Genomic DNA, 42,421 nt, shown 5'->3' with positions numbered 1-42,421 from the left:
GGTAAGTGAAGCCATCGGTGCCGTTCCAGTCAGGGTCAGGGGTGTAGGTGAAGCGGCCATCGGCATTCATCACCAACTGACCATGCTGCGGGCCGGCCACGATCTCGACGATGAGGGCATCGCCTTCGATATCGCTGGCAAGGGCCAGCAGGTCGATGGCGAGGGTGCTGTCTTCCTCCAGGGTAAAGCGGGCGTCAGCCACTAGCGGTGCGTCGTTCACCGGGGAGACGCTGATCGTCACGCTGGCCAGGTTGGATTCCAGTTGGCCATCGCTGAGCCGGTAGGTGAAGCTGTCCTCACCCGACCAGTCGGCGGCCGGCACGTAGCGCAGGCGGCCCTCGGCCGTCAGCGCCAGGGTGCCATGGGCCGGGCCGGTGACGACCACCGGTCGCATGCCCGCCTGATCGGCGCCGAGGTCGTTGGCGACCACATCGATATCCACCGGCGTATCTTCGGCGGTGGCCGCCACGTCGTCACGCGCCTCCTGCGGCATGCCCAGGCGCAGGTCGCGCACCGTGACCTGGCTGCTGGTAGCGGCCGCGCCGCGACCGAAACCGATCAGGTCGTAGGAAAGATTCACCACGGTGCCCGCGGCGATGCCAGACAGGTCCACCAGCACCGTGCGGCTGCCGTCTGCGTTGCGGATCGTGGTGACGCCCGAGGCCTTATACTCACTGCCGTCGGCCTGGAGGTTGAGGAAGGCGTCGTTACGGCTCAAGCCAGTAGCGCCCAGCAACGACAGGCCGGTACTGGCGTCGATCAGTGCGACTTCAAAGGCGTCCTGCGGCCCATCGTCCCGCACCAGCGTAGGAGCGACCGTAAAGGAGAGGAAGCGGTCGTTGGCACCGACGACAAAACGCTGCCGTGCGCTCGATTGCGCCTGCACGGCTTCGTGCAGGTGGATGACATTCCCCACCGTGCTGGCGGCACCGGCCACGGCCCATGCCGTGGGATCGAACGCCGACAGAGCATCCAGGTCGGTCTGCTGCGCCGCCTCGTTATAGGCAAGCGCTGGCACGCCAGCCGCCTCGTCGGCGGTGCCGATAGTCACGTAGCTCATGCCGCGCTGTACGAAGGACTGCTTGTCCTGCAGGGCGGCAATGTCGGCGGCGCTGGGCAGCCTGCGCATGCCCGGCGAGAGGTATTGCCCCATCACGCCAGCCTCGCTCACCACGGATGGCAAACCGACAACGTGGCCCAACTCGTGGATCAGCACAGTGAGCAGATCAATCTTGCCAGCCGCAGGGCTGCCTTCGGACGCCCTGAATACCTGATCCTGGGCAGTGGCCACGTACTCGCTGTTGTCGCCGGCGCTGGTGTCCACGAACCAGCCCCAGCCAGCACCCGTGACGTCCAGCGCGATCTTCTTGCCCTGGGTAAAGCCGGCCAAGCCATCGGCCAGATCGGTAATGGCGATCTCCACGCCATCCAGAAGCGTTGGCGATGCGCCCGCATCGAGCCAATATTGCCGGGCCTGCGCAAATACCCGCTCGATATCCGCCAGTTGAAGTGGAGTGACGCCGATACCGCTGCCTTCGTAGTTGACGTTCTGGTTTTGTGGCCTAAGTTGCTCGACGGCGCGCAATTCAATGCGAGGGGCCTCTACAGTGAGCATGGCCCTGATCCGCTCCATCCGATAGGCCAGCGCTTCGTCGGGCACCGCCTTATCAACGAAATCCCCGATCTCTTCGTCAAAGACATTCGCTTTCCACTCGGAGAAGGTAATTTTGCCTTGACGAATCCCCTCGAATAGCGCCTCGAGCTGCTTGCCGGGAGCACGTAGTAAGGGATCCACCCCCTCCCCCAGACTGGATTTGAGTGCCGGCATCTCGAAGCGCCAGTTAAAACTAGGGTTTTGCTCCAATGTCAAGGTCACACGCCAGAGCAACTCCAACGCATCTTGTACATCAGTATGTGCTCGCTCACCCAGGTATTTTCCAATATCTTCGGCTTTGACGGCCCCATTCTCCGATGGGAAGAACCGTCCCGCCGTCAGCTTACGGTCTACGAAGATGGTTATATCACCCGTTTCCTCCCGTCCCTCGACTCGAATGTATGGTTTTTGCTTATCCGTCATATCTGCCGACTTCTTGAATAGAACGGAATACTCCTGGCGGAAACCCTCGGCATCGACGATTCGTCCTACCACCCCATCTTCGTACTGGAGCCAGGGCTGCAAATAACGATCCGGCACATCAATATCGAACTTGTCGATCATCTCCTTATATTGGCTCCGAAGACCGCTGCTGTCAGCGCGAATGACGACATAGCCCTCCAGCTCCTGAACCCCTTCGGCGATCGCCTTATCCAAATGGGCATCACCGTCATAACGTGGGGTTTCAAATTTCGGCAGTACGCCTTCGCCGTTAGCCAGCCGAACCCCCTCGCAGTTCGTGTTATGAACCCAGAAGCCATGCTTTCCGCCTACGTAATAGGTATGGAAGTCCTCAACCTCGAGATTGAAAACTGGCACGCGCAGATAAGGGTCATCGCTCGCCAGTACCTCACTGGGAAGATAGCGAAGTTTCTCTGCCAGAGAATCATCGACAGCAGCGTAATTAACATAGTCGAAGACTGTACCCCTCTCCTCCAAACTATTCGTACCTTTGATCCAGCCAATACCATCTTGACTCGTTCGATATATACGACTTACGCCACCTACATAGGCCCTACCGCCATCACCTTGACGTAGCCATTGATAGAGTTTGAGCTCATCGGCACGCGTCCAGCCGACGCCTTCTACCCAGAAGGGATGGTTTCCTGTCGCCACCACGAAATAAGTAGGGGCAGGGAAAACCCAGCCTTCCGGACAAATACTGATCTTGAAAATAGGTTGGGGATCATGCGCAAAGGTTCTGACCACACGCTTGTATTCCGGCTCGCCAGAACCGTCTTCGGGGCTGGAAAGTACCCAATCCCCTACCTGAATTTCCTCAATCGGCTTCTTACCTTCCCTCGTATAAACACGCGTGCCTTTGATAAAGCACCCACCCGCCTGCGCCGGGTAGCGAATATCCTCATCGACCTTGGACAACTTGGCGGCAATGGCCTCGAACAAGGCCTTGCCCGATAGTTTCAGCTCGTTGATCGCGTCCTGAACCATTTTCTGCAGCGGTTCGAGCCGGAACCGGCTGGCGAACTCCGCGGCGATACCCGGTTCGATCAAGGCGTTCATGGCGCCTTGCTGCTGTGCCTCACGCAACTTGTAGGCTTGCAGCATCTTCAGATCCGCCGGCAAATCGGAGCGTGCAAGAACCTTGGCGATGCTCGCCGCCTGCTCGCGGTACCACTGGGCAGCCTGTGCCAAACCCATGGATTTCTCGGCGGGGGTGGTGAAGACCAACTCATCGCCAATGCGCACTTCCGTCTTGCTACCGATGCGAATGACGCCAGGGTCGGTGATAGCCGCCGAGGTGGCTTTGCCCTGCGGCGTCAGCAGTTGGATCGACAAAGCATTATCGAAGGTTGCAGCGCCTTCGATCACCTTGTTCTTCTTCAGACCCAGCCCGACGAATTCGCCGAGCTTGTTGAAGAAGCTGGAGGCAATTTCGGGTGCCACGGACAGCGTGCCGCCGATGCCACCAGCGACAACGCCGGTCAACAGCACTTTTTCCATATCAATATCCTTCTGCCCATCCTTGCCATTGGTAAGCGCATAGATGTTGTTCAGCCCTGCCTGGATCAAGGTTTCCGCCGCCATGCCGGAGGCAGCGGCACCAACGGCCCCGCCCAGGAGCTTGGTCAACCACCCCTTGGCCGCGCTGGAAACCTGCACCGCCGTGCCGCCTGAGCTGAACTGAATCTTGCTCGCATAGCCGGTCGCCATTACATCCGTGAAATTGCTGCGGCTAAAGGCGTTATAGCTGATCTCGCCGCTGTTGTACTTCTGCACGCGCTCCTCGTAGCGCTCGAAGTAGCCGCCGGTGACCAACGCATCGAAGCCCTTCTTGAGCAGCGTGACCACCAGGCCATCTTCGGGATTGCTCCAGGTGCTTTCGAGTTGGATCAGTGGCGGTTCGGCCACGACCATTTCTAGCTGCGGTACCGGTACCGAGGTGTCGCTGAGTTCGATCGACGCTCCACGCGGCACGAACGACGACAGGCCCCATAACCAGTTGAAGTTCTGGCCTGCAACGACCTGGTCGTAACGCGAAGCCGTAACCTCGGGTATCTGCGAGCCGAAACCGTTGCTGCCGTCTCCCCCCACGGGAACGTTGCGGTCGATGGGCAAGCTGCCGACCAGGCGCCCGGCTGCTTCCACCCGCGCTTTGTGCTCCGGGGTATTGGCCTGGATGGCTGCCTGCACCAGGGCTGCGGCGTTCCAGGTGAACAGCGAGTGGCTGGTCGGCGCAAAGAAGTCGTAGTTCGGTGTGTGGTTCCACACCGATGCGTACAACGTCCCGTCCGCGGCCAGGCCAATGCGCTGGATGGCGCTGCCTGGAATGGGCGAGGTCGCCCCCAGGTATTCCGCAGGCTTGCCGCCCTCGGCGAAGGGGTTCCTGACCACGCCGATCTTGCCGCCGATCTGATAGGGCGGCAGCTCGCCCGGCTCGGTCAGCACCGGGTCGGTGAAATACCAGTTGTCGTCCGCCACCAGGGCGTACTCCTCCCCTTGGTAATTGACCACCACGATGTCGGAGCTGGTCAGAACGTTCTGGCGGAACTTCTTGTAGGCAGAGGTGAACTCGGTCGCGCCACTCATCGAAATCACTTCGACGTTGTCCGCCGTGCCGCCAAGATTGCCAAAACCGTCGGTCTTGACAAGGATTCTCACCAACCCCTTGGAATAGGAACGCGGGTCAGAGGCCAGGAACTCGCCTGGGGAGTCTCCAGCCGCGATGAAGGTTGCCGTGCCCCCTCTGCGCGAGTTGTTGGCGGTGGTACGGACGTCGTTCAGGTCGACATCGACCACAGCACCGTAATCGACCCTGGCGAACGAAGTGTCGCTCGTGGGAATCCGGTTGAGGTCGAAGATACGAACCCTACCGGACTCGTTGATAGCCCCCAGATAGGACGAGGCGTTTATCGCGATGCCACGATAGCCCTCGGTCGGCAGGCCTGGCTGGTAGATGCTCTGTTGCTGTTTGAGGAAGCTGGCACTGGTCGGGTCGATATTGATCCGAACCAGACCGCCCGTACCGTAGCGATTCGAAGCCAGGGAAACGTAGAGCCAGCCATTGTTGCTGACCATCTGGCTGATCCGCCCACGGGCATTACTGTTCAATTCAAGGGTGAAGGCGACCTCGCGGGTAAAGGTATCGACCACGTAGATTTTCACGGTGCTGCCGTTGGCGATGTCTCCTCCGGCGACGAACGCCAGCGCGCCATCCGTGCTGAAGGCGACGTTGTCCGACGCCGAGCGGGCAATATCCAGCGGCTGACCGCGTTCATCCTCGGTGATCTGATACTGCAACGCGATCGGCGCGCTGTTGGTCTGGGAGGCACTCCCGGTACCGCGGAACACCTGGATGCTGTTGGCATCGGTGATGAAGGTATCGCGGCTAGGGTCACTCCAGACACGAATCGGCAGGCTCTCGACCCTAGATCCAGCGCCCTCGACGCCCTGTGCATTGGGCTGGCGCGTCGTGCGTTCGATATGGATCAGATGCTGTGACAGCGCGATGTGCTCCGGAACCGTGAAGCGGATCTGATTGCCAGACGGGGTGACGTGGAACGACTGCCAGGTCAGGCCGCGCTCCACCGACAGTGAAGGCTGGGTAAGCTGGTTGCCTATGGGTTGTAGCCAGAGGCGGAAGTCGAAACCACCGCCACCTTGTGCCGGATACAGATTGGCGCCACTGAGGACGAGTTCACGCGTCTGCGAATCGTAGGTGGCCGAACTGATGCGCGGAGTCACGTCGTTCGCGCTGAAACTCGGAGGCGTGGGGAATTCCACAGTCTGCTGTGGATCGTTCAGGGCATCCGTCGGGATGTTCGCCTGATAGGTTCCGGCCAGGCTGTAGGTGATGGCCGTAAGGTACTGCGGCGCCGACGCCAGAATGCCCAAGGCAGCGAGAGGAGCTCCCAACGGAATGGTCATCATGGCGACGTGACCGATCTCGGAGAAGAAGGCGTTGAAGTCCACGCCCGTTCCCTGCAGGCGCAAGGCACCGGTCTTCTCTTCAAAGTAATGACCTTTGGGCCCAACGGTCACGATCATCCTGCCGCCCACGGTCATACCTTCATAAGGCGGGCTGGCGGTGTAAGCCTTGCCGTCGCTGCCGATAACACCGTTGTCCACGATCCACCAGGTCGGTTTGATGGAACCATCGGCCAGTGTGATGGTGCCCTCGCGCATGAAATAAACCTCGGTGCCCACCTCATAGCGAGTGGGCAGGCCCGTGGCCGCATCGAGTGGATTGTCGACGTCGAGCGCCAGTTGCATTGGCATGCTGACCGTCGCACCGCGCAGATCGATGTCGACTGCGGCGAGTGTCTGCAATAGTTCAGGCATCGGTAGCGGTGTGGCCAGGCTGTCCAATGCAACACTCTGGATCGACGCGGTAGTGTCTGCCGAAAGACTGCCAGGGGCGATGCTGAGAATGTTGCCCATCTGATCCGCCAGTGAAATACCTCCACTGGCAAGAACCTCCACTGCCCCGGTGCGTAACGGCGTCACATTGACCCGGATGAGCCCCTGCTTGCCTTCGTGGATGACCGTGATGACGGCCTGCCCCGGCGATCTGGCGATGACCAGGCCATCGGCGGTCACCTCAACAACAGCCGGGTCGCTGACGTAGTACTGCGTATCGACTGCTGTATGGAGATCCGCCCCCAGCCCATTGCGGGCGAATGCATGCACGTCGATCTGGCGCCGACCTACCTCGGCAGCGAGGTTGAAGAACGGCGGAAAGAGGTCAAGTTCGTTGTCATAGGCGTCGATCATATGATTCACACCGTCCCTGTTGACGGTGATGGCGTTCACGGCTTCCAGGCCTCGTGCGCTGACCTTGACGGTTGCCGTGCCATCGGCTTTGCCGCGCAGGCTGCCGTCTGCGAGCACCTCGACCACGTTGCCATCCGTGGACAGATAATCGAGATAACCCGCCATGAGCGTAACGCCCTGTTCATCCTCGAAGTCTCCGGTGACCTCCAACTGCCGCGCGGTGCCTTGGTGCAGAGACGCCAATCGCTCGATGTTGATCTGCAACAGCTTCGCGCCACTGACGTTCACCTTGAGTTCGATCGGCGCGCCCGCTGCGAAGCCATCGTCGGCTTGCAGGCGGATGCTGGCTTCGCCGCTATAGCCCGCCTCGGGGGTGAAGCGCAGTGTCACGCCGTCCGCATCGAGGGTGGCGGTGCCGTGGGTACTGCCCAATACGCGCCAGAAGACGACGTCGCCTTCCAGATCCTCGGCGATGCTGGCAAGGACCGCTCGCAAATCGAGGTCGGTGTGGGTCTTGAGCGCTGCCGGCTGCACTTGCGCGACCGGCGCCTGGTTGGCGGCGAAGCCGCTGTTGGCGTAGAGCACCTGGCGGTCGGCGGTGTTGACGAGGCCGTCGCCGGTCAAGTCACCCGCGGCATTGCCGGCCTGGCGCAGTTGATCCCACAACGTGCTGTCGGCGCCATCGACCTGGCCGTCGCGGTTGAGGTCGCCGGCCAGACTCAGGCGCAGTTGGGCCTCGCCCGCGCCGCTGACGCGGATGAGCTTGACGCCGGCTTCGGTAACGCGCAGCAAGCGGGTGACCTTGCCATCCACGGTGGCGGTCCCGATGACCTGGGCACCGCTGACTTCGATCACCGCGTCGCCGGGGAGCGCGGTTTCCAGCGCCAGGATGACCGCACCCTGCCCGCCCGGTGTGTGGACGGTGGAGGCGATTTCGCTTTCGCGCACGGTGAAGGCCAGGGTAGCCCCCGACCCTTCGGCCAGCGTGCCACTCCACTGGTTGGTGTTGGCCGTGCCCCAGTTCACTATGGCACCCAGGTTGGCGGTCAACGGCCCGCCCACGGGTTCGCCCGTGCTGTCGTAGGCGATGGGTGTGCCCAGCCCGGTGTCGTTCAGGTGACGAACCAAGTTGAGCCGGCCCTCCCCATCGTAACGGTAGGCGATAGCGGTACGGCCATCACCGCCATCCGGCAGGAGGATGCGGGCAATGCGCCCAGCCGAGTCGCGATGGATGTCGATGCGCTGGTTCGGATCGCCACCTTCGGCAACGATGCCGGCATCCGATACGAGCCACGCCTGGCCATCGGTGAATGCCACGCGCTCCACGCGGCCCTGAGCATCAAGGGTATAGCGGGTGCCGTCCGGTGCGGTCAGGGTATAGGCAGCAGGTACCCACGGCAGGCTGGTGGCCTGGTCGTAGAGGTTGTCGCCCAGGCGAACCAGGCTGTCGGGGCGCACCGCCCCTGCCTGACCATGGGCCTGCAGTTGCCAGCCCTGGTCGTTGCTGAACAGCGGATGCCAGACCTGCGGTGCGTCCGGTTCCGTACCCAGGCGCTCAAGGGTGGTGCCCAGCGTAAAGGCCAGGTGCGCCATGCCGGCATGCGCGTCGGCCAGGCTGGCCGGCACGCTGAGCCAGAGACGGGCACCCTCGCGCCACGGCGCGGTGGCACCGGATGGCAGCGTGGCCGGCTGGTCGCTGGTGAGGCGGGTATCCAGCAGTGGCAAGCGCCAGTTGCCGAAGTCGCCACCTCGGGTGTCGGTTTGCACTGCCCCGCTCCACTCGCGTGCGAGTGCCAGGGTGTGCCCGCCCAGCGTCACGGTCGCGTCGGCGACCTTCTGGCTGGCGAAGGTCTTGTCGGCGCTGTCCACGACGATGCCGGCGCCGATTTCGCTAGTCCGGCCGGCCAGGTCCCAGGCGCTGAGGCGTAGCTGGTAGACGCCGTTCTGCAACAGGCGCGGGTCCAGCGAGGCCAAGGACAGGGCCTGGTTCACCGAGGTGGCGGGGCTGGTTGCCTCGGCCAGGGTTTGCCAGGCATCGCCGCCTGCCTGTGCGAGCTGCAGGCGCCAGCCCATGAGCTGGGTCTCGGCGATGTTGGCGGTGAGTGCCGTCAGGTCGGTGAGTACGCGCGGCTGGCCGTTCGCACTGGCGCCCGCGAGCGCTCCACCCCAGCCCAGTTGCGGCGCTGCGGTGTCGGCCGGATCCTTGACGCGAATGCTGTGCGTCTGGGTGCTGGCAAAGCCGTCCCGGTCGGTAGCGGTGACACGCAGCTCGATGAGACCGGGCTGTGTGGCCGTCAGCCGCAGGCGGCCCGCGGCGTCCAGTGCCAGCGGCTCCCAAGTGCCACTCTCGCCATTTCGCCGCTCGGCGACGAGGCTGGCGATGCCACCCCAGGCCTCGGCGCGCACGGTGGCGACAATGCTCTGGCCCGGCACGGAGGGCGTAGCAGGCGTGGTGCTGACGGTGATGCTTGGCGCGTTGGCGGATGCATCGGCCACCACGCGCAGAACGAAGGTTTCACTACGCTGGTCACGGCCATCGGACACCGTGGCGGTAACTGTGTGATCGCCGATCTGGCCAGGGCCTGGCATCCAGGTCAGGCGCCGGCTCTGGGCATCGTAGACCGCCCCTTCGGGCAACCCAGAGAAGCTGACAACGAGAGCCTGCGTCTGCGCCGCCCCATCGGGGTCGGCGATGACGATGCCGTTGTCGATCCTACCGGAGGTCAGCGGGATGCTTAGGGTATCGCCGATCGCCACGGCGTGGTTGGTCGCCATGATGGTCGGCGCACGGTTCAGGTCGAAAACCCTCAGTTGCACCTTTTGCTCATGGCTGGCGCTGCCGTCGGTGACGCGGAAAGTGAAGGTATACGCCTTGTCGCTGGCCGTTACGTTGTCGACGGTATCCTGGCCCGGCATCCACTCGAAGTAGCCAGTGGCCGCGTCGAAGGAGATGCCGGCCGGCGTGTCTTCGTCATGGAGCAGTGAGAGCTGCAGGGCATCAAGGTCGGCGTCAGCCGCGCGCACGGTGAAGCCGATGGTCTCGCCTTCACGGACGAGTTGCAGCGGCAACGGCAGAATGCGCGGGGCCTGGTTGACGTTGGCAACCTGGATTTCCAGCGTGCGGGTGAAATGCGCCGCACCGTCGCTGGCCCCGATGGTGAAGCGCCACAGTCCCGGAGTACCAGTGTTGCCGTCCTGCGCGGCGAAGAAGTCCGGTGTCCAGGCGAGCGTGGCCCTGCTGCCGTCGGCCGCGGGCGCAAAGACCAAGCCGCGCGGAAGGTCGAGGGCGCGCCAGTCAAGGTGGTCTCCATCGGCATCGTGACCGTAGAGCGTGACGCTCAGGGGAACGCCTTCGGCGGCCTCGATGCGTACCGGCGTGGAGGCATCGGCGGCGCCGCTGTCGGCCCTTTGCTGACCATTGATTTCCAGGCCCAGCAACGCTGGCGCCTGGTTGGCTTCGCGCACGACGATACGCAACGTATGGCGGGTGACGTTGGGCAGCGGATTGGCCGGATTGGTGTAGCCCGCATCCTGGGGCGGCAGGCCTTGGTCGGTCACGCTAAGAACGATGTCACGGCTACCGATGTCATCTGCGGTCGGAGTCCAACTCAGTGTGGCATGGCCGTACTGCTCGGACGGGGTGAACGCGGCCCCGATAGGCAAGCCTTCGGCTGCCCAGGTCAAGGCATCCTGGTCGAGGTCGGCAGCCAACAACGCCACCGACAGCGGCTGGCCAACGATAGCGACGACCTGCTTCGGCGCGACGACGACCGGCGCTTCGCTGACACTGCGAACCGTAAGGACGAAGCCCTTGGCCTGGGTCAGAACCTGATTCGCGTTGCCATCGCCGTTGTCGCTGGCAGACACCATGATGGCGTAGTCGCCGCGATCCCCTTCGCCCGGCGTGAAGCGCAGCACGCCGGTGATCCTGCCGAAGCTGTCGGACGGGTTGCGGATGAAGCTGGCGAAGCGTGGCAAGCCGGTGAAGCTGAGTTCGACCGGATTGCCGTCGACGTCGTCGACGCTGATCGGAATCTCGATGACGCTGCCCTTGTCCACGAAGGCATGGGCGATGTCGCCAATCTGCGGCGCGCGGTTGGCATTGCTGACCTCGATGGGCAGCACCCACTGGCTGACCGCGGGCACGCCTGTGCCATCGCCATCATCGGTGGCGGTCACGGTGATGCTGTAGCTGCCCGCCTGCAGATAGCCGGGCGTCCAGACGATTTCCAGCGTTTCGGGATCGAAGCTCGCGCCTTGCGGCAAGCCGTCGACCTGGTAGCTGACGGTCGGGGCGCTGGTGTCCGGGCCGATTGCCGGAGCGCCTTCGCGCAAACGGACCTTGGGCTCGAAGTCTGGGTTGTCCGGATCGAAAGCGAAGGCGCTAATACGCAGCGGCTGGCCTTCGAGCACATGCCAGGTCTCGGCCGGCGCGAACACTGGTGCGCCGTTGGCGTTGGCGACATTGAAGACGATCTCGCGGGTGACCGAGGTGGTGGATACCTCGCCATCCGGCGCAGTCCAGCTGGCGATGAGATGGACGGGCACGGTGAAGCTGCCGTGCTGGGCATAGCCCGGCGTCCACTCGAGCCAGCCGGTCTCGGGATTGAGGGACGCACCACCGGGCAGCCAGGGCGCAATGTACTTCAGTACCACGGTGGTGCCATCAGCCTGGGTGAGACCACCCGGCACGCTGCCGGCCAGTTGCAGGCTGTAACGCTCGCCCTCGCGCAGGGTCTGCGGGGCAACGGCTAGCAGCACGGGCCGTGGATGCCCCTGCTCCACCGTGACGGTGAGACGGCGGCTGATCTGCACCTTGCCGTCGCTGGCGACGACGGTGATGCCCTCGTAGGTGCCGGCCTGGTCATAGCCTGGCGTCCAGGTGAGCATACCGCTGCCAGCGTCGAAGACGGCGCCGGCCGGAAGGTTGCGGACGGTCAGGGTGAGTGCGTCACCATCGGCGTCGGCTGCCGTGACAGGCAGGCGCAGGGTTTCGCCTTCACGCAGGATCATTTCGCCCAGGTTGGCAATGATAGGCAGGTGATTGCCCCCCGCCACCGCGAGCTGGAAGCGCTTGAAGGCGATGCCACCCCGGCTGTCCTGCACGCGCACGACGATCTCCGTATCGGCGGCGGCATGGGCGGTGGGTGTCCAGGTCAGCGTGGCACGCTGGCGGTAGCCTTGCTCCGCGGCGACCACCTCGGTCTCCGGTGTCAGGGTGACGCCGGCCGGCGCCTGGACCAGTTGCCAGTGGAAGCGCGTGCCGTCCGCATCGAAGGCTTCGATTTCGGCCGTCCAGGGCGTGCCGAGCATGGCGCCCGGCAGCACGGTGGCCGCGTCGGTGTCCGGATCGTCGATGCCAGCCACGGTGAGTTGCGGCGGCAGGTTGCCCTGCGGGACGGCGTAGACGCCGTGGCCGAGGTTGGCCTTGACGAGGTCGGCAAGGCCGGCGCGCGGCGCGAACACACTAGCCGGCACGATGCTGACGGTCTGGTCGGCCAGGGTCGCGCCGACCGCGAGCTTGCCACCCAACCCTTGCAGGGCGGCGCTGAGGTCGAGCAGCCACAGCCCGGACTGATCCGCGCTGGCGACGGCCCCTTCGCCGATGACGCCCTCGAAGTACCGGCCCGGATCGAGCAACAGCATCAGCGGCCCGCGGAGGTCGTCACTGCCGATGTTGGTTATGGAAATGTTGTAACTCACCTCCCCTGTGCCACGATCAGCACGGGTGCGACTGAACTCCAGCCGCAACTGGCTGCTCATGTCGTTGAGCGCAGTGAAGTGGCTGACATAGACCTGTTCGAGCGGCACTTCGCTGTCGCTGGCGAGGTTCCGGCCGATCTCGAGCTGGTAGGCACCCGCCTCGGGCCCTGCCACGTCGAGCCAGGCCGTCCGGGTGGCGGCATCCCAGGTTATGGATTGCGGGCGCAAAACGGCTCCGCCGTTGGCGCCGAGCACGGTCAGGTTGTAGTTGGCCGGGTTGAGTACGCTGCCGGCGTCGCCGTCCGTCCCTGTCCACATCGCCTGGTCGAAGACCACGCCGATGCGGTTCAGGGGCAGTGCCACCAGGGCGCCATCAGGTACGGTCACCGCTTGCACCATCGGTGCGCGACGCGGCGCGATTTCGTCGATATGGCCGGTCTGGGCCACCAGGATGCGACCGTCCGCGGTTGCGACCACGGCCTCACCGCGAGTACCTCCCGTGGCCAGTTGCAGCATGCGCCGGCTGTCGAGTTCGATCATCCAGACGACGGATTGGTGCGGTACTTGCGCATCTCCAGCCGTTACCGGTCGTTGCCGGCCATTGCTAGAGGCAATGAGCAAACCCTCCAGCTCGGTGCCGACCGCACCGAAGGCAAGGCTGTCGATCAGGCCGGCCAGTCGGTACTCCAGCTCCGCACGGCCCGCAGTGCGACCGCTCATCGGGAAGCTGACGATGTCAGTGGACGCGACCAACGCCGTACCCGCCAGCTCGCCACCGCTCCAGGTCACTCCCCACAAGCGGCCATCCGGCGCGAAGGCCAGATCGCCGACACGCTGGTTGCTGAAGTGCTTCCAGGCCTTGGCGGGATCGGTCTCGGCAGGGTTGAAGATCTCGATGCCATTACCCGACGAAACGTAGATTTCGCCCGTTTGCGCATGGATAGCCAGGGCGTGGGTCAGCGGGTCGCCACCTGGCCCCTTGAGGCGCTGGAGAATGGCGCCGCTGCCGGCATCCACTTGCAGGAGTTCGGCGCCGGTCATGATCCAGAGCTGGCCTTGGACATCCACTGCCATGTCGAGGATAGGGGTGTCGAGCGTAAATAACGGCGAGGTGCTACGCCCGCCTTTGGCCTCGTAGTGGTAAACCTCGTTGCGTAGCACGCCGGCGCTGGCCAGGAAGGAATGATCCGGCAGCTCGACCAGCGCCTGGGCGCCGATATCGGCGTCGCTGGCGGCATAGCCGTCGGCGAAACCGCGTAGGCTGAACGGCGCCAGAACGGTGCGCAGTTCACTGGTCTTTTGCGTTGCGACCTGCCCCGGCAATTGCCCGCTGGCCAGTGCAAACAGCGCGTTGCGCGGATAGTCGCGATCCTGCGGGGCCAGAGGCGTTTCACGGGTCTGGTCGAGGGTTTCGAGCACGCCGAGATTGTCGAGCACCGCCTGGCGGGCACCGTCGTCCGGCAATACCGCATTGGTCACTGAAGCGGCCTCGCGGTTGCCCGCCTTGTCGGTGGCCACGGCGAGGAACTCATAATGCCTGCCGGCCACGCCGGTGAACACAGCCTGGGTGGTATCCGGGCCGACCTGGCGCAGCCAGATCTTGAAGTCGCCACCGTCCTCCGCGACGTAGACGGTCACGGACTGGATGCCGCTGGCAGTGTCGATCGCCGTCCAGCGCACGTCGAACGTCGGTGCGCCCTGGGTATCGTTACCCAGAGCGGTGACCGCGAGCGCTGTCTGCGGCGCATGGACGTCGAGCCGCGCCGATACCACCTCACTGTCGATCGGTGGGGCGGCGTCGATCAGGATACGCGCCGACGCGGTGATCTCCACACCGGAAGCGGCCGAATCAGCCGAACGGATGGTGTAGCTGATGAAGCCGCGGGTTTGCTGCTCGGTCTGGGTCTGGCTGGCCCCTGCGCTGGCGACGAGCAGGCCACGGGTGGCGTTCTGCATGACTTCGCCCGTGTCCGGGTCGATGGCTTGCAACAGCCAAGTGGCAATGCCGGTGGAGGCATCCACGCCCGCGCTGACGCGCAGGATGAAGCCCTTGGTGGCCGTGAAGTCGAAGTCGCCCTGGAAGTTGGCCCGATCGCTCGGTAGATGAACATTGATGTCGCCGATCTTGAGATCGCCCAAGCGCAAGGAGCGCGGGTCGAGGTTGGGGTCGAGCTGACTAACGATCCGTAATTGTCCAGCCGGGGTTTCGCTCGGGTTGTTGAAGGACACAGTGTAAGGCAAGGCCGTATCGCCCGGCAGGTAGCGGTTGCCGTCATCACCGAGTACAGGCTGCGGCCCACGTACGCTTACGGCAGCCGCCGTGGCACTGCTCTGCCCTGCTGCCTGTTGCAGGTATTGTGAAAGGTTCAGCGCCTGCCCGGCCACCGGGTTGAAGTTCTCATCGAGCACACCGATGTGGCGCAGATACTCCAGTTCACTGCGATTGCCCGCGAAGACGTTGAAGTTGATGAAGTGGGTGTCATGGCTGGAGCCCAGATCGAACGCGGAGGCATCGGCCATTCCAGGCACGGGAACCTCGACCATGTTGCCTTGTTGGTCCTCACGCACCTCCACATATTCGACCGGCGCCTTGGCCGCTGCCTTATCGCCCGCGTGGGCGGCAGTGTCGCCATACCACTGTTGAACCTTGGCGAAGAAGCCGAGGATATCCGCCTGGGTGTGGTAACTGTCGCCGCCTCGGCTGAGCAGGATGCCGGTAGCCAGGGTGGCATTGAGACTGAGCACCTGGGGGTTGTCACGGATCGGCGGTGCTTCGTTCAGAGGGCGCAGTAACCCTGCGGCCTCCAACGCCCCGAGCCAGCCGTCGATCCATTGCGCCTCGTCGGCGGCCAGCGCGGCGAGCGCCGACGGCGCCGTGTCGTCGGCCAGGATGGCGGCGCGCAGCTTGCGAGCGTGCGCGCTCTGGTCGGCGATGAATTCGTCACGGGTAATCGGTGTGGCGGCACCGACCACGTTGAAGCGGAACGGCATGGCCAGGGCCTCGAGCTTGGTGATGTGCTCTTCCGGCTCTCTGGAGATGAACTTGGCGGCCAGACCCTCGGTGATCCTGTCCAGGTCCTGCACGCCGCCGTCGAGCAGTCCCTGCGCTTTCCAGTCGGGCCGTACGGCGTAAAGCTTGTCGCGCAGCCCTTCGAAGTCGTAGGAGAGCCATTCGGCCAGCCCCGGATAGGTCTGGACGTTGAAACTCATGCCGACGAAGCCGCCAGCCGGGACGTCGAACGCGTAGCCAGGAGCCAGGTTGAAGCCGGCGGTGTTCTGCACGCCGTCCAGCTGCGCCCAGGCGATGTCCGAGCGGGAGGTCCCATCGGTGGGCGTGGCGCCGTACTGTTGGGTGTTGCCAGCGGCATCGAGCGTCCGTCCTGCCGGCTGCCCGGCCATATTGGTGCCGAACACCACGTAGGGCAAGTCGAGACCGCCCAGAACGTCGGCGCTGTAGCCCATCTCCGGTACGCCGACATCGAAGCGCACGTAGGGCGTGTCGACGTTGGTGAGGCTCTGCAGCGAAACGCTGTAGGTGCCGCCCTCCCCCGGTTCCAGGCTGCGGGCGCCACCGATGCCGAGGGTGACGTCGGCCTCGATGCCGCGCTCGACGAGGTAGCGCTGTGCTTCGGTGACACGCTGGCCGTCCGGGTTGATGACGCTCACGTCGTACAGCCCATGCGGGGCGTCGCGCAGGTCGAAAATGGCCCGGATATGGGTCGCATCGATCACCTGCCAACGCTGCGGCTCGACCTCATGGATACCGGGCCGGGCCAGCTTGACCAATGCTCCCGACTTGAAGTGAGCACCATAGATATCCAGTGTGACCCAGCGGTGATTCTCGTCTCCGGTTCCGCCCTGGTCGGGCGTGATCCGGCTGATCGACAGTGGCAGCACGTCCGCGCGGAGCGTGACCGGCGAATTCGCCACACCCTCGCGGGCGCGCACGAGAATGTAGTAGTCGCCGGCTCGGGTGCTGCCGATGATCGCCTGCTGATCGGCGGCGACGGGGTTGCCATAGGCGGCATCGAAGAGCGAGCCCGTCGGAACGTCGCCATAGCGGATATACAGTTCGTTGCTACCCTCGAGGGCGGCGGCATCAAGGCTCACCTGCAAGGTTTCGCCGGCAGCGACGCTAACTTTGTAGAGACGGGCTTCGCCCGGGCTCAGGGTGGTTTCCAGCGGGCTGGCCAGTGCCAACTCCGGTACCGCCACTTGCAATGTGGCGCCGGAAGCCATTCGATTGTTGGCCTCTCCGGGGGAAAGGTTCAGACCACTCGCTGTGTAGTCGATCTTGCCTTCAAAAACCTCGTTATAGAGATCCGGGCGAACGATGATGCGCCAATGGCCGTCCTTGAGCGGCGGCAGTTTGGCCGACAGCGAGCCGGTGTAACTGGTTCCGCCCGCCAGATCACCGACATGGTCGATCTTGCCGATCAGGATGTCGCCCACGTCCCATTCATTGTCGGCGGACAGATAGAGCGCATCGGTCCAACGGCCGTAGGCGGTATTGATCGAATCGTTGCTGATGACATAGTCGATGTGGATCTCGTCACCGACCTTGGCGCTGGTGGGCAGCGTCACGTTGCTGACCTTCAGATCCGCAGGTGGCGGAGTTTCGATCAGGATGGGCTGCTCGGCGGCGGAGGCGTTATTCTGATCCAGTCCGAACTCGCGCACGCGGCCGAACTCGCCCGCGCCCCAGGCGCGGGCCGGGTCGGTCACGACAAAGACGTAATACGGCCCCTCCAGGCTGGTCGGCGCCGTGACGGTCAGGCTGCCGTCGTACCCCGCACCGGCGGCCAGGCCGCCGTTGTGCTGGACGTAGCCCAGGTAACGATCCTGGTTGACGTCGAGGAAACGATCTTTGGACAGGTAAATAAGGTCATACCAGCCCGTCTGATCGCTCGGCGTATCGCCGCCCTGGTTGAGCACCTGGTAGCCGACCGTGAAGCTCTGGCCAGCCAGCGCGCTGTTCGGAGCCGCAACCAAGGCCACCTGCAGGTCGGGAGGCGTCGCCAATGTGATGGGCAGGTCGATGACCGCCGTGTTGTTACCCTCGTCGCGGAACTCTGGAACGCTGCCGGAAGGTTCGCCAAGACGGGCGAGCACGGGCAGCCCGTCACGGATGGTGCTGGGCTCGTTGCTCCACAGATCCTTGAATACCGGAGTATCGGTGCGCACGATCAGCTTGAAGTCACCACTGATGGATTCTGGCAGCCGGAAAGTGGTCGATGCCGTATATGACTCGCCAGGCTTGAGGGTTCTCTCGCTCACGCCGATCGCCTTGGCCTTGAGCAATACCTCGGTTCGGGTGCCGCGATCCACCAACGGGTAGTCGCTGAAATCCAGCGAACCATCGCGCGACAGGTAGACACCATCGTACCAGTTGCCCGTGCGTGTTTCCCGCGTGCCGCGGTTGGTGACCGTCCAGGTGACGGTCACCGTCTGGCCCGAACGCGGGGCCGGATCGGACACGACGATGCTGTCGACCTGGAGGTCGGGCTCACGGTAGGCGATGTCGATCCCGCCGCGGGAGATGTTGTTGTCGTTGCGCAGGCCTTCGTACACCGAGCCAGGCCGCTCCTGCGTCCCGGCATAATGCTGCGTCGCCGAATCGTTGCGTCCGCCGCCCAGCAATTCGCCCTTCGGGCGCCCCTTGCGGTTGAGGCTGTCGTTGGCGTCGTCGGTGATGACGTAGAGGTAGTAGTTCCCGTCCGTGCCCGCCGGCAGGCGCACCTTGGCAGAGGTGGTATAGCTGCCGCCCGCGGCCAAGCCCTCCACATTGGCATGAACGAACGAGCCCAGGAAGGTGGCTCGCGCGGGAATGAACTCGGGATCACTGCTCAGGTAGACCGCATCCACCCAGCTCCGCGTGCCGGCCCAGACCGCGCCCCCCGCGTTGGTGACCGTCCAGGTGACGGTCGTTTCCTCGCCGGAGAAGGCATTCGGTTCGGTGACGACGTCGGTGACCCGCAGGTCCGCCGGGTTCACCCCGACGAGGGACGCGGCGGCACCGGCGTTGTTGTTCTCATCGGTCTCGGCGACCGTCTTCGCCGCATCGGTGCGAACGACGAGATAACGGCCCTGGAGCGAGGGGGCGAGCTGGACGGTCTGGGTGACGCTGTAGCGCTCACCGTTGCCGAGGCGGCGGTTCTGCACATAGTCGCCCAGGTGCCAGATCTCCCGGGCGGCGCTCCAGTCCGGGTTGTCGGTGAGATAGAGGGCGTCGGTCCAGGTGCCGTCGAACACGTCGCCCCGGTTCTGCACCGTGTAGCTGAAGGTGTAGCTGCCTCCGGCATCGGCCGCTTCGGGCGCGACGACCTCGGTGACGGCCAGATCCGGTGGCGTAATGCCCAGAATGCTGATCGACCGGGCCTTGTAGTTGTTGTTGTCGATCTGGGTGGCATCATCCGGGTTGATGTTCGAGGCTAGGGTGTCCTCGAGAATGACGTCGTAGGTATCGCTCCATACGGTGATGAAGTACTCGCCTGAACGAACGTTCTCCGGAATCTTGACCTGCGCCGCGCCCAGATAGTCCTCCCCTATCGCCAGGTTGCCTACGTGGGTAAAGGAGCCTAGCAGGATGTCGCCCTTGTTGGCGCCCGGACGACGTGCATCGCGGGCGAGCCAGACAGTGTCGGTCCAGGTGTTGAGGCTGGCTGCTTCGCCGCGGGTAACGGCGCTGCCGCGGTTGGTGACCGTGTAGCGGACTTCGATGTTGGCACCGTGCACAGCCTGATCGGGCGCCACGACGTTGCTGGCCACGAGGTCGCCGAACGGCACCGAATCGACGTAGAACCGCGCCGCCCTGATGTTGTTGGCCTCGTTGGGGTACTCATCGATGGCATTGTTACCATCTGCCATAACGATCAGGTAAACGTCGCCACGGTAGCGAATGGGGATGTCCACCATGGCCGTTTCGTTGCCATAGGACTCCGACGGTGCCAGCGCGGCGCCATTCTGGTACTGACCGACCAACAGGTCGTCGGCGCTCAGCGTGGCGTCCAGAGACAGGTAGACCTTGTCCGTCCAGCGCCCGCTGGTAGCCACAGCTCCCATGTTGCTGATGGTGTAGCGGATACCGGCGGCGGTGCCAGCTGTCACGTGCTCAGGCACGCTAACGCTACCGACACGTAGATCCGGCCTGGCCAGCATGTTGACGGCGGTGGTTTCGGCGGACAGCAAGGCATTGTTGTCGCGCGCAGTGCCATGCTCGTAGGTCTGGCTGCCACTGCCGCCCAGGTTGGCATTGGTAACAACCTTGATCCGATACAACCCCTCTATCTTGGCGGGCAGGCGCACCTGTTCGCTACGGGTATAGCGAAGGCCCGACGCCAGTCCACGGTCGTAGGTGAAATTCCCCAGCGAAACGGCGTTGCCACCGTTGGCCGGTACCAACCAGACGGTGTCAACCCACAGGCCGGTGGCTCCGGCCTCGCCTCGGTTCTGCACCGTCCAGGTGACATCGACCAGCGCCCCTTCCTGAGAGGAGGCAGGCAAGCCAATGCTCTCCACCACCAGATCGGGCGACTGGGAGAGAGTGACGGGCACCGCGGCCGAACTGCCGGTGTTGTTGGCGCTATAAATGAACTCGAACGGGCCGCCCGTGCGTACATTCAGGTAATAGTCACCTTCGATGCCTTGCGGCAAGGTGACGTCGATACTGCGGCTGTAACGGTCGCCGACCGCCAGTTGACCGGTATGGCGCGCCGAACCGAAGGCGGAGACCACACCGCTGCCATCAGGATTGCGACTGAGCCAGACATTGTCTGACCAATCGGCGTTATCGGTGATGCCGATGCCGTTGTTCACCACCTCCCAGCTCACGCGCAAAGAGCGTCCACTGGCGGCGTCACCATCGACCGTAACCGAGGCGACCCGCAGATCAGCATAGGGGATGGGCATGACGTCGATATCGTGACCGAGCCGCGCCACGTTATTGGCTTCGGAATGGTTTTCAAAGACCTCTGCCCTGGCATCGGAGACGACGAAAAGCTTGTAACGGGCCGAAGTGCCCGGCGCCAGCAAGATACTTTCACGGCGGCTGTACGACTCGCCAACGGCCAGTGCCCCCTCATGCAGGAACTCGCCGAGCACCTTGTCGTCGGCGTTGCCCAGGATTTCATCCTGAGAAATGACAATCCGATCCACCCAATGATTGGCCCGTCCCGCTCCAATCCCCTGATTGGTCACCGTCCAGTCCACCGTGAGCGTTGCCGGATCGTCGATGACCCGCTCCGGCGCATTCACGGCCGTAACGGTGAGGTCGGCGTAAGGCGCCAGTTCCGCGGTGAGCTGTATCGATCTTCGGTTATCTGCGCGATCGGCATCGTCAAGCACCCGGTTGGCGTCATTGATCACCAGAAGTTCGTATTCACCGTGGAAGTCCAGCGGGATATCGAAGTCGACAGCGGCCCGGTAGTTTCCACCACCGGCCAGGCCATCACGGTGCGCCAACTCGGCCACCTTGCGCTGAACGCCTCCCTGAACCAGATAGACGCTATCCGTCCAGGTTCCGGTTGCGCTGTTGCCGTGGTTCTCCACAGTCCATTGCAAATGAACCGTGCTGCCGGATACGACCAGGCTCGGTCCTTGTAGCTCAGTGACCGCAAGGTCGAGTCGAGCGACCTGTACAGGCGTTTGTGCAACAGCCTGGTTATTGCTTTCACCATCCCGCTCGTAGAGCGTGTTGTCCGCATCGGTGCGCACCACCCAGCGGAACTCGCCTACCGGGAAGCCGGAGGGCAGTGTGAAGGTGACGCTGCACTCACGACTCTCGCCAGCCCTCAGAGAGTCCCCCTGGAGCACGCTGGCAACCTCGTACAATCCCTGGTCGCCACGGTCGATGTAGAGGCGATCGCGCCAAGCACGGCTGGCTGTCTGACCACCCTGATTGGTCACGGTGTAGTTGACGGTGGCCTGATCCCCCGGACGCAGGCTGCCAGGCCCAGTGATCGCCGATACGCTCAAGTCAGGTACGGGAGCCAACCCCACCTGGAGCCTGGTCGCGCTCGCCAGGGTATTGTTTGCCGTTCGACCGAGTTCGGTCACCGTGCGGCTGGTGTTGGTATCGACCAACACGTAATAGGTACCGCTCAAGTCGCGCGGCAATGTCAGGGTGGCGCGGCCCACGTAGGATTGCCCAACGGCCAGCAGGCCTGCATGGGTAATGGAACCGGCGAGAACGATATCGTCCTCGCCGCCGAGCTGCTGGTCGGCCGACAAGACAATGCGGTCGTTCCACAACGACAGGTCGGTGGCTGCATTGCCCTCGTTCTTGACCTCCCAGGTCACCAGGATACTTTCGCCGCTCTGGGCGAACTCAGGCGCACTCAGCGTCACGACGCGCAGATCCGCGTACGCGGCGGCCAGTGCGATGGCCTTGGCCTGGCTGACGTTATCCGACAGGGTATCGGGTTCGAGCACTTCGCTGGCGGTGTCGGTGCGCACGCCCAGGTAATAGCGGCCCTCCGGGCGCATGGGGACGCGGATGGTCGCAGTCTGGGAATAGCTTGCGCCCTGGGCGAGTCCTCCGCAGTGACGAACGGTGCCGATCACCACATCGTCGGCGTTGCCGATGATCGCGTCGGTACTCAGGATGACCTGGTCGTTCCAGTTCTCTGTGGTGGCCGCCTGACCACGGTTGGAGACGATCCAGTTGACCGTCACCGACTCGCCGCCGACCCCTGTCGCGGGCACGCCGACTTGATCGACTCGCAGGTCGGCATAGGGCGTGGCAGCCGAGACTATGTTGGTCTTGGTGCTGTTGTTGATTTCGGCGTCATTTTCGATGTTGGTTTCAAACAGCACGCCAAAGCCGGCTGAGTTCTGGTCAGCCGTCACAGTGATACTGATATCCCCTGCCCCCTTCAGGCCATCGGGTAAACGGAAAGTGAAGCTCCGCTCCCGCGAATGCCCAGGCTGGATCGCGCCGAGCATTTGTCCATCGTTGATCTGCAGTGGATCGTAGTTCAGGCTGGTATCGAGCAAGGTGATATTGCCAGCCGTGTTGCGCACGACGATGCGGTCATCGAAGGCAGTGCCGGTGGCACTGCTGCCGAGGTTCCAGTCCTCCCAGCGCACGGTCACCAAACCACCGGCCTGAATGGTTCCTTCATCGATCCGCAGGTTACGTACTTGCAGGTCAGGCCCCACGCTACGGCGCAGCTCGGTGAGATTATTGCCTTCCCCGGTGCCCAACGCATTGGCCTCGACTACCTCGGAGGCGCTGTCCGCCAGCACACGAATGGCGAACTGGCCAGAAGACGAGAGCCCTGTTGGCCAAGTGAACTGGGCATGGCGCTCACGCTGGGCATCGACGGCCAGAGGGCCGGCAGAGGTCTCGTCGCGAAGGCTGATCGTGGCCACGAGTTCATTGGTGGACAGGTTGCGCACCTCGAGACGCTCACTCCACAGTTCTTCGACCGCTCTGGTTCCCCGGTTGGCAGTGCGCCATGTCAGCTCTACGGTTTGACCGGGCTGATAGTTACCATCCGGCGTCAGCGCCAGGTTTTCCACCACCAGGTCGGCATAGGCAGCCAGTGCCACATCCACCTCCTTGGAGAGAGCGTTGTTACCCTCAGCGGTTCCGGTGGTATTACTTTCACGTATCACATTGTCTGCATCGGTAATCACCGAGAATGCTAGGCGGCCGGCCGCCGAAACGCCTGCGGGCAACTGCACCATCGCGCTACGGGTGCGACTTTCGCCTACGGCTATACTGCCGGACTGGCTGGCGTCATACGGCACGGTCATGTTGACGACCAAGGCACCGGTCTCGAGGTTGCGCACCAAAATCCGGTCATTCCAATGAGTGCTCGTCGGTTGCACACCACGGTTTTCGACAACCCAGGTAACCTGAACCGCCTGACCGGTGAACAGCTCATCCGCCGGGTCAAGCTCGAGACTGTTGACCGCCAGGTCGGGCGCTTGACGAACAACCAGGCTGTCAAGAATGATTGGCGCCTTTTCCGGAACCTTGACCACGTTGAACGTCACGCTGGCTTGCGGCTGACTCTCTGTGTTGAGTCCTTCCAGCATGAGCGTATAGACCCCACTCACGTTCAAGGCTTGCGGCTCCTGATCGTAACCAGTGAACAGCTCGCGATAGCGCCGTTTGCCTGCGCTGGAATCCCAGGCTGACTCGGATCGGCTTTGTCCCATGCTGCTATGCGAGAACACCACCCGCCCCGCTGGATCCAGCAGCGTCCAAAGTGGCACGCCATGGGAAATACGGTTATCCATGAAATCGGAGCGCGTCGTAAGCACGTCGAAGTAATAACGTTCGCCTGCTGTCGCCTCGAACTTGTATAGCTGCACACCGTTCGATGGTGTCAGAACCGTACTGACCGGAGCTCCGGGCTCGATGGTCACTGCACTGCTCGACTCGAGAACACGGAACTCATACGGCACGGCGGCGGTAGATGAGTTTTCCAGCGTCAGCACGTAATCGCCTGCAGCCAAGCGTGGAGCAACGTCATAACTGCTCCGCATGGGCTGGTCGAACACCACGCCATCGGAATGTTGCAGACGCCAACCCAGGCCACCACTGGTCATGAGGCTGTCGAATACCAGAGTTGCGGCCTGATCGAGATGCAGCGCATAGCGAACGGCAGCGCTACCGCTCAAGGTGCCGCTCTGGGTAGCGTTGAGAGTAAGATCACCGCGGTCAGTAGCCTGAGCCATCGTGAAGGCATAATCCTGTGCGGCTGTGCGACCACTGTCGCCTTCGATGGCCAACAGATAGGTGCCGGTCTTGGTTAAATCCAGCTTGACCTGCCCCAGCGCCCCCCACCGAGTGACGACCGTGTTGCCTTGCGGATCGATCACCCTCCAGTTACCTGAAATCGACTGCTGACCAAAGAGATAGTAGGTATCACCCGCGGTCGCATCGAAACGATACAGTTTGGTAGAGTTACCTGGACTCAGAGTGCCGCTGCTGGTGGCTCCCAATGCAAGCGCCTCGGCAGTACCAGCCGTCAGAATCTGGAATTCATAAGGCATCGACTTCCACCCATACGTGCTGAAAACACGCAGGGTGTAGTCCCCAGCAGGCAATACGGTAATGGGATCGTTCGAGTAGAGCGACTGGTAGAAGAGCTGCCCATCGCCCCCCGTCAATGTCCAATAGGCATAGCTTTCAGCAAAGCTGTGGCCAGCGAACGCCAGCACGCTGGGCTCGCTGACACGCAGGTAATAGCTTCTCTGCGAATAGGCACTGACAGTACCGCTGTAGAGGGTATCGAAGGCCACCTCGTTGGAACTGGCGGTGAAGCTGTAGGAAACTGCAGCCGCTGCATCCTCGAGGCCATCGACCACCAGATAGTAAATGCCCGCACCATATGTACTCAGGCTGAAAAGGTTCGACTCAACGCCAAAAGTTCCGGATGCTCGCTGTGATCCGCTGTTGCTATAGAGTGTCCAACGCAAGTTCTCGGTACTGGCCGAGTGTGGAATGAATTTGAAAAGCCCGCTCGCCAGCGAGCTAATTCGATAGACGCTAGAACCAGAACCGAACTCCAGCGTACCCTCGACAGCCTGCCCCATGACGATAGGCGAAGCAGCTTGAGCCAGCTCGAGAAACTGGAAGCTCACAACATCATCTTGCGCCGGCGCCAGGTCGGTTGCGAATACCAGTGTGTAGATTTCACCTGCACGAACAGTAATCAAAGTGCCGCTCGAGCCAGACATGCTCCCACTGGCGCGCCGGTTGCCCTGCGAGTCTTCAAAATGCCAACTTCCGTTCTGGCTGTTCAACACGTCCAGCCATAGCAGGCTATCGCTTTCCGCCTGGAAGCGATAACGCAACGTACCATCTACGCCCAACGTTTCCGTGACGCTCGCCCCTAACGCCAGCGGCCGGATGGATGACGATGCAACGGGCCGCAAGAGCAGATCTAGCTGAACCGTCGATGCCTCCGTATCGAAATCCGTCTCCACGAGCAGGTAGTACCTGCCATCGACAGGCAGATCGCGTAAAACGAAACGGCTTTCCCCTTCAAAACCGTCGCCAATCACGTTTCCATTGCTGTCAATGACGACATAGCGACTACCACCGACGGATTCATTCGCCCTGCCATAGATCAGGCTGTAGGCCTGCTTGGCATCCACACCAATGATCACGGCACCGCCAGAAGGTACTTGAGCCTGAGACGTTCCGTCAGCGTTGGCTTCGAGGGCCGCTGCGAAATCGAGCAGGCGCATACTGACCTGCCCTTCAGAGAAGGGGTCGCCTTTCAATATCAGGGTGTATTGCCCCGCTGCATCGAGAGCCAGTAGGCAGTCTTCAGGGCTATAACTATCCCCCGCGGCGACTCTCTCCCCCTGAGCGTCCCATACTTCCCATCCATAAACAGCAGCCGAGTTCAGCAGATCAACGTAATACTGAACCGGCCCAGTAGTCTCGAAGTGGTAACGCAGAGTGCCATCGGTGTCGAGTGCCCCCATGGCCACGTCACCGAGAGACGGCAGTGCTTGTGTGACTACCGGCGTAAGGATACTTAGCGCAAACGTCTGATCGCCTGATACCTGCTCATCCCAAGAAGGATCCCAAATCAGCGAATAAGTGCCTGTACTTGGCAGATTGTGAAAAACGAACTCGGCATACAAGCTGCTGGAGAGGTAGAACTCCTGGCCAGTCGGATCAACAAGATGGAGCATACCGCTGACATCGACACTACTCGGCAGATAAACGAGGCTGTCTCCTGCCTTGGCGTCAAACTGAAAGAGTCGCGCCACACCAGTGGAGGCACCATCAATAGTGGTATCGGTATCCAGTGCGATAGGCGACGCCGAGCTCAGATTACGCAGCGCGAGCGCATAGGTTGCCGCGCCCCGGCTCTCCGACTTCAGTGTCAGGACATAGCTCCCAGCATCAAGATCAAGTATGGGGCTTTCATAAGGAACATACTGCACATTCCTCCAGCTCCCCGCATGCACTGGTTGACCGTCTTTTGTCAGCGACCAAGACATCTCCCCTTGAATTTGCGAGGGGTCGAGGAAAATCTGCTGAGCCTCGCTCAGCGTGAACTGGTAGCTGTCCGTGACCGTCTCGTCGACAGCTCCTGCAACCCGGTTGTCAAAGGTGATGGGGAGTAACCGCTCACACCATTCCCGCAATTCGAGCCGCGCATTCATAGGCTCCGACGAGTAATCGTTGGAAAGCCAGAGCAGGTATTCTCCGGTTCGCGAAGCTGTATAGGATTGATAGCTTTGCTCATAACTGTACATCCAGCTAAGTGCACTATTGGGCCCTAGAAGCTGCCAGTACGCATCACCGGGAGAGCGCATGTAAATTCTCTCTCCCGCAACCAGATTCAGTTTGTACAAACGCGCCCCATCCGGGACGATGTCATTCCCTGTCTGCACGACCTGCGCATGTGCCTGGTCTTCAACATACAACTCGACCTTGGCCTCGGTTCCGTTGTTGCTGTTACTCAGCGTCAGGGCATAGTCGCCTGCCTCCAGCCAAATCGAACCGGCAGAGCTCCCTGATGCCTCAAAGGATCCGGACGTCAGACTGCTCTGCACACCTTGCAGATACCAGGGCAGGTAACGGCTATCCGACGTCTTGCCTGAAATGGAGTACCAACCCGCGGAGTCGGTACTGAACCGAAAACTCGTACGCTCTTGGGCGGAGATCACGACGGAAAGCTGCGCGCCAAACTGCAACGTTTCCCCTTCGGGGCGCGTATCCACAGACCGCAGCAGATCGACGACAAAGCGATAATCCACAGGCTGAGCATTATCCAGATAGCCATCCAACAAGAGCAGGTAGCGCCCGGACGCATCGATCGAAATATCGGACATTGCGCCATCGGTTCTCGATCTGGTGTACCCAGATGGTCCAATCAACCGCCAGTTGATGCGCCCCTCTTCGAGGGCGTCCATTTGCAAGGTGATCTGATCTCCCGCCCGTGCGGTGAAGGCATAGCCCACGGCCTGAGTGCCCGGAATGAGCTGCCCCTGTTGTGCCTCGCCGTACACTAGCTCATGTTCCGCCGTCTGCTGCCGGGTCATTAGACGGAAGGCGAAAGGCGCCTCCACCGTCTCCCCACTCGGAACAGGCCTGGAAATAACCAGACGATAAACACCCGCCTCGACCGATATGAAACGGTTCCACTCGCTCGTATCCGACGCGAAAGAGTTGCTGGATACGTACTGCCCATCAATGGTGCTGATGAGCCGGTAGCTGAAGTGGTCATTGCCCTGCAAGGCGTCGAACAAGAGTGATGCGGGCTCGTCTAGATTGAATGCATACTCGACGACATTGCCTGTCGAGGGAAAACTGCCGGAGACAAGCTCTCCCAGTTGCAAGGGTGTGGGAATGATCGGCCGAACAACCACTTGGTAACCGATGGATTCAGTGTTGCTTACACCTCCATTGCGATAGAGCACGAGCACGTAACGACCGGAAACGAGCTCACCGGTATCGCGAGGTGATCCACTGTCCGAATGCAGCAGGGAGATACCATCGTGATCGCGATAGAGCGACCACGCCATCCCATCGATATCGGTCGCTGTAAGGGCCACGCTGACTCGACCAGGCTCTTCTACGTCGAAGGCATAGGCGACCGCTTGCTGGCTGTCCGTCAGGGCTCCCTGCGCCCCCTCGCCATCAAGCACCGGCGCATTCATATCGAGCAGGCGAACCCGATAGGCCCCTCCAGCAGAATTGTCACTGGCAAACGTCAGAACGTACTCGCCTGCCTCTAGACGCCTAGAGTCGAGCGGAAGGGTGCCGTTGTGCAGATATTGCCACCCCCCCTCACTCAATCCCCAGTCAGCTGGGGCAATGCGCCAGCGCACACTGGCCTCGCTCCCCTCAGAAATCACCAGCAGGTGCTTGCTGGTTACAAGATCCAGACGATAGCTATGGTAGTCATAGGGCGCAGCAAGTTCGCCACTCACTACCTCTCCGACGTTGGCGTCATGCATGACCTCACGCGCCATGTTCGAGGTCAGGGTATAGCTGACACTGCCCTGCGAAGCATTGGCATGATCGACCAAGACCCAATACTCGCCCACCGCAGAATCGGCATCGAAGGACACCGCAGTGCCTGAAGCCCCAATAACCTGGCCATTGGAAGCAACGACCGTTAAGCGGCTACCCTGACCCTGCACGCTTGCATGCCACTGTTCTCCCTCCCGTGCCACCAAACGATAAAGCCCGATGTCGCTGGGCTCGACCAGAACACCCGAGGTCGTCATGGCGTCGGCCAGCCGGCTGACGCTAGTCATGTCACTCAAACGCAGAGCATATTCACCAGGTACGCTGTTGCTACCCGTATTGCCTTTGACCGCCAGCCGATAGGAGCCGGCCGCCAGATCAAGAATCGCTGGCAAACCCTGACTGCCCGAATAGCCAAGAGCACGGCCTTGGGCATCGACAAGAGACCAATTGAAACGACTGCTCAAACCACTCAGCACCAGACGCTGTCTGGTCTCCAACGAGAATGTCCAGGTATCGGTAACTTGGGGCGCCGCCAGATTCCCGTCGTTGTTCTCCCCCAACAACAGGCTGTGCTCCTGATCATGCGCCAGGCTCACCATGAAACCCAGATCGGTATCTGCCGCTACAGACTGTACGATCAGGTAATATCGCCCAGCTGAACTGATCTCTCGACTGTAGTCATGGCGACCATTCCACCAATCCAGTGAACGACCACTGGCATCCAGCAAAGTGAACTGCGAGCTAATCCCCTCGGCCAAAGGGCTGGGCTTGTATGCCAGATAGGCGCCAGGCGTCCCGTCAAAAGCGTATACGTGCGTGCGTCGTTCTTCGCCGAATGAAATGGACTGCTGCCCCTCAAGAGACTCGGAGGGCAGAGCGCTGAGATCGAGCAGACGAAAACGCAAATCGCTCACTGCATGGCTGCGTGAATAGACCCGAAGCGTATAGGTTCCCGCCACCGCCAGATGCATTGCTGCGCGATCTATAGTGAAAGCCTCGCTACGCACTCTGCCGTTCGGCCCAAGTAGCTCCCAGAAAAGATCACTGTCCTCGCTCAGCCCTTCGAACAACACCGTGGTCGGCGCTTCAACGTCGAAGGTATATCGGTTCTCTTGCGCTGGTCGATCCAACGCATCGCTCACCAGACTGGATAACTCGAGGGGCGCAGTCTTGAAAGTAGGCTGGCGCAACACCATGCGATAGTGTTGAGTGTCCGTACCGTCGCCCCTCAATGCAAGGTAATAGGTACCCGAGGACAACAAGAAAGAGCTGGAGTCATAGTACGTATTGCCTTCTTTTTGCAATTTGCCGGATGCATCGTAAAGCTCCCAACTGGCGCTTGGGTTGGCATCGCTGATGGCGTCCCAGAGCAACTCCATGGTATCGACCAACTCAACCCTGTACGTTTGCTCATTTCGATCTGCAGACAGCTCCAGTTCGACTTCCGCATCCACGGCAAGAGAAGGCAAGGTCGAGACATCAGCCACTCGCAGACTGAAGACGCCAGTACGCAAGTCGCTAGCGGAAACGGAGAGGTCATAGTTCCCCGCCGGCAGTTCCAGAAAGCTTGGCCACCCGTTGAAACTGCGGTTGCTAACCTCACTCCCTCGAGGGCCGCTCAGGCTCCAACGGAAGCTCTGATCGTTACCGCTCTCGATCAAGACTCGCGCAGGAGCAGTCAAAGTGAAACTGTACTGAACTGCTTCACCAGGCGCAGCGAGTTCTCCATTGACATCCTGATTCAGAGCCAACACCGCCGTCGACGTGGTGTACGGCTGCAGGTTGAATTTGACTGTGCGTGGCTGGTTTTCCGGAGATTTGGACGTTACGGCTGGGAAGAGCGCCAACAAGTACTCGCCACTGGTATTCAGAACGATATCCGACTGGTCGTAAGAGGTATTACCGCTACGCAGGACACGCCCGAAGGGGTCGATCAACGACCATCGGGCGGCTTCATTGATCGAATAGTAACTATTCAGGCCATTGAAGTAATAACGCTCCCCGGCATTGGCATTAAATCGATAGAGCCGAGACTCGCCAGCAGGAATAGTGTCACTGATTGGAGCACCTGGGAGGAGCTCGACACCAGCCACCCTATCGATCATGCGGAACCGGTAATTGGCGGGAGTATCTTTGGTATTGCCCAGCAGCAGAGTGTATTTACCCGGCGCAAGCGCGTAGCTATTCGTATCCTCGGTCAGCGCACTCCAGCCTACCGAGGTGCCGAGTGGCCCCTTGAGCATCCACCGTAGCGATCCAGCACTGCCTTGCTCGTTGTTCAAGGTATCGAACACGACGGTCGAGGCTGAGTCCAGCGTAAAGGTGTATTCAGCGAGACTGTAACGATCATCGAGCACACCACTGAATTGGTCATTCATGACCAACAAATCGGAGGTTCGTTTCTGCTGCCCGAGCGTGAAAGTGACGTTACTGCTACCAGATGAGTAGTAGTTCCCCTCGTTCAGTAGCGTATACGACCCGGCAACAGGAAGAACGAACGAGGTGCCGATGCTGTCGCTGTCAACCGATGCAACCTTGCGACCATAGGGGTCGACCAAGGTCCACAGTGAACCGGAAGAACTATCGTTCCAGTTGAGAACGACCGTGGCATTGGCCGTCGCATCGAAGCGGTAGCCTAGCGTGGCGTTGCTCGGCGAACGGGTCACCGTCATCGACTGCCCCATTTCGAGGGTGGGCAGCATTGCCGCATCGAGCACCTGAAACGCATAGGAGCCGCTGTTACTCAGCCCCCCGGAATAAGACGCGCCTTTGATGGTCAGGGCGTAATCGCCGGCAGCCAGGTTGAACACCGGGTAACCATAACTTCCATCGCTGCTGTACAGCGACCGTTGCTCGACCTCCGCTCCCCGTGGCCCCAACAGAGACCAAATGGCGCTGCTGCTGGATTGATTTTGGGTGTCCAGAACCAGCAAGGTGTCCGCAGCCAAGGTGAAGCGATAGGTCTGTGTCGCATCCCAGGATGGCAGGGTACCGGCCACAACAGTCCCCAGGATCAACTCCTGCCCCTCCGGCAAGGCGGGTTGAGGCTCATTGCCTGCAGTATTGAGCTGTATGCTGTAATCGACCGGTGCCACGTTACCCACCTGCCCTTCGACGAGCAGCGTGTAAATTCCGGCCGTCTTCAGCGTCACGGCTGCGCGGCTTGTGGCGAGGTTGTTGGAGCCGGCGACGTCACGACCGAAGCGATCGATCAATCTCCACGTAGCGCTTCCGCCGCTGACGCCATTCGACTGGAAGGCCAGCTTGTCTCCTGCGGAGACTTCGAAGCGATAACCCTGTAATCCATTACCCGGAGAGAGAGTCCCGGTGATTTTGGTGTTCAGACCGATGGAAGGTTCGGTCGCCAGGTCAACCAGGCGGAAAGAGTAGGCACCGGTTGCGCTCCCGGTCCCGGCCACCACCAGACGGTAGCGACCAGTCGGCAGGTTCAGAAGGCTCAGGGCCGAAGCTGCGTCACTTTGATCGAAGCGGCGTCGTGCCACCTCCTCGCCGCGCGGCCCGAGAAGAGTCCACACCAGGTCGGAGCGATTGGTGCGTGAATCGAACGCCAACTGAGTAGCTGCCGACAGCTCGAACGCGTAAACCGTGGATTGACCGGCTGTCTCGACGCTACCGGAAACCACTTCACCTAGAGCCAAGGAGGACATGACATCCGGAACCCTGTTCACGGCGAATCGATAATTCACCGCCGCATCGGCCGTATTAACATCCGCCCCGTCCATTACAAGCCAGAACTCGCCCGTGGTGTCGATGTTCAACGGACTCCCCGCTGTCATCAGAGTACTGGACGCCACCTGAACTCCGAATGGATTCACGAGTCGCCAGGATAACGCCCCGCCAGCCAGGGAGCGGCCCTCCACGAAAATACGCTCGCCGGCATTCAGTGACATTTTGTAGAGCGTTGTTCCCCGTGCATGATCAAGTGTCGCGGCTACTTCGCGACCGGGTGTGAGTGATTGCGCCGATGCTCCGGTCAGCAACCGAAACGGAAACTCGCCAGTCGCTCTCAGCGAAGACGGATCGATGATCAACGAGTAGGCGCCTGCTGGTAACCGAAGCCAGCCCAGACCGTCGGTATAACTGGTAACCGAGGTCGAACTGGTCAAGTTTGAAATCTTGGTGCCTTCCGGCCCAGTCAACGTCCAACGGACATCATCGGTGAGCCAATCCAGGAGCACCGGAGTGTCTTCGGACAATTCAAATTTGAATTGAGCTACTTGCCCGATCCGCTCGATACGTGCCCCCACTAAGGTGTCCAGTAGCAAGTTCGTCTTACTATCAGGCACTTGGTGCAGTGTGAATCCGTACTCGGTCGGCGCGAAGTTGGAAACGGCCCCTTCCACGACGAAAAGATATTCGCCGCTGTACTTCAGGTTGAAGGTGTCTCGGTCTGAAGAGAAGTAATAGGAGCTCCCCTCCTGACGGCCATAAGGATCAATAAGGCGCCAGCTTACTTCACTACCGGAAGCCGAGTCTGGCTGGAAGTAAAGCTTTTCTCCAGCAGTAGCGGTGAAACGATAGACAGCGGACTTGTTACCGCTATCGAGGATAGCTTTTACCTCCTTGCCCAATTCCAGATCAGCTGCAACCTCCGCATCGATGATACGCAGGGCATATGCTCCCACCGCATCGCTCTGCCCATCGATGGTGATCCGATAAGCGCCCGGTGCCAGTTCAAAAACTGGCGAATTGGCAGAGCCAGCATCAGTGTTGGTAAAGCTTCGGCTGGTTATCTGGCCTGTAGGCCCTTCCAGCTTCCAATACATATCACTGCGATTGGTCAAGCTGTCGAAGACGACCCGGTGCGACTCCTCAACCGTGAATTCATATTGGGTCTTCTCTCCCGGAGTCGCCAGTTCCCCTTCAATCATCATGGCGGCCGGATTGACATCACCGGAGAGCAAGACACGTGGTTCAAGGCTCTCGAAACGGACACCAGGCCCGTGTGCGATCTCCCTTTCGCCCACTGAGGAATGAAGCACCGAGCGTTCCTGGCGTGATCGACGATAACTTGAAAGGAGGCCTCCGAGAATCGAAGCCAGGGGCGACAAGGCGAAACGCCCACCAATAGGTTGACGATCTAGAGGCTTGCTCATATCAGGGCTCCCAGGGAGAACATCAGGGGAAACGGTAAGAAATGACAGGCAACGGTCTTCGGAAGGAGTCGTTGCATTAGGGTCGACAGCTCGCCCAATCACGGAGGCGGTGTATCACTGTTTCCTACGGGATCTGGAAAGTGCGCCGAACAGGTGATGCCTGCAGGTATTTCAAGATTCGGATTGGGCAGTTCCAAGAGCACGACAAAGGTGCCGCTGGCGGCATTCAATAGACGGTCGACCGAGCGCACCAGGGCGATATAGCGCTCATTGGAAGAAAGCTCGGGGACGACATCGACCTTCATGCCGACATGGATCTGGCCAAAGGTGGTCTTCGGCATAACCACCTGCACACGTAGCGGATCAAGCTGAGCAACCCGAAAGATTCCTCGCTTTCCAGCCCCCGGCTCCACGACCTCGCCGACAAACGCCAGTTGCTCGACAACGACGCCATTGAACGGGCTTTGAATCCTTCGCAATGCAAGGAGACTGCGCTGTTGCTGATGCTCGAGTTTTGCGAGCTGGCGATTCTCTGAGGCGACTTTCAGCTCCGCCTCGGCAAGGCGCAGCTCTGCCTCAGCATCATCACTCTGCTGAGCCGGCATCAGATTTTCCTCTGCCATGGCCTGCAGGCGACCGAACTTGCGTTGCGCAAATTCAATCTTGCTTTTGGCAAGCTGCGTAGGGCCGACTTGCTCGGATTTGAAACGTGCCAACTCCGTCGCGGCAGTCTCCGCGCTTGACTCCAAATGAGCCAAGATCTGACCTTCGCTGATTCGGTCTGCTCGACTAACGAGAACCTCAGATAAGAGGCCTGTGATGGGTGTTCCCAGATCGACCGTTTGGCTCGGTTCGATCAGGCAGTTAAAGGCATATGCAGGTGAAATGCTTCCAAAGCAGCAACAGATGAGAAAGGTCTTGAACCAAGCCATTACAGGCAAGCATTGAGCATTGCAGCATGACTTCATTGGGGCAGGAGGTTTTCGTGACAACCAATTGACTGTCGAGAAAAACCGTGCAAGCAAGCTCACACCCCGCCCAGCCATTTCTCTTTGAGCAACCCCGTCCATAGCGCTTTCCCTGCACTTTCGGCGCGTCGTACGCACCTCGTTTTCGCAGCATCCTCATGTAGGATCTGCACCTCAATTCCATGGCGAGCAGTTATAACAATGTCAATGTAACATCATCAAGACAGCTTTATAAAAAATCTTACAAATGCGAAGCACAGCACACTGGACATTGTTACGCTTCCGTGAACCACGCCTTCACTGCAACCAGCACGAACGCCTGCTATCCAGCCAACCAGCAAGCCCAAGCGCCAGCCGCAAGCGGACGACCAACGACAAGCTCATACGAGAGCTAAACTGTGCATTAGCCGTTACCGCACGGGTAAGTCGTCGAGACTGAGCCACAAAAATATTGACATCCTCTCTAAAAAGGACAGAGAAAAAGCGATCAAAAGACATTTACGCAGCCTACAGCCAGCATGGCCAAGCCAATTGGCACTGTTCTTGAATCAAGGCAGGCGGCTATTTATTTCGGCGGAGTTATTGACTCAACGAAGCATTAGTCAGAGGAGTGACTTACGGCAGAACTCACGAAGACAAAAAGGTTTTTTAAAAACCTTCAGGAACTTGAGACCTTTTGACAGAAACGAAAACGCCGCTCGATTGAGCGGCGTTTTCGTTTATTTGGAGCGGGAAACGAGACTCGAACTCGCGACCCCGACCTTGGCAAGGTCGTGCTCTACCAACTGAGCTATTCCCGCGGTACAACTTTAAATTGGCGTCCCCTAGGGGACTCGAACCCCTGTTACCGCCGTGAAAGGGCGGTGTCCTAGGCCACTAGACGAAGGGGACCTTGGAACTTCGTTTGAAACCCTGCCGAAGCAGCATTTCTATAATCTGGAGCGGGAAACGAGACTCGAACTCGCGACCCCGACCTTGGCAAGGTCGTGCTCTACCAACTGAGCTATTCCCGCATTACAGCTTGAAAGTGGCGTCCCCTAGGGGACTCGAACCCCTGTTACCGCCGTGAAAGGGCGGTGTCCTAGGCCACTAGACGAAGGGGACACACCCCGGAACATCAAGCAACTTTCCGGCTTCCTTCGCTCTGTTTCTGGCATTGCGCTGGAAGTGGCGCGCATTCTATGGAGCCTTTGCAGGGCCGTCAACCATTCTCTAAAAAATTTTTAAAATCAAAGACTTCACCCAAGAATTCGACATAGCGCTAGGAGCCGTGCAGACAAGCCACTACACTCGGGCGAAACGCCAGTAGCCAAGAGGTTCATACCTTGTCCCCGATCGTGATAACCCTGCTTATCGTCATCGGTATTGCCTTGTTGATGATCATTGCGTACATCAACCATGCCGTCGAGAAAAGCAAGCTGGACAAAGCCCGTCAGCGCGCCGACCTGATCGATCGCATCCGCCGCTGCCAGGACGTTTCCGAACGCATCCCCGGCCAGTTGATGACCCCGCGCCTGAAGCTGCTGCTGTGCCAACTGCAACTCCAGCTCAGCGAGCGCCTGCAGTCCGTGGACAAGCACAATGCCAACCTCGCCGGCGAGATCGACGCCTTGCGCGCGCTGGCGGTTCAGGGCGAATCGATTGCCGTGAAGAACCCGCCCCAGCCCATTCTCAATGAAGCCAAGGCCAAGGAAGTGCGCTACGTGCTGGAAAACCTCCAGGCGCTGATCACCGGGGCCGTGCAGATCAACCTGATCCCAGTGAACGACGGCAAGCAATGGATGCGGCAGATCCGCCAGATGCTGGTGCAGGTCTATGTCGAATGCTTCAACAACCTGGGTCAGAGCGCACTGCAACAGGGCCGCCCCGGCCAGGCCCGTCTGGCCTTCGAGCGCGCCGTGCAGTATCTGCGCAAACAGCCGGAACCGGCGCTGTACCAGGCCCAGCTCAAGCGTTTCGAGGAACAACTGGCCCGCGCCAACGCCATGGTGCTGGACAATCCGCCGCCGGCCGAGGGCGAACCCAGCGAACTGACCGAGGGCCTCAAGGGTCTGGAAGATGAACAAGACTGGAAGAAGAAGAACATCTACGACTGAGCACCGCGCGCCGTCTGCGCCGCCGCCCTTTGCAGCCCAAACCATCATCCCTGACGAGGCCCTAGCACCATGAGCATGACCGTTTACGGCGCCCCCCTGTCCCCCTTCGTACGCAAACTCTGCCTGTGCCTGCTGGAAAAGGGTCTGGAGTACGATCTGGAAGTGATCATGCCGTTCGGTGATCAACCTGCCTGGTATCGGGAGCTCAACCCCCTGGGGCGGATTCCGGCCTTCCGCGATGGCGAACTCAATCTCGCCGACTCCAGCGTGATCTGTCAGTACCTCGAGGAACGTTACCCCGAGCGCCAGGCTCTGTACGGCGAAGGTGCCGAACAACGTGCCCAGGTGCGCTGGCTGGAAAAATACGCTGACTATGAACTGGCGCCGCTGTGCACCTTCAGCGTGTTCCGCAATCGCGTACTCAAGGCCAGCATGGGCCAGAGCTGCGATGAAGAGCAGGTGCAGCACGCCCTAAAGAACGCACTACCGAGCCACTTCGACTACCTCGAAGCCACCTTGGGCGAAGGCCCCTTCTTCCTCGGCGAGACGCCGACGATGGCCGATCTGGCCCTCGCCTGCCAGTTGATCAACATGGAGCATGGCGGCGAAACCCTGGACACCGCGCGCTGGCCCAATCTGGCCGCGCACTATGCCCGCATCAAGGCGCGCGCCAGCGTGCAGCAACTGCTGCCGCGCGAGCTGCGCACCCTGGAGAAGCTTGGTATTCGCCGCTGATAACCGTCGCGCGCAGGAGCCCTGCGCGCTCGCTCTCAGCAGTCGCTGGCGGCCAGGAAGATCGCCGCCAGGGCCTCGATACCGGCTTGATCGTCAGCGCTGAAACGCCCGGTGAGCGGGCTGTCCAGATCGAGCACACCGATCAGGCGCCCGTCCTTGAGCAGCGGCACCACCAGTTCACTGTTCGAGGCGCTGTCGCAAGCGATGTGCCCGGCGAAGGCATGCACGTCCTCCACCCGCTGCGTCTGCAGAGTGGCCGCTGCCGCGCCACACACGCCGCGGCCAAAGGGGATGCGCACACAGGCCACCTTGCCCTGGAACGGCCCCAGCACCAGTTCCCCGTCCTTGACCAGGTAGAAACCAGCCCAGTTCAGGTCTGCCAGCTCGTGGAAGAGAAACGCGGAGAACTGTGCGGCATTGGCGATGAAATCACGCTCGCCGCTAAGTAACGCCTGCAGTTGTGCACAGAGCAGGTCATAGCCGTGCCTCCCCGCACCGGCTTGGGAAAGATCGATCATGCTCGTTGCTCCAGCAGTTGCAGCCCGACCCAGTGGCGGGCGAATTGATAGGCGCAGCGGCCATTACGATTACCGCGCCCCAGTGCCCAGCGAATGGCGGCTTTTTCCAGCGCCTCGTCCCATTCCCAGTGCAAATCCACGGCACGCGCCTGCACCGCCACCCAGTGCCGTACCACGATCAGGTAATGCTCCTGGCTGAAGGGATAGAACGACAGCCACAGGCCGAAGCGATCCGACAAAGCGATCTTGTCCTCCACCGCTTCGCTGGGATGCAGCTCGCCATCGACCATCTTCCAGTTGTCGTTGTCGCTCTGGCGCTCGGGCACCAGGTGCCGGCGATTGGAGGTGGCGTATAGCAGCACGTTGTCCGGCGCCTGCTCCAGCGAGCCGTCGAGCACGCTCTTGAGCACCCGGTAGTCGCCCTCGCCCGCCTCGAAGGACAGGTCGTCGCAGAACAGCACGAAACGCTGCGGCAGATCCGCCAGTAGTTCAACCACGCGCGGCAAGTCGGCCAGATGGTCGCGCTCGATCTCGATCAGGCGCAGGCCAGCGGACGCGTACTCGGCCAGTAGCGCCCTGACCAGCGACGACTTGCCCGTACCACGGGCGCCCCACAGCAAGGCATGGTTGGCCGGCAGGCCATCGACGAACTGCCGGGTGTTGCGCGCCAGTTGCTCGCGCTGCGCATCGACGCCGAGCAGATCGCTCAACGACAGGTCGAGGCTGACCTGCAAAGGTTGCAAATAACCGCTACGCCCATCGCGCTGCCAGCGCGCTGCAACGCAATGCTGCCAGTCAACTTGCGGGCGCAAGGCAGGCAACAGGGGTTCGAGCCGCTCCAACACCTGCTCGGCCCGTGTCAGAAAGCTCTGCAATCGAGAATCCACCATCTACTCCTCATTAATCAGCGCTCACAGAACGCGCTGCCGATCCAGCTCCGCAATCAGCTATGCTTGCCGCCAAGGATCATGGAACATGCGGGCCTTCATGGACATTTCGCTCACCCATCGCCTCTCGTTCAAGCAAGCCGGCCTGACCGTATTGGTCGCGTTCATCCTCGGCACCCTGCTCAGCATCATTCAGGTGGCGATCGATTATGCCAGCGAAGAGGCCTCCATCAACCGCGAGATTCACGCGCTGCTGGAAATCAGCCATAACCCGGCGGCTCGCATCGCCTACAACATCGATGCCGAGCTGGCTCAGGAATTGGTGCTGGGACTGCTGCGCTCGCCAGCGGTGATTCACGCCTCCCTGATCGACAACAGCGGCCTGGTATTGGCCAGCGCCAGCCGGCCACGGCGGGAAAGCCGTTACCGGGTACTCAGCGACAGCCTGTTCGGCGCCCAGCGTGAATTCGAGGATTCGCTGTACGTCGCCCACTCGCCGCACGAGCCGCTCGGCGTGCTGCGCCTGGAGGTGGACACCTACGCCTTCGGCAGCCATTTCCTCGACCGCTCCCTGCTCACCCTGCTCACCGGCTTCGCTCGCAGCCTGCTGCTGTCGCTGATTCTGCTGGTGCTGTTCTACTTCATGCTGACCAAGCCTCTGGTCAACGTCATCCGCGCGCTCAGCCTGCGCAATCCGCAGGATGCCCAGGCCCGCCCCGTGCCCTGCCCCAGCGGCCACGAACACGACGAGATCGGCACGCTGGTGGAGGTGACCAACCGCCACCTGTCCAGCCTGACCCAGGAAATCGAGCAGAGACGCGCTGCCGAAGACCAACTGAACCAATACCTGAGCGAGCTGGAAAATATCGTCTCGGCCCGCACCGCCGAGCTCAAGGCTGCCAACACCCGTCTCAGCCAGTCCAACCAGGAGCTGGAGCAAGCGCGCACCACCGCCCTGAACATGGCCCAGGCGCGTTCGGCCTTCCTGGCCAACATGAGCCACGAGATCCGCACACCGCTCAATGGTCTGCTGGGCATGCTCGCCCTCGCCCTGGATGGGCCATTGAGCAGCGAACAGCACCAGCAACTGAGCATCGCCCACGATTCCGGCAAGGTGTTGGTGGAGTTGCTCAACGATATTCTCGACCTGTCCAAGTTCGAGGCCGGCCAGTTGGAGCTGGAGCAGATTCCCTTCGATCTGGGCCTGCTGGTGGAAGAAACCGCCAGCCTGCTGTCGCAGAATGCCGCGGCCGCCGTGGAGTTGACCTGCCTGATCGACCCACACCTGCCCGCCCAGGTGCTCGGTGACCCGACCCGCGTTCGGCAGATCGTCAGCAACCTGCTATCCAATGCGCTGAAATTCACCCGTTTCGGCCGCGTCGATGTACGCGTGGAACGCACCGAGGCTGGCATCACTATCTGCGTGCGCGACACCGGCATTGGTATCTCGGAAGAAGCACAGGCGCGTATCTTCCAGCCTTTTGCCCAGGCCACGGTCGGCATCACCCGCGAATTCGGCGGCACCGGCCTGGGCCTGGCCCTGACCCGGCGTCTGTGCGAAGCCATGCAAGGAAGCCTGAGCCTGCACTCGAAAGAAGGTTTCGGCAGCGAATTCTGCGCCCTGCTGCCCCTGCCGACCCAGAGCAAGGCCTTGCCGCCTGCCCAACTGCAGGGGCGCATCGTGGCGATGACCCCCAGCAGCAGCGGCCTGCACCAGTTGCTCGAACGCTGGCTGCCGGTCTGGGGCCTCGACTATCGGCGCCTGGACACCGACGCCAGCCTGCTCGGCGTCCAGGCCGATCTGCTGATCAGCGACTGCCCGGAATGCCTGCTGGGCATACGCCCGGCCATTACCACGCCGATTCTTCTGGTCACGGCTTACGGCAACTTTCTGCCCCAGCAACAGGCCGCCAGCCTGGCCCCCTTGCAACAGATTGCCCGCCCGCTGGCCCGTGCTGGCCTGCGCCAGGCCTTGCGGCATCAGCTCCAGCACGAACCCCAGGAGGCTCAGGCCGCACTGCGTGAGGCCGGCACAGCACAGCGCAGCGCGCGCGTGCTGCTGGTGGAAGACAACCCGGTCAACCAGATGGTGGCCAAAGGCATGCTGGCCAAGCTCGGCTGCGAAGTGCTGGTTGCCGCCCATGGCGGCGAAGCCCTGGAGCAATTGGAACAGGAGCCCATCGATCTGGTGCTGATGGACTGCAACATGCCGGTGATGGATGGCTACGAAACCACCCGGCGCATCCGCCTCAATGGCCGCTGGCCGGAGCTGCCGATCATCGCCCTGACCGCCAACGCCCTGTCCGACGAACGCGAGCGTTGCCGCGCCGCCGGCATGAACGATTACCTGGCCAAACCCTTCCGCCGCGAGGAACTGGCGGCGCTGCTGGAGGCCTGGCTGCCGGCCTGAGCCGGTGGATCGAGGCGCGCCAGCAGCCGATCCAGGCGCTGGCGCAGGCCCTCCAGCTCGGCCAGTTCGCCCTCCGCGAACTGACACAGCATCTGCGTCTTGAGCGGCAGCACCTGGGCCTGCAGCGCCAGGCCGCGCTCGCTCAGCGCCAGATGCACTTCACGCTCGTCTTGTGCGGCGCGCTGGCGCAGCACCAGGCCGCTCTGCTCCAGGCGCTTGAGCAGAGGTGTCAAGGTGCCCGAATCCAGTTGCAAACGCTGGCCCAGCGCCTTGAGCGTCGGCTGTACCGGCGGCCTCGCCTGCCACTCCCAGAGCACCAGCATGACCAGGTACTGCGGATAGGTCAGGCCCAGGGCATCGAGCATCGGCTTGTAACCCCGGATCACCGCCCGCGAGGCGGCATACAGCTTGAAGCACAACTGGTCGTCCAGGCTCAGCCCGGTCTCGCTCGCGCCGATCATTGCAGCAGGGCTTCGATCTCGGTGCCCAACTCCTCGGGCTTGGTGGTCGGAGCGAAACGCTTGACCACCTGGCCATCACGGCCAATCAGGAACTTGGTGAAGTTCCACTTGATGCCCTGGCTACCGAGCAAACCCGGCGCGCGCTTCTTGAGCTGCACGAACAGCGGGTGGGCATCGCTGCCATTGACGTCGATCTTCTTGAACAGCGGGAAGCTGACGCCGAAGTTCAGCTCGCAGAACTCGCTGATCGCCCCCTCGTCGCCCGGCTCCTGCTTGCCGAACTGATTGCAAGGAAAGCCGAGCACCACCAGGCCCTTGTCCTTGTACTGCTGCCAAAGGCTTTCCAGCCCCTTGTACTGGGGGGTGAAGCCGCACTTGCTAGCGGTATTGACCACCAGCAGCGCCTTACCGCCGAAGTCGGCGAGGGTCTTCTGCTCGCCCTTGATGGTGGTGACGGGGATATCGAGAAGTGCATGGCTCATGGGGGGAGTCGTCCTTAAACAGGTGGGAGATTGGAGTAAGGTAGCGAGCAATTGAATTGCGTGCAATTCAATTGCCAGAAAAGGAGGATGAATTTGTTGCCGGACTGGCAAGTTTGTGTGTTGGTGGGTTGCTTGGGTGTCTGTTCCGGATTGCCGCGTTTTTGCTGATGTTTCTGGTTTCGCCCTCCCGGGCGAGTCACTTT

At 61.4% G+C, this 42,421-nt stretch carries 9 protein-coding genes and 4 tRNA genes; 3 read left to right on the top strand and 10 right to left on the bottom strand.

Features of this window, described 5'->3' with window-relative positions; genetic code table 11:
• The 6 genes from ACSVIK_RS22670 to ACSVIK_RS22645 form a co-directional block, all read right to left on the bottom strand.
• A partial coding sequence (locus tag ACSVIK_RS22670) for a CARDB domain-containing protein (protein ID WP_442446413.1) occupies positions 1 to 33,763 on the bottom strand: 33,763 nt, incomplete at its 3' end.
• Positions 33,760 to 34,593 (bottom strand): efflux RND transporter periplasmic adaptor subunit, encoded by an 834-nt coding sequence (locus ACSVIK_RS22665; RefSeq protein ID WP_442446412.1) that lies wholly within the window; start codon positions 34,591 to 34,593, stop codon positions 33,760 to 33,762. The genes ACSVIK_RS22665 and ACSVIK_RS22670, both read right to left, overlap by 4 nt.
• 760 nt (positions 34,594 to 35,353) lie before the next feature.
• Positions 35,354 to 35,429: transfer RNA gene (locus tag ACSVIK_RS22660), tRNA-Gly, on the bottom strand.
• A 15-nt stretch (positions 35,430 to 35,444) separates the two neighbouring features.
• Positions 35,445 to 35,520 (bottom strand) — tRNA-Glu (locus ACSVIK_RS22655).
• Between the two features lie 46 nt (positions 35,521 to 35,566).
• Positions 35,567 to 35,642 (bottom strand) — tRNA-Gly (locus tag ACSVIK_RS22650).
• Between the two features lie 15 nt (positions 35,643 to 35,657).
• Positions 35,658 to 35,733 (bottom strand) — tRNA-Glu (locus ACSVIK_RS22645).
• Positions 35,734 to 35,954: 221 nt separating this feature from the next.
• Here ACSVIK_RS22645 and ACSVIK_RS22640 point away from each other — a divergent pair.
• A complete protein-coding gene (locus ACSVIK_RS22640) occupies positions 35,955 to 36,725 on the top strand; it encodes a hypothetical protein (RefSeq protein WP_442446411.1) in 771 nt (256 codons plus the stop codon).
• A 69-nt stretch (positions 36,726 to 36,794) separates the two neighbouring features.
• Positions 36,795 to 37,460 carry a glutathione S-transferase family protein gene (locus ACSVIK_RS22635; RefSeq protein ID WP_442446410.1) on the top strand — a complete coding sequence of 222 codons (666 nt, stop codon included), beginning with the start codon at positions 36,795 to 36,797 and terminating at the stop codon, positions 37,458 to 37,460.
• 35 nt (positions 37,461 to 37,495) lie between these two features.
• Here ACSVIK_RS22635 and ACSVIK_RS22630 read toward each other — a convergent pair whose 3' ends face one another.
• Positions 37,496 to 37,978: a GAF domain-containing protein gene (locus ACSVIK_RS22630; RefSeq protein ID WP_442446409.1), complete on the bottom strand. Its 483-nt coding sequence runs from the start codon at positions 37,976 to 37,978 to the stop codon at positions 37,496 to 37,498.
• Positions 37,975 to 38,865, bottom strand: coding sequence for an ATP-binding protein (locus tag ACSVIK_RS22625; RefSeq protein WP_442446408.1), 891 nt, complete (start codon positions 38,863 to 38,865; stop codon positions 37,975 to 37,977). The genes ACSVIK_RS22630 and ACSVIK_RS22625 overlap by 4 nt, the downstream gene beginning before the upstream one ends.
• Positions 38,866 to 38,965: 100 nt before the next feature.
• On the opposite strand from ACSVIK_RS22625, the gene ACSVIK_RS22620 reads away from it, so the two are divergent.
• Positions 38,966 to 41,275, top strand: a complete 2,310-nt coding sequence (locus ACSVIK_RS22620; protein WP_442446407.1) for a response regulator — start codon at positions 38,966 to 38,968, stop codon at positions 41,273 to 41,275.
• On the opposite strand, the gene ACSVIK_RS22615 is transcribed toward ACSVIK_RS22620, so the two are convergent.
• Together ACSVIK_RS22615 and ACSVIK_RS22610 are read right to left on the bottom strand one after the other, a co-directional pair.
• The gene (locus tag ACSVIK_RS22615; protein ID WP_442446406.1) at positions 41,209 to 41,736 is read right to left on the bottom strand and encodes a MarR family winged helix-turn-helix transcriptional regulator; all 528 of its coding nucleotides are present in this window, start codon (positions 41,734 to 41,736) and stop codon (positions 41,209 to 41,211) included. The two genes, ACSVIK_RS22620 and ACSVIK_RS22615, sit on opposite strands and share 67 nt — an antisense overlap.
• Entirely contained in the window at positions 41,733 to 42,218 is a 486-nt protein-coding gene (locus ACSVIK_RS22610) for a glutathione peroxidase (protein WP_442446405.1), read from the bottom strand. Before ACSVIK_RS22610 ends, ACSVIK_RS22615 begins: the two co-directional genes overlap by 4 nt.
• Between the last annotated feature and the right edge of the window lie 203 nt (positions 42,219 to 42,421).

The sequence above is a fragment of the Pseudomonas sp. NCHU5216 genome (assembly GCF_052156495.1).
In the GTDB taxonomy this organism is placed as follows: Bacteria; Pseudomonadota; Gammaproteobacteria; order Pseudomonadales; family Pseudomonadaceae; genus Aquipseudomonas.
Note: the sequence above shows the minus strand (reverse complement) of the source record. Positions and strands in the feature narration are given on the sequence as shown.

Bases quoted from the DNA above. Each gene is read 5' to 3' on its own strand.
- ACSVIK_RS22665 (WP_442446412.1), bottom strand. From the start codon at position 34,593: ATGGCTTGGTTCAAGACCTTTCTCATCTGTTGCTGCTTTGGAAGCATT.
- ACSVIK_RS22635 (WP_442446410.1), top strand. From the start codon at position 36,795: ATGAGCATGACCGTTTACGGCGCCCCCCTGTCCCCCTTCGTACGCAAA.
- ACSVIK_RS22630 (WP_442446409.1), bottom strand. From the start codon at position 37,978: ATGATCGATCTTTCCCAAGCCGGTGCGGGGAGGCACGGCTATGACCTG.
- ACSVIK_RS22620 (WP_442446407.1), top strand. From the start codon at position 38,966: ATGGACATTTCGCTCACCCATCGCCTCTCGTTCAAGCAAGCCGGCCTG.
- ACSVIK_RS22615 (WP_442446406.1), bottom strand. From the start codon at position 41,736: ATGATCGGCGCGAGCGAGACCGGGCTGAGCCTGGACGACCAGTTGTGC.
- ACSVIK_RS22610 (WP_442446405.1), bottom strand. From the start codon at position 42,218: ATGAGCCATGCACTTCTCGATATCCCCGTCACCACCATCAAGGGCGAG.